Raw genomic sequence first — 57,671 nt, 5'->3', positions numbered from 1 at the left:
ATCCATGACGAAGCGGCCGCCCAGTTTTCTGGTGACGTTGCTGCGTCGTGGCGCGCCCGCGCTGGCGACGGCGACGAGCGAGCTGTCGGACGAGGTCGGCGACCCGACACCGATGCGCGCGCTCCGGCGGATCCAGCACATGTCGGGGCCCATCGACACGGCCCATCGCGACAACCTGCTGCTCAGAGCCGCCCGCTACGTCGCCCTCGTCCCGCTGGTCTACCGGCTCTTCGCGGTGCCCGGCGCGTTCGGCGTCTACGTCTCCACGCACGGCATGATCGGGATCGGACCGGTCGGGCTGGTGGCCCTCGGCTCGGTCGGGCTCTCCCTGTACGGCATCCGGTGGATGCTGCGCTCGGCGCCGTTCCGCCCGCAGTACGCGGTCCGGCTGCTGGCGATCGACCTCGTGTTCACGCTGTTCGCGCCGCTCGCGGTCGGGGCGCTGGTGCCGGCTTCCGTCTTCACCGAGGCGATGGCGATCCCCGGCAAGCACCTGCTCGGCGAGGTCGCCCTGCTGGCGCTCGCGCTGGGTATGCCGGCCGCCGCGGCGCTCGCCGTCGGCAGCTTCCCGGTGCGGATGCTCGCGTCCCTGCTCGGCACCGGCCAAGCCGCGCCCGGCGACGCCATGGCCACTTTCCCGTCGATCCTCGGCGTCCTCTTCACCGCGAGCGGCGCCCTCGTCCTGATCGGGCTCGGCACGCGGCTCGCCCTCGCGTACGGCATTCGCAACGGCCGCATCGCCGAACGCGCCCGCCAGCACCGGATGCTGCACGACTCCGTGCTGCAGACCCTCGAAGCGATCGCGCTGGCCAACAAGGGCGACCCGGTCGCGCGGCTCGCCGAGGTGCAGCGGCTGGCGCGGGCGCAGTCGATGGAACTGCGCCGGACGATCGAGAGTGAGGCTTCGGAACGGTCGGAAGCCGGTTCACGGCCGCTGGGCGAGAAGCTCGCTTCGCTGGCGGCGGAGATGGCGCGGGACGGGCTGCGTGCCCAGCTCGTGATCGCCGAGCTCGACGACGACACGCTTTCGGAGGTGCGGCAGATCGCCATCCGCGACGCCGTCCGCGAGTCCCTGCGCAACACCCTCAAACACGCCGGGACGGACAAGGTCGTCGTCCGGGTCGAGGAGCAGGAAGGCGGCGTCGCGGTGATCACCCGCGATCACGGTGCCGGGTTCAGTATCGACTCCCGGCCCGCCGGTTTCGGGATCAGCGAGTCCATCACCGCCCGGCTGAACGAGGTCGGCGGGACCGCCAGGGTGGAGTCGGCTCCGGGCAATGGCACCAGAGTCACCCTTTGGGTGCCTTTCTGACGGTAAACAGGAGAACATGAAGAAAACGGACGTCCTGGCCGCAGCGCTCACCGCGTACCGCGACGGTGACCGGGCCACGGCAGCGGACCTCGCCGAGCGTGCCGGATCCACGCTCGGCCGCGAACTGCACCGGTACCTGACCGAAGGCGGCGGCGGAGGTGTGTACGACCAGCCCGCCGCGTTCACCGCGTTCATCCGCGGCGGCGGGAACGTCAAGCTCTACCGGCAGCTCAGCGCCATGCTCGCCCGGCGCTACGGCAGCGTCGGTTCGCTGCTCGACCTCGGCTGCGGCGACGGGCTCGCCGTCGTCCCCGCCCTCGAACAGGCGGATCGGCAGCCGGGCCGGATCGACCTGGTCGAGCCGTCGAGCGCGTTGCTCGCGGAAACGCGGAAGCATCTCGACGGCACTCACGGCCTGCACACCTGGGACGCCACCGCGCAGGAGTTCCTGGCCCGCGACGACGACCGGCAGTGGCAGCTGACGCAGTCGACCTTCGCGCTCCAGTCGATCCCGACCGGCGAGCGCACCGAGGTCCTGCGGGCGCTCCGGCCGCGCACGTCGTGTCTGGTTCTCGCCGAGTTCGACGTGCCCGAGTACGACGAAGACTCCCCCGAGTACCTGCTTTCCCTGGTCACCCGCTACGAACGCGGGATCTCGGAGTACGGCAAGGAGGCGTCGCTGGTGGCACAGGGATTCCTGCTGCCGATCCTGCTCGGCCTGGTCAAACCCGGGGCGGACCGCACGAACTGGGAGCAGCCCGCCACCGATTGGGCTTCGCAGCTGAAGGAAGCGGGCTTCACCGGTATCCGGATCGAGCCGCTCGCGGACTACTGGTGGTCGCCCGCGGTGCTGATCACCGCTTCCTGACGTCTGCTACCCCGTCACTGGACGCGGGACAGCGCGCCGGTTTCGAGATGCTGGGCGATCGGCCGGGGCAGCACGTAGGCCACGGCCCCGCCCGGGGTCCCGTTCCACGGCGCGGTGATGCCCGTGACCACGCGCAGCGGCCGCACGACGCGGTAGAGCCTGCGCTCCCGTTCGCGGTCCGCGGCCAGCGACGTCTCGATGAACCGCGCCGATTCGGCGTGCACGAGGTTGCCGGTCTCGTTGCCGAACCGCTGCACCGTGGTGCCCGACGGCAGGACGACGATCCGCTTGCGACGGAAGAAGTTCAGCGGCGGTTCGCCCCGCAGCGGCAGGATCGGCCAGTCGGCGGGGTTGTCGGACTCCTCGTTGGCGCCCACCGCGGCTCGCGCCGGGTACAGCAGCAGGGTGCCGAGGAAGAAGCGTGCCGCCTCTTCGAGTTTGGCGAACGCCACCGGCTCGTCCGTCGGCGGACGGGAGACCTCCCAGCCGGTCTCGGTGCGGCGCAGGGTCCAGAGCCCCGGCTCCGGCACCGCGTTCGCGCCGATCCGGTAGGACGTCGGCGACACCCCGTGCTCGGCCAGCCGCTGGTACAGGACGTCCAGCACCTCGACGGCGCGGATGTCGCGGCCGGGTTCGCCGTCGCGTTCGACGCGGGTGCAGGCACTTTCGTCCGGCAGGTCCGCTGCGGTCTGCGGCGGCCGCGGCTTGCCGACGATCTCCGCCTCCGCGGTCGCCCGCACCAGCTCGCCGACCAGCGGCGGCCGGAAGCCGGCGGCCAGGATGTGCTCGATCAGCTCCGGCTCCGGCGGCACCCCGTACTTGCGCAGGTAGTGCGGGACGGCCGCGGGCCAGATCCACACGCCGTCGGTGTGGAAGGCGTTCGGCACGTCCGGCGGGCCGTTCGGGGTGAAGATGTCGGGCTGCGGGCCCGGCCTGGTCAGCGCCACCGGCGAGCGGAAGAGGTAGTCCAGGACGCCGCGCATCAGGTCCGGCGGCACCGGCGGCCGGTTGACGACCGGTCGTTCGCCCTCGTTGTGCGCGTCGACGACCTTCGCGTGCCGGAACACGATGTCCAGCGGCAGTCCCGCCTTGGCCGAAAGCCAGGCCGGGACGTGCTTGGTGTCGCGCGGGAAGATCGCGAGCTCGGTCGCGTACGCGCGCGGCGACGGCTTCCCGCCCTCGTTCGGCGCCAGCCGCCAGGTCGGTTCCTGCTCGGCGTCGAAGTCGAAGTCGAAATGCGATTCCGCGTCGAGGGTGAACGTGCCCTGGAACCAGGTGCCGGTCTCGGGCTGGTGCATCGCCGCGCGCAACCGCGCGAAGAGCGAACCGAGCTCCGGCGGAGCCGCGATCGACACCGACACCGGGCCGTTGCCCTCGTCGCCGACCGAGCGGACCTCGAGTTCGGAGTAGTCGCCGACCTGCCGGAACTGGGCGCCGACGCGCTGCCAGCCCGGCGGCAGCACCCGCAGCAGGGTCCGGCCGATGGCCCGCAGCAGCGCGCTCTGGTCACCCGTGCCGATCTCCGGCCGGGCTTCCGGCGTCTCGACGAAGTCGTGCCGGGTCTGCCACAACGCCGTCAGCCGCGACGGCGAGGCGGTGGTCGAGAAGTCCGTCAGGCCCAGTTCGGCCGCGCGGGCCGCGTCCTCTCCCGCCCAGCGCAAGGTCAGGTCGCCGCCGCCGGTGTTCGGCGCGATCTGGAAGTGCTCGTCGTCGAACCGGCCGTACGACTGGAGGCTGAAGGTCGCGCCGACCTCGCCGTTCAGCACGACACGGGCCGGGCGGCCGTTCCAGTCGCGATCGAAACCCTCGGGCGCCGCTTCCCCCGGCGGCGCGACGAGCAGCAGCGTGCCGTCTTCGGTCGACCGCTGGGCCGCGAAGACGGTGTCCCCCCAGACGGCGTACAGGCCATCCGGCCGCTCCGCCGCTTGAACCCGGTAACGCACTATGTGTCCCTCCCCAAGTTCCCCAAACCGGGGGTAAATCTAGTGGGCCGGATAGCGGACGTACCACCGGTCGTCACCCGGGGCGTTCCCGCCGAACTCCGCGAGCGCGTCGTCCGCCAGCTGTCCGATCACTTCGCTCAGTTCCAGCTTCTCGAGCCAGTCCGTCCGCAAGGCCTGTTCGCCGTACATCGCGCCGACGAGGTTCCCGCAGACCGAACCCGTCGAGTCGCTGTCGCCGCTGTGATTCACCGACGCGAGCAGGGCGGTGTTCGCGTCCGTAGTGGTCAGTGCGACGTAAACGGACATGGAGAGCGCGGTTTCGCCGATGTTCCCCTGCCCGAGCGTCTCGAGCTTCTCCGGCGTCGGGGCGCCTTCCTCGGCCAGGGCGAGCGCCTGGTCGAGCGCGACGCTCTGCTCTTCGTGCCCTCGGTACTTCTCCAGCTCGGCACGGGCGGTCGCGATGGCGTCGAGAAGCGGTTTCCCGACCAGCAGTTCGCGCACGATCACGGCGAAAGCACCCGACGAGAGATACCCGCTCGGGTGACCGTGCGTCAGGGCCGCGCTCTCGGCGCCGAGCCGGAACACCTCGGCCAGGTCGTCCGACCACAACGCGACCGGCGCGGCGCGCATGATCCCGCCGCAGCCCTTCGAGTTGTTCACCGGCTTGTCCATGCCGGCGCGTACGCCGGTCCTGCCGTAGGCCTCCAGCTCACCGAAGCAGGTGAGGCCGGGCGCGCGGCGGCTGAACAGCTCACGGTTCGTGATCAGCCAGCCGTCCGGCTCCGCGCTCGTGTCCTGCGGGCCGCGGGCGCGCTCCCACGAGACGCCCTGGGTGTGCAGCCAGCGCTGGTAGGCCAGCTGCAGCGACTGCTCGACGGCGGTGGCGGTAGCAGCGGTAGCAAAGGTCCCCTGCTGCCTCCGGCCGTGAGTAAAGGTCCCCTGCTGCCTCCGGCTGCTGAAATGAGCCCTGATCAGGCCTTCCAGGGTGAACAACGTCATCTGGGTGTCGTCGGTGATCCGCCCGACGCCGCCGTACGCCGGGATGAGGTCGGTGATCCCGGCGGGTCCGGCGATCTCCCGGATGCGGTCGATCGAGTCGAACTCGGTCTTCGCGCCGAGCGCGTCGCCGATCGCCCCGGCGAAGAGGCTGCCGCGCAGCCGCGACCTGGTCGCCGGATGTTGGAGCCACTCGCGCATTTCTCTACTGATCTCCTCGTGGATACCGTTTCGCGTCCCAGCGCCGCCGCTCTTCGGGCTCGCGGGGCAGGCCGAAGCGGTTGAAGTAGTAATACGCGTCGCCCGCCATGGCGTCGACGACGCCGAGGTCGGCGTACGCGGCGAGCCAGGACTCCGGCAGACCCGGCACGGTGAGCCTGGCGCCCACCATCGCCCCGGTCAGCGCCGCGGTCACCGTGCCGCCGCGAGCGGCCAGCGCCAGCGCCGCTTCGGCGTCGTAGCCGCGTTTCGCGGCGGCGAACAGCGCCCGGCCGAGCACCGAAAGCGGCGTCCGGCCGTCCCCGATGCTGTCGAACTGTTCGACGTCGTCCCCGCCGATGTCGTTCCTGAGGTCGAGCACGGTCTTGACCAGCTCGCCGACCTCACCGCTGTACTCGTCGAAGCCTTCGAGGAAGTTCGCGACCGCCGGTTCGCCGTTCCGGGCGGCGAGCTGGGCGCGGAACACGTTCACCAGCAGTTCGGCGCCGTGGACGACCTCGTGCCCCGCCGCGGACCCGACCAGTTCGCGGACGACCTTCATCGCGTAGAACGTGCTGTCGGCGGGGCCTTGCACCCCGCCGGTCACCGTCGCGGCGAGCGCGGTCGCCAGCATGGCCGAGAACTCCGCGGGGGGTGGACCCGCGCCTTCGGTGGCCTTGGCGACCCAGCCGTCCGGCCGTCCGCCCGCGGGCAGCGACGCCGGGATCTCGGGCTTGTCCGGGGTCGGGTCCAGGCCGCGGATCACCGATTCGGTGTGGAACAGCATTTGCCGGGTCAGCCCGCCGAGCGGCAAGCCGTCAGCGGGATCGGCGCCCGAGCCCAGTGCGTCTCCGAGCGCGAAGCCGACGTACGCGCCGAGAAGCCGCGGGTACGCGAAGCTGCCGACGGGAAGCGTTGGGTCGTAGAACTTACCGAAGGTCCAAGCGCTCGGGCGCGGTTCGCCGTTGTCGTAGAAGTGCGTCACGAGGCCGTTGGCGAAAAGGTCTTCGGGCAGTTCCGGCAGCGGGCGGCCGTCATACTTCGCCCGGGAGCGCTCGAACGACAGCGTCGCGGCGCGGACGTAGCGGGTGAGCTCTTCGCTGCTCAGGGGGTAGCCGTTGTCCCTGGCCTGGTCGACGAGGCTACGCAGGTTCGCGACGGCGGCGCCTTCGTACTCCCCGCTGAAGTACGCGGGGCGCCCGACGGACTCGGGGCGCTCGGTGCCTGCCGGGAGGTCGAGGTCGGCGACCTGCCGAAGCGTCTCCGGGTAGACGTTGAACGTCTCCGGACGGCCGGGGTTGACCAGCAGCCCGACCCCGGGGTTGTCCTTGGCCCGGCGCAGGAGCACGCGGGGCTGGACCCGCTGCCACACCGTGTACTCCGACGGGATCTGGGCCTCGGAGGTGTAGACGACGAAGCGCACGCCCGCGTCACCGAAGTCGCGGACCTGCAGGTGGCCGTCCTTCGCCGGGGCCAGCACCTCGAGGTCGAGCATCCAGTGGACGAACTCCTCCGGCGTGATCCACTCGACGCGGAGGTAACCGAGCAGCGTCTCGACCGGGCTTTCCGGTGCCGGGCGGCCGGAGAACCGCGGCCCTGGCCGGTGCTCCGGGTTCGCGCGGACCGCGCCGGTCGGCTCGCCGTACAGCGTGTGCTGCTCCCAGCGCAGGATCGCCGCCTTCGGCACGGGCAGACCGGGGACCGCGTCCGGGTCGAACTCGGGATCGACGACCTCGGCCCAGCGGGTGAAAGCGTCACTGTCGCCGCCCGCCGCCGAAACGGCCATCAGCTCCAGGTCGAGGCGGATCTCGCCGCCGTCGTCCGGCACGAAGGCGACCGGGCTGGGGAACAGACCGGCGCCGGGATCGGTCCCGTCGAGCCAGCCGACGGTGTTGTAGGTGACGTTCCAGCCGTCGGTCGCGCGCACGACGTAGTCGCGGCGGACCCGCAACGCGCCGGTGCCCTCCCCGCCTCGGCCGGCCAGCCATTCCTCGACGCGGCTGACGGCTTCCTCTTCGTTCATCGTCCCCATTCTGATTGCCTGTCGGTGAACCCGCGTCCGCGATCGACGTCGGCAGGACGCTGCCTGGTCGTCCACGTCACGGTGGTGGAAAGGGCGTCCTGCCACCGCGATAGCGGGGCCTTCGGCCGGGGCGGGTTCACGCCTTCGGTCGCTTTTCCGAACTCCATCTCAGCTCCGCCCCCCATTCCGTTCACCAGCGCGGATACCGCTGGGCCCAGCCGTCGACCTCGTGCAGCGCCGAGTGGCGGTCGAAGTGCCAGAACGCGTCCGTGGCGATGTTCTCCACCAGGTAGCGCAGTTCCAGCTGCTCGACCCACTTCTGCGGCAACCCCGGGATGCCGGTGCGGGCACCGAGCAGGGCGCCCGCGATGGCACCGGTGATCGCGCTGCGGCCCGAGTGGTTGACCGCCCGCAGCAGCGCCTGCTCCGGGTAGTTCTCGAAACCGGACAGCGCCGCGAACGCGCGGCCCAGCACCGAAAGCGTGCCCTTGCCGTCGCCGATCAGCTCCGGGACCCGCAGATCGGGCAGGCCGTGCTTGCCGAAGAACGGCACCGATTCCGCGATCATCGCCTTGAGATCCGCCCAGACCGGTCCCCGCTGGTGCGGGTTCTGGTCGCTGAAGATCTCCCGGGAGGTGTTCCAGATCGGGTAGCTGAACGCCTCCGAGGTCAGCGCGGGTTCGAACAGCCAGGTCAGGTAGGTCGCCGCTTCGACGTCGACCTCGCCCGGATGGGTCACCGCGACGAGGTCGCGCACCGCCTGGCGGACGCCGCCGCTCATCGCGCTCCCCGGCCCGGCCGCGGTCATCGCCGCCGGCAGTGCCGCGACCAGCGCGTCCGGTCCGCTCATGGGCATCGCCGTCGGCGAGATGGTCGCCAGCGCGTGATAGGCGTTCAGTTCTGCGTCGTCGGGAGTGCGGCGGACGCGGAGTTCCGGCACCTTGACGAGCCAGCCGTCAGCGTTGTCCAGCGGCGCGCCCTGGGTGTGCAGCCAGCGCATCAGCGAGTTGCGCGCGACCGTCCCGAGCGCTTTTTCGGCGTCGCGGTTCTCCGGCTGCTCGCGATGCGGGCTGCGGATCACGGCCTCGGTGTAGAACAGCAGCCGCTGGGTGAGCGGCCCGATCCGGCCGGGCAGGTCGAACGCGATCGGCAGATCGGTGACCCCGTCGGGGCCGTAGGTGTTGTGGATCTCGTCGAGCCGCATCCGGTCGACGGCCGCGCCGAGCGCCTCACCGAGCGCGAAGCCGATGTACGCGCCCGTGACGCGCTGCCAGCCGTAACGCGAGCTGGAACGGTCTCGCTCGAAGTACTTGCCGAAGGTGTCCAGGCGCGGCTGGATCTGCCCCTCGTTGTCGTAGGCGGGCGCCAGCCCGTTCGCCCGAAGGTCGTTCGGGCGGCCGCGAGGTGGTTCCGGCTGCCGGAGCCGCGCCAGCCACGACTGACCGAGGACGGTCTTCTGGCACTCTTCGGCACTCAGCTCGAACCCGCGGCGGCGTGCCCGTTCGGCGGCGGCCAGCGGCGGCTTCACCGGTTCGGACAGGCCCATCTTCGCGGCGGTGTCGGCGGCGAGCGCGTCCAGCTCCGGGTCCGCCTCCGGGCAGCGCTCGTTGACGTCGACGCCGGGGCCCCGGCGCGGGAACCGGAGCGCGGTCTCGGCGAGCTCGGCGCCGCTGACGTCCTCGAACGTCGCGGGACCACCGTTGATCACCAGGTTCGGCGGGCTTTCGTAGCCGGCGAGGGTGGCGATGTCGACCTTCCAGTACCCGTGTTCCCGGGGCGGGAGGTTCCTGGTCGAGCTGAACACCCTCAGCTCGGCGCGTTCCTCGTTGAAATAGAACCGCTCCGTCTTGCCCGACGCCAGGTCGAGCGGGACGTAGACCTCACAGCGCAGCAGCCCGACGAGCAGCTGTTCCCTGGTCAGCCAGCCGACGCTGGCGAACGACAGCAGCGTTTCGAGCTTGTTCTCGGGCTTCGGGTAACCGCGGCGGACCGGACCGGCTTTGTACTCCGGGTTCTCCCGTTCTTCCCCGGTCTGCACGCCTTCCGCGTTGACCTTGACCCAGCCCGCGACGACCGGCGGCGGGACACCGAGGTCACCGAGCCCTGCCTTGGCGTACTCCGGGTCGACGACCTCGCGCCAGGCCTCCTGGCCCGGGAACGCGACCGGGACGCTGAGCCCGCCGGGCTGCGGATGCGCCTGGCGCAGCTCGCCGTCCGGTTCGCGGACGATCACCGACGGCGGCGGGAAGATCTCCTTCTCGGCATGACCCTCGTCGAGGAAGGCGATGGTGTTGTAGGGGACAGACCAGCCCTCGGGGATGCGCAGGACCTTCTCGTGGTTCACGCGCAGGCCGGCGCCGCCCGGTTCGGACACGTCCGGACCGTGGACCGCGCGCAGCCACTCTTCGACCTTGGCTACCGCTTCCGCCGATTCCACCTACTCGATCCTCTCCAGGCTGCCGTCGGACACGTGCTCGGCGATGGTCCTCGGGAGCACGTAGGCCACCGCCCCGCCGGGCATGTTCGCCCACGGGACGGTGACACCGATGATCACGTGGAGCGGGCGTCGCAGCCGGTAGGTCCCACCGACACGCTCCCGTTCCAGCGGCAGGGACGTCGTGGCGAACCGTACCCCTCCGTGGTGAACCAGATTGCCGGTTTCCTCGCCGAACCGCAGTACGACCGTACCGGCGACCATCCGGCTCACGCGCTTGTTGCGGAGCAAGGTGAGGGGAGGCTCACCCGGCGCCGCCCGCACCGGCCAGTCGGCGAGTTCCTTCGCCGTCTCCAGTGGCGTCTCGTGTCCGGCGGTCATCCTCGCCGGATGCAGCAGAACCGCGCCGAGGAGCTGATGCGACGCGTCTTCGAGCTTGTCGAAGTACTTCGGCGACACGGGGGCGCCGCCCGAGTAGGCCGCGACCTCCCAGCCCTTCTCGGTGAAGTTGAGGCACCAGGCGCCGTCCGCGCGGTCGCCGATGCGGTAGGCCTCCGGCCAGACGGCGTGCTCGCCGAGCCTGCTGACCAGCACGACCAGGAGCTCTTCGTCGGTCAGTGCCGGATTCGGCGACGTCTCCAGCTCCGCCGCGATGTCACCCTCGGTCTTCTTGACGTCGGAGCGGCCCGGTTTCGGCCGCGGTTTGCCGAGCAGATCCGCTTCCGCGGTCCGCCGCACGAGGTGCTCGACGTACGGTGGCTGGAACCGCTGGCTCCGGATGTGCTCGACCAGGTCCGGCTCCGGCGGGATCCCGTATTTCCGCAGGTAGTGCGGCACGGACGCGTGCCAGATCCAGGTGCCGTCGGTGTGGTAGCTCTCCGGGACGTCGCCGTCGGCCTCGGGATCGAAGATGTCCTTGCCGAGCCCGCTGCCGGAGAGGATCGCCGGCTCACGCTCGAGATACTGCGCGACCAGCGGCGCTTCGGACTCGTCGAGCTCCGGTCTGTCCACCACGGGCGGCTCGCCCTCGGTGTACGCGTCGACGATCCGGGCGTGCCGGAACTCGACGCGCAACGGCAGCTGCGCGCGCAGCCGCCACCAGTCCGGGACGTGCTCGTCCTCGCGCGGGAACGCGGCCAGCTCGTCCGGGTACACCGAAGTCCCCGGTGGCTCGATCCACGCCGGCTCGTCGTCGAGGGTGAAGTCGAAGTCGAAGGTGCCGTCGGGTTTCAGCGTGAACCGGGACTGCAACCAGGTCCCCCGGCCGGTCGTGTACATGCCGGTGCGAAGCCTGCCGAAGAGATCGTTCAGCTCGGGCGCGGGCGCGCAGTTGTGGCCATCGAGTTCGGTGTGCTCCCCGGCCTGCCGGAAATCGGCGACAGCCGGATGCGCCGCGTCGGCGACACCCGAGCGGATGAGCTTGCCGATTTCGATCAGCAGCCCGCGTTGTTGTTCGGGGGTGAGTTGTTCCACGTGAATCATCGCGCCCGGTTCGGGAAACGTGGTTCCGCCCGGAACGACGGCGGCTCACCGGCGGCGCGGCGGGCCAGCTCGTCCTCCCACATCTTGAAGGTGCGTTCGCGCAGCGACTTGATCAAGGCCGATTCCTGCGGTTCCACGCGACGGTTTTCGCGCTTGGCCTGCGCGTACAGGCCGTCGATGGTCTCGTAGAGCGCGAAGATCGGTCCGCCGCCCTTGAGCTCGTACGCACGGGCGCGCTCGGTCTCCTGGACGAACTTCTCTTCGGACACCTTGCTGATGTCCGAACTCGCCATCGCCCACATGACCTCACGCACGTGCTCCGGCTTTTCGTCGAACTCGCCGGTGCTCAGGTTGAGGAGGAAACCGGTCAGGCCCCCGTCGGGGGTCGACTCGACGCGGTAGGTCTTCCCGAAGTACGTGTAGAAGGACGGCGTCTGGATCACGTGTTCTCCTCAGGAGGCAGGCCCTTGCGGAGACCGGCCATGAACTTCTCCCGGACCCGGTCCATCAACGCGGCTTCCAGCAGGGCCTGTTCCGGGGACAACCGCTTCTTGTTGTTCTCGTCCAGTGTCCGGTTGTACGTCGGGAAGTCGCGGCGGACCTCGTACAAGGCGTGCTCGTAGGCCGACACGGTGTCGATGTGCTTCAGGTGCAGCCGCAGTTCGGCGACGTGCCCGTTCGGCAGCCGGACGTTCATCTGCAGATCGCGGTACCCGCTGTCCTGCGGATTCGCGAACCGGTCGTCGAAGCTGACGATCCGGAGGTCCGGATCGTCCATCACCGCGTTCAGCGCGTTGTAGACGTCGGCCAGCGTGTCGAACTGGATCTTCACGCCCACCAGGTCGGTCAGTTTCGACGCGTCACCGTCGTAACCCGCGATCTTCGCCTTCGCGCGGTCGTCGTCCTTCGGACCGGGCCTGCCCGACGCGTCGCCGTTGTTCTCCTCCGCGATCCGTTCGGCGATCCGGTTGAGGTCGCCCTGGTTCCGCGGCCACGCCGCCCGCTCGGCGTCCAGGAACTCCTGGATCTTCCCGGGATCGCCCTTGTCCGCGCGATCGAAGCCGGCGTGGTACTGATCGCCGGGCTCCACGTCGGCGGCGATATCCGCCGCCGCGTTCGCGAGGTCCCGCTGCTCCTGGGTCAGCGGAGTGTCGCCGGGACCGTCCTCACGGACGTCGTCGATCATCTGGTAGCCGCGTTCCTCGACGTCACGCAGGGCGTCTTCGAGGATCGGGATGGCCTCCGGGTGCAGCAGCAGGCTGCCGATGGTCATCGGGTTGTTCAGCAGCGAAGCCCGCAGGTACGCGTTGTCCGGATGCTCCATCAGCCGGACGAGTTCCGGATGCGCGGGCAGATGTTCGCGGATGAAGTCCCGCATCGGCCCGACGTCGTGCTTGACCCCGTTTTCGTCCTCGTGGACGGCCCGCTTCTTGTCCGGGTCCAGCCCGTCCACCGCGGCCGCGACCTCGGGATCGTTCAGGAACCGCTCGCCATCGGCCCGGTCGCCCGGAGGCTGCTCGTCGTGGGCCATGCCGTAGCCCGCGTCGTGTGGCGGCGTCACGATCGGACGGCCGTCCGGCCCGATCCTCGACGGCGGCACGTCGGGCGTGTCATCCCTGGCGAACGCGATCCGCGGGTCGACGGGCTGAGCGGCCGGGCCTTCCGGGACGCCGACGTGCATCAGCTTCACGCCCAGCGGCGGCTGCGGCAGGTTCATCAGCGCGCCGGACTGCGGGTCGATGAACGCGACGCCGTCCCGCGTATTCGCCACCATCGCGACGTGCCCTCGCTCGACGCCGTTCTCGTCGAGGTACTTCACGGCGACGACCGCGTGGTGATCGGTCGGCATCCCCCGCATCTCGCGGATGACGGTGTCGTAGTCGGCGCGATCGGAGAACTCCCCGCCGAACCGCTCTTCGACGTGTTCCAGCGTGCCGCGGCTGTCCATCTCGTGGACGAGCAGCGGATCGGCGGTCGAGTCGATGCCGTTCAGCCGGTCCATGTACGCGCCCGGCGTGCGGGTGCAGTTGGAGCGGTAGCCGTTCGCGAGCGCGTCGGGGTCGTTGAAATGCGGGTTGACCTCGCCGAGCCGCGGGTGCCGGTCGGCGATGTACGCGGCCTGCTGCGCGGGGCTCGCGGAACCGGCGTGGATCGCCGGTTCGCTCGGCGGGTTCGTAGCGACCGCCAGCGACGAGTAGTCCCGCTCGGGGGCAGGCAGTTCGAGCGTGTCGTCGGTGGCCGAGTGGTCCTGAGCGGGCTGGTCGCCGTACTCGGGTCCCTTTTCGACGTCCGTGACGCCGTGGTCCGCCGGGTTCTCCGTGGAGAAGTGCGGAGTCTGCGGCTCGTCGAAGCCGCCGAGGCGCGCCATCGACTGCGCCTGGGCCAGACGCGCGAGTTCCGGCGCCTCCGCGGCGTGCCGGGCCCGCCGTTCGTCCATCTTCTGCTTGGCGGTCTCGGGGTCGAGGTAGCGCGGGTCGCCGGGAGTGACCTCTTCGGCGTGGATGACCCACTTCGGCCGGTCGACCAGCGGCGGAGTCTTGAACTCCTTGCTGTGCACGTAAAGCTGCGTGGCCGGCTTGTTGATGGCCTCGTTCTCGCGCGGGTTTTCGGCGAGCGACGAGACGTCCTTGCCCGTCTTCGAGACGATGTGGATCTCGACGTCTTCGCCGAACTTCGACTTCGTGTCCGGCGAAGTCTTGATGGTCGAGCTGGTCATCGTCGGCTCGGGGACGGTCTGGCCGGGTTCGTAGTGCGCCGCCATGATCGCGGCGGCCTGCATGTCACCCTTGGTGTCGATGCCGCGGATGGCCTCGCCGTGGAAGTCCGGCAGCTCGTTGAGCGCGCCGACGATCGCCCTGGTGCTGCGCTGGGCGTTCTCGAAGTCGGGGTGCGACTCGCCCCGGCGGTTCGCGTCGTTGATCGCGTACGCGTGTTCGCGCGAGTACGAGTAGATCGCTTCGGCGGCCTCAGGCGAGACGCGGTCCTTCAGCGGGCTGGCTTCGAGCCGCTTGAGCGCCTTCTCGCGAGCCTGTTCGGCGAGTTCGGCGCTGTCGTAACGGTCACGGAGGGTCTTGTGATCCTCCGGCGTGCCACGGAAGTTCTCGTCGGAGAGGTAGCTCTCGTCGACTCGCGTCGGGGTTTCTTCCGGGCCCTTGAGGCGTTCGGCGATGTCGAGTTCGGTCTTGGGCGCCTGTTCCTGGACGGGGGTTTCGGAGTCGGCGGACCTGTCGGTGTGCGGCGTTTCCGGCGTGTGCGGGGCATCGCCGCCGCCCATCGGCATCGCCTTGATCGACGTCGGATCGTCGGGCAGCGTCGCGAGCCGCCCGGTCATCGGGTCGGCGAAGACCACGCCGTGCGGCGTGTTCACCGCGGCGACGATCCGGGTCTCGATCCGGTCCTTGGACCGCGGCGAGCCCTCCGGCGCGTTCGGATCGGCGGCGGCGTGATGCTCGAACGCCACCGCGGTCCGCGCGCCGACCGGACGTTCGCCCAGCTCACGGGCGACGTCGGCGAAACCGTTCCGATCAGACCACTGCCCGCCGAGCCGGTCACTGACGTGCTGCAGCGGTGAACCGCCGGTCGACGGCGCGGCGACCGAGTCGCCGCCGTTCATCCGGTCTTCGAACGCGACCAGCGCCTCGGCCGAGTTCGTCTGGTAGCCGTCCTTCCACGACTCGGGCGCGTAGTAGTTGCGCGTGTTGGCCTCGCCGATCGCGGGGATCTCGTCCATGACCAGCCGGACCTGCTGGTGCGGCGTCTCGGTCGAACCGGCGTGGATGACCGGCGTCCCGCCCTCTTCGAGCGGCTTCGCCAGCTCGGACCAGCCACCGTCGGGAGCGTGCTCCTTCGGCGGCTCGGGGGCGTCCCGGACCGGGGCGTCGGTGGCGTCGATCCAGCCGCCCTTGCCGTCGGCCAGCTTGGTTTCGAGCCCCGCGAGGCCCTGGCCCTGGAACAGCTCCGGGTGATCGCGGCGCAGCTGCGCCTCTTGCTCGGCCGCTTCCTGCGCCAGCCGCTCCTGCACGGCGTTGTTGTAGTCGCGCCGTTCGGCGACCTTCTGCTGGACCTGGTCCGTCGTCAGATGGCCGTCGTCACCGGCGACGACCTCCTCGCATTCGACGATCCACTTCGGCAGATCGTTGGGCGATCCGTCGTCGAGACGCTTCTTGTAGTGCGGGTGCTCGGGATGCCCCGGGCCCATCTTGATGTCGGTGACGCGCAGCTGCGTCGCCGACTTCATCAGGACTTCGCGTTCTTCCTTCTTCGAGGCGAGGTCTTCGATATGGCGTCCGGTCTTCGACTGGATGCGCATCTCGACTTCGCCGGGGAAGTTGCTGTGCGGATGTTCGGGGGTGACCCGCGACGTGCTCAGCATCTGCGGGTCGACGATGACCTGGCCCTTGGCGTGCGCTTCGAGGAAGGCCCGGATCGCGCTCTCGTTGCCGTTGAAGTTCACCCGCCGCGAGACGAGACCCTCGTAGGCGGGCATCTCGTTGAGGCCGGAGGTGATCGCCTCGATGTGCGGACGGAGCGCTTCCAGCTCCGCGCCGCCGTGCCGCTGGGCGTGCGTGATCCGCTCGGCCATGTCGGTGCGCGTGTAGCTGTGCACCGCGTAGGCACCCTGATCCGACATCTGCTTGACGCGCGGATCTTCGTGGGCGTCGCGTTTGGCGAGACCTTCGCGGCGGACCTGTTCGCTCCGCGCTTCCCCGGTGTCCTTGTCGAAACCGCGCTTGTCGATCTGCGTCTCGGCGAGCGCGCGGTACGCGGCGGGATCGTCCGTGTGGAACTTCGGATCCGTCAGGTACGGCTCGTCGACCGTGGTCCTGTCGTCGGGAGTGACGTCCTGGGGCGCCTCGGTGTCCTTCGGAGCGTCGGCGTCCTTCGGCGCCTCGGTGTCCTTGGGGAGCTCGGTGTCCTTCGGGACGTTCGTGTCCTTGGGAGCCTCGACGTCCTTCGGAAGCTCGGTGTCCTTGGGCAGGTCGTTCCCGCCGCGGTCCTGAGGTGCCTGCTGCGGCGCGTGCTCCACCGGCCGCACCGGAGACTGCTGCTGCGGACGCTGCGGCTGCTGGGGACCCGCGTTCCCGTCGTGGCCCGGGCGCGGTCCCGGGACCTGCGGCGGACGCTGCGGACCACCGAAGCGCGGCGGCTCGGCGCCGGGCGGCATCGGCCTGCCGGGCTGCTGTCCCGGATGCCCCGGCCCCGGCCGGCCGGGCTGGTGACCGGGCGGAGGCGGCGGCATGGGGCCGCGGTTGCCGGGGAACGGGCCGTTGCCCGGATGCTGGGGCCGCGGCGGCGGCGGCGGATAGCCCGCCGGACCGCGGTTGCCGGGAGGCGGACCGGGCGGAGGCGTCTGCGGACGCGGCGGGACCCCGCCGTTCGGGCCCGGACCAGGTCCGGGCCTGCCCTGATACCCCTGGGGCGGCCGAGGCGGACCCTGCGGACCAGGGGGCTGCGGCGGTTGCTGAGGACGCTGACGCGGCCCGCGGTCCTGCGGATATCCACCCTGACCGGGATGCTGCTGCGGCTGACGCGGGCCCATCGGACCGGGCTGCCCCTGCGGTCCTCGCGGCGGCATGGGGCCACCACCACCGGGAGGCGGTGGCGGAGGCGGCGCGAAACCACCCGGAGGCGGCGGCTGCATCGGCTGCTGGCCCTGGAAGGGCATCGGGGCGGGCGGCTGGTCGAAACGCGGCTGCTGCGGTCCGCCGTTGCCCGAGAAACCCGCGGCCTGGACGCCGTCGTTCGGCCGGACTGGCCGGGACGGATCGTGCCCCGGCGGCGGGAAACCGCCGGGGGCAGGCCCGTTGCCGGGCGGGTTGCCGCCCGGCGCCATGCCGTACCCACCCGACGGAGCGGGCGAACTCGAACCCGGGTTCGACGCCATGCCGTACCCGCCCGAGCTCGACGGCGCACCTGTCGAAGAGGAAGCAGCGGGCGGCATCGCGCTGGACTGCGAAGGATTGTGAGACGGGCTCGGCGCCGGACTGGACGCGGGTCCCTGTGACGGGCTCGGCGCAGGGCTCGCCGCGGGTGTCTGTGCCGGCGCCTGCGACTGGGCGGCGGGTGCCTGCTGCTGATTACCCGCCGCGGCCTGCTGCTGCTGACCGGATCCGTTGTCGGCGGCGGCCGCCGGCGCGTTCTGGTGGGTCTGCGCCGGACGCTGACCGTCACCGGTGTTCGCCGGGGCGTCGGCCGGACGTTCCGGGGCCTGCGTCGAGGACTGGCTGACCCGGTCGCTGTCCGCCGTCCGCTGTGGACCGCTCTCGGAGCGCGGCTGCGGATCAGCGGAGCCGTCCGAACCGCGGCTCGAAGCCGCTTGACTGTCCGAAGTGGACCGAGGTGCCGGATCCGAGGAAGAGTCCGACCGCGAAGAGGGACCGGAATCCGAAGAAGAGCGCGACTCCGATGAAGTGCCCGAGTCCGAAGAGCCGGAGTCCGAGGAGGAACGCGAGTCCGACGAAGTGCCCGAGTCCGAGGAGCCGGAGTCCGACGAAGAGCGCGACTCCGACGAAGAGCCCGAGTCCGAAGACCCCGAAGTACGCGAAGGCGTCCCGGAATCCCCGGTGTCCACATCCGGCGTGGAAGGACCGTCGCCCGCCGAGGCGCCTGGCGTGTTCGCGGCCTTGATGTCGCCGATCTGGCTCTTCGCCCCGTCGACACCACCGCCGACCGCTCCACCGGAAGCGCCCATCAGGACGTCCTTGGCCGAAAGCTTGTCCAGGTCACCGGTGACGGCGGCCTGCCCGACCGTGCTGGCGACCCCTTCGGCCGCGCCGCGCACGGCACCGCGCGCCGCACTGTCGACGATCTGGCCGCCGACGCTGTCGGAAAGTCCCTTCGTGGCGCCCTTGCCGATGCTGCTGCTGCCCGCGCCGACCACGCCGTCGACGGCGCCGCTGATCGCGGAATCCTTGGTCTTGCTGAAGTCCCAGCTCTCGCGGTCGCCCTTGGCCATCTGGAGGCCCTGGATGCCCGCGTCCATGGCGAGGTTCATCGCCGTGTTCTGCAGGACCTCCTTGCCGATCTTCTTCAGGCCCTCCTTGAGAAGCTTCTCCAGGAGTTCCTTCGCGACCTTTTTGAAGCCTTCCTGCGCGAGCTTCTGCATCAGCTGCCGGAAGATCATCTGGACGGTCATGCGGGTGGCGATCTGCGCCGGCGCGATTCCCGCCGTCGACCCACCGAAGGTCACCGCCGCGGCCGCGATCATCGCGACGATCTGCGCGGCCAGGATCACCAGCGAGATGATGATCATGTACTTCGTGTACTCGACGTCCAGCGCGGTCGCATTGCACGAGTCGCCGAGTGCCTTCGAGGAATCGGCCAGCGACTTGAAGTACGCCTCGTCGCCCTCGACGAACTTCTTCCAGGCCTCGGCGAACTTCTCCGCGCCCTGTCCGCTCCAGCCGCCCAGGACCTCGGTGGCGCCCTTGGTCGCGGTGTCGGCGATCGGCTGAATCGCCTTCGAAGCGTTGTGCCAGGCGTCGCGCAGTTCGCGAAGCTTGTCCTCGTCGCCTTCGGGCCAGCTCTCCCCGACGACGATCGGCAAGAGCCACTTGACCGCGTCGGGCATCTCCATACCCACGGCGCTAGACCTTCTTGTCCAGCGTCGACTTGATCTCTTCCTCGGCGTTCGTGAACGCGGTCATCGACCGTTCGACGTTGTGCTGCATGCCCCGCAGCGCCTCGACGACGTTCGCGAACCCTTCGGACGATCCCTGCGCGCCGGGCTCGTAGTCCTTCGCGAACTCCTTGCCCGCGTCGTCGTTGCCCCAGCACTGGCCCAGTGAGTTCATCGCGGCCAGCAGTTCCTTGCCCGCTTCGTCCAGCTGGTCCGCCGCGATCCCCAGTTTGGCCGCGGCCGTCTTCACCGCTTCCGGATCCGCGGTGAACCCGGCTCCACCCCCACCGTTCGGCATCAGACCCCCCTGGTCAGCCAGCTCGAGGGCGGCTCTTCCTCATCGTCGTCCTGCTGACGCACCCGTTTCGGAACCGGTTTCGGCGTCGGCGGCGCGGGAGGGGCGGGCGGAGGAGGCGGCGGGGCGTCGTCCTTGATCATCAGCGGGGCGTCGAAGTCTTCGTCGGACTTCGCGGGCGCGGCCGTCTCCTCCTCTTCCGCGAGGAAGTCGGGGATCGCCGGCATCAGCCCCTGGAGTGAAGGCGCGCCTTCGATGAGGTCCGACAGGTCCGGCAGCCCTTCGGTGATCGGGGCCATCAGGTCGGCGACCTGCTGCTTGACCTGCAGCGATCCCTGACGGACCAGCGTCAGCACGGTGTTGGCCAGCTGCGCGGGGTTGGTGCGCTCGAAGGCGTTCGGCTGGATCTCCAGCTTGGCGAGCGTGCCGGTCGCGTCGATGGTGGCGCGGACGAGGCCGTCCTGCGAGACCACCGTCGCCGACGTCTGCGAAGCGGCTTCCTGCGCGTCCCGGAGCTGGGCCGTCTGCCGCTCGAACTGTTCGAGCAGCGTGTCGACCTGATCCTTCATGGCGGCATTGCGCGCTTCGAGGCGTGCGCTGTCGTCGCCGGCCGTCGTCACTGGAGCCCCCGCGAGTGCTTGATCCCGGGCATACGCCACCCGGTGTCGGTAGGCGTCACCCTAATGCCAAGGGCGGAGCCTTATCAGCAGTTCTCCCTTTTCGCGCCGCGAGCAGGTATCCGGCGGCGCCCACGAGGTAGAGGACGGCCGCCGTGATCAGGAGTCCCGGCGAACGGCCGTCGTCCGGGATCACCGTCGCGGCCAGGGAGACGGCGGCGACCTGGGTGATGTTGAAAAGCGTGTCGTAGAGCGCGAAGACCCGCCCTCTCGCTTCGTCGGCGACGTCGAGCTGGACCGAGGAATCGACACAGAGTTTCAGCACTTGCCCGGCACCCGTGACCAGGAACGCCGCGAGCAACGCGGCCGGGACCACCATCGGCAGTCCGAGCGCGAGCTGCGCGACCGCCGCCAGCACCAGCGCCACCACCACGACACGGACCCTGCCCAGCCGCCGGAGCAGCCGGGCGGTCAGCAGCCCGGCGAGCAGGATCCCCGCGCCGGCGAACGCCGCCATCTGGCCCAGCCCCGCCATGCCGGCACGGAAGATGCCCGCGTCGGTGAAGTGGTTGCGCATCAGCAGCACGGTCACCAGCAGTGAGATCCCGTACGCCGCGCGATGGGCGAACAGCGCGACGAATCCCGCCGTCACGCTGGGCGTCCGCCAGGCCGCCTTCGCACCGTCCGCCAGGCCGCGCGCGACGGCGAGTGCCGGGTTCGAAGGCTCGTCGACCGTCGACGGCCCGAGCAGCCCGCGCGCGAACCCCGAGGCCAGGACGGCGGCGCCGATCCCACCCAGCGCGGCCGCGGCGGTGACCCACGCGGAGCCGGCGTCGTCGGCGCCGGTCAGCGCCCGGAGGCCGATCGCGCAGCCACCGCCGACCACGGCGAGCACCGAACCCCAGGTCGCGGCGAACGCGTTCGCGGCGACCACGGACTTCTCTTCGACGACGTGCGGAAGCGACGCAGACAGCCCCGAGCCGATGAACCGCGAGATGCCTTCGGACGCCAGGGCCAGGGAGAACAGCCCCATCCCGGCCGCTCCCGTGCCCACGGCGACGGCCGTCGCGAGGATGGTGAAGGACCGCAGAAGGCTCGCGAAGATCAGGACCTTCCGGCGGTCCCAACGGTCGAGCAGCGCACCCGCGAACGGGCCGACGAGCGAATAGGGCAGCAGCAACGCCGCGAACCCGCCCGCCATGGCCAGCGCGTCGGCGGCGCGTTCGGGGTTGAAGAGGACGGCGCCGGCCAGTCCGGCCTGGTACATGCCGTTGCCCCAGTGCGCGGAGAACCGCGTGTACAGCAGACGGCGGAAGTCACGGTCGCGAACGTACGCCCTGGTGGGCGCCGTGGCGGTGGTCGTCACGGCGCCAGCCTATAAAGGTGGCCGATGCGCTTTGAGGTCGCCTCTCGGCGGCTATGCGCAGTGTGGCTCCAGCCGGACGGTATTCCACAAAGGCGGTTCTTCAGTGAGCCCGGGGGACACGGAAAGCGCACCGACCGTTGTGTCCAACGGTGCTCGTGATGCTGTTGTTCCCAGAGCCGGACGATTTGTCTCCGCCCGAAGTGGGATCATGGCGGACGTGCCAGCGGACGCCGAGGTCGAACCGGGAACGCTCCTGGTCGCCGCCCCCACGATGTTCGATCCGAATTTCCGGCGGACCGTCGTGTTCGTCATCGATCACCGGGACGAGGGAACGCTGGGCGTCGTGCTCAACCGGCCGAGTGACGTCCCGGTGTACGACGTGCTGCCCAGCTGGGGCGGGCACGTCGCCGAACCGCAGTCGGTGTTCGTCGGCGGTCCGGTGGAGAAGAAGACGGCGTTGTGCCTGGCCGCGCTGCGGACCGGTGAGACGGCGGCCAGCGTGCCCGGCGTGATCGCCGTCCGCGGCCCGGTCGCGCTCGTCGACCTCGACACCGATCCCGAGATCCTGGTGCCGAAGGTCCGCGGTGTGCGGGTCTTCGCCGGATACGCGGGCTGGGACTCCGGCCAGCTGGCGAACGAGATCGAACGCGACGACTGGGTGATCGTCCCGGCGCTGCCCAGCGACGTCCTCGCTTCGCCGCACCACGACCTGTGGGGTCAGGTGCTGCGGCGTCAGGGCATTCCGCTGGCGCTGCTGGCCACCCACCCGGGAGATCTTCAGCTGAACTAGGCGGTGGCGGTGTCGGCCTTCTTGAAGACGCCGCAGGTGCCGCAGGCGCAGCCACTGCATCCGGCGGGCCGCTCCGGCTCGGGCTCCGGCACCGTCGCGGCCGCGCGGTTGCCGAGCACTCCCCCGGCCGCGACCAGCGCGATCATCCCGATCACGCCCACGAACGAGGCGAGCAGCAGCCCGAACGTCGTCGGCATGACCAGCGCGGCGATCCCCGCGAGCACGGCGATCACGCCGCCGGCCAGCGTCGGGACCCCGGCGACCTTGTTGCCGAGCCGGAAGGCCTCCTCACTGCGCATCGTGGCGGTGGTGCGCACGCCGGCGCCGCGGTCACGCGGCAGCTTCTCGCGCAGGCCGAGGAACCCACCCCAGCCGACGAGGACACCCAGCACGATCGGGACCAGCGCTATGACGAACACTCCACGAGGATAAGCGTGACGTCCCGGCAACCTGCCGGATACCCTGATCGACTGTGCTGCAGGCCATGTCCAGCCACATCTTGAAATGGCGGAGTATCGCCATCGCCCTGATCGGGGCCGTTCCCCTCACCCTGATGGCCGCACCCGCCGCCGAAGCGGGTCACCGTCCGCTTCGCCTGATCGGGGAACAGATCGTCCCGAACGCCCTGCCCTACGAAGGCACCGTCGTCGGCGGCCTGTCCAGTATCGATTTCGACCCCCGCACCGGCGAGTACGCGCTGATCTGCGACGACCGCTCGGCCCTCAACCCCGCGCGGTTCTACACGGCGAAGTTCTCCCTCGACGCCAAGGGGCTCGGCCCGGTCACCTTCACCGGTACCAAGCCGCTCCTGCGTCCCGACGGCACGCCGTACCCGCCGCTCGCCAAGAACGACCCCGCGCAGCCGCCGAAAATGCAGACCATCGACCCCGAAGAACTGCGTGTCGACCCCTGGACCGGCCGTTACGTCTGGTCCCAGGAGGGCGAGCGGTCGGCGGCGGCGCGGATCGACCCGTCGATCCGCGAGGCGGAGCGCGACGGCTCCTACGTCCGTGACCTGCCGATCCCCGCCAACGAGAAGATGACCGAGACGACGGGACCGCGGCAGAACCTCGCTCTCGAAGGCCTCACGTACGCGGGCTTCGGGTCGTTGCTCGCCAGCTCGGCCGAGGGCCCGCTGCTGCAGGACGGCCCGGAGGCGAACACCACATCGGGCGCCCTTTCGCGCATCACCGTGCAGTCGCGGTTCGGACCGGTCCTCGCGCAGTACGCGTACCCGCAGGAGAAGGTCTTCGCGTCGCCGAACCCGCCCGGCGCGTTCGCGACCACGGGTATCTCGTCACTGCTGGCCGTCGACCAGGCCGATCCGACCCGCTACCTGGTGATGGAGCGTTCGTTCGTCACCGGCGTCGGCAACAAGGTCCGCATCTACGAGATCGACACCAAGGGCGCCACGAACATCCTCAAGACGCCCTCACTGGCCGACGCGAAGAAGGTCAAGCCGGTCAAGAAGCGCCTGCTGGCGGACCTCGCGGACTTCAAGCTGTCCACTGTGGACAACGTCGAGGGGATGACCTGGGGGCCGCGGCTCCCGAACGGCGAGCGCAGTCTGGTGCTGGTCAGTGACAACAACTTCTCCGCGACACAGGTGACCCAGTTCATCGCTCTGGCGGTCCCCGCGGAACGGCTTTGACCAGCGCGTTAAACTGGACCCATGAACACGGCTCGGCTGCTCCTTAGCCTGCCGCGCTGAACTCGGCCCCACGGCCGGGACCAGCGCGGCGACCCCTCATGCCCTCCGGGCTGAGGGGTCGAGTTGTTTCTGGAGTGGCTTGACGTGGATGAGCACGGAGGATTTCGGCGATGAACCAGGCGAGCGAAGACGCCGACTCGGCACCTCAGCACCGCTACACCGCGGAGCTGGCGGGCCAGATCGAGCAGCGCTGGCAGGACTACTGGTCCGACCACGGCACCTACCACGCACCGAACCCGGTGGGCCCGCTCGCGGACGAGAGCGGGGAGGTCCCGTCGGACAAGCTGTTCGTCCAGGACATGTTCCCGTACCCGTCGGGCGCCGGCCTGCACGTCGGGCACCCGCTGGGCTTCATCGCGACCGACGTCTTCGCGCGGTATCACCGCATGATCGGCCGCAACGTGCTGCACACGATGGGCTTCGACGCGTTCGGCCTGCCCGCCGAGCAGTACGCGGTGCAGACGGGGCAGCACCCGCGCAAGACGACCGAAGAGAACATGGAGACCTACCTGCGCCAGATCCGGCGCCTGGGCCTGGGTCACGACGAGCGTCGCCGGATCTCGACGATCGATCCGGACTACTACAAGTGGACCCAGTGGATCTTCCTGCAGATCTACAACTCCTGGTACGACGAGAAGGCGGGCAAGGCCCGGCCGATCGTCGCGCTGGAGACCGAGTACGCGCAGGACAAGCGACGTACGCCGGACGGCCGCAACTGGTGCGAGCTGACCCGCGCCGAGCAGCTGAAGATCATCGACTCGCATCGCCTGGTCTACCTGTCCGAGGCACCGGTGAACTGGTGCCCCGGCCTGGGCACGGTGCTGTCGAACGAAGAGGTCACCTCCGACGGGCGCAGTGAGCGCGGCAACTTCCCGGTCTTCCGCCGCAACCTGCGTCAGTGGATGATGCGGATCACCGCCTACGCCGACCGCCTGGTCGACGACCTGGACCTGCTGGACTGGCCCGAGAAGGTCAAGTCCATGCAGCGCAACTGGATCGGCCGCTCGCACGGCGCGCGTGTGTCGTTCGAGGCGGGCGAGCGGAAGATCGAGGTCTTCACCACCCGCCCCGACACCCTGTTCGGCGCCACGTATCTGGTGGTCGCGCCCGAGCACCCGCTGGTCGACGAGCTGACCGCCGCCACCTGGCCGGAAGGCGTCGACGCCCGCTGGACCGGTGACGCGGCGACGCCCGCCGAAGCTATCGCCGCCTACCGTGCGGCGGCGGCGCGGAAGTCCGAATTGGACCGTCAGGAGAACAAGGAGAAGACCGGCGTCTTCACCGGCTCCTACGCGGTGAACCCGGCCGACGGCAAGGACATCCCGGTCTTCGTCGCCGACTACGTCCTGATGGGCTACGGCACCGGCGCGATCATGGCCGTCCCCGGCCAGGACACTCGCGACTGGGAGTTCGCCGAGAAGTTCGGCCTGGAGATCATCCGCACCGTCCAGCCGACGGACGGCTTCGACGGCAAGGCGTTCACCGGCGACGGGCCCGCTATCAATTCGGGGTTCTTGGACGGCATGGGCGTCGACGAGGCCAAGAAGACGATGATCGGCTGGCTGGAGGAGCACGGCCACGGTCGCGGCACCGTTCAGTACAAGCTGCGCGACTGGCTGTTCTCGCGCCAGCGCTACTGGGGCGAGCCGTTCCCGGTCGTCTACGACGAGGACGGCCAGGTCCACCCGCTGCCGGACAGCATGCTGCCGGTCGAGCTGCCCGAGGTCGCCGACTACTCGCCGGTGACCTTCGACCCGGAGGACCGGGACAGCACGCCGTCCTCGCCACTGGCGCGCGCGACCGACTGGGTCGAGGTCGAGCTGGATCTGGGTCAGGGCAAGAAGACCTACCGCCGCGACATCAACACCATGCCGAACTGGGCGGGCTCCTGCTGGTACCAGCTGCGGTACCTGGACCCGACCAACCCGGACGTGTTCGTCGCGCCGGAGAACGAGTCCTACTGGGTCGGCCCTCGTCCCGCCGAACACGGCGTCGACGACCCCGGCGGCACGGACCTGTACGTCGGTGGTGTCGAGCACGCGGTGCTGCACCTGCTGTACTCGCGGTTCTGGCACAAGGTGCTGTTCGACCTGGGCCACGTGTCGTCCCAGGAGCCGTACCGGAAACTGTTCAACCAGGGCTACGTCCAGGCCTACGCCTACACGGACGCACGCGGCGTCTACGTCCAGGCCGACCAGGTCGAGGAGCGGGACGGCAAGTTCTTCTTCGGCGACGAAGAGGTCAAGCAGGAATACGGCAAGATGGGCAAGAGCCTGAAGAATGTCGTGACGCCTGACCAGATGTCGACCGACTACGGCGCCGACACCTTCCGCTTCTACGAGATGTCGATGGGCCCGCTGGACGTCTCGCGGCCGTGGGCGACCAAGGACGTCGTCGGCGCGCAACGGTTCCTGCAGCGGCTGTGGCGGCTGGTCGTCAACGAGGAGACCGGCGAACTGCGTGTGTCCACTGTGGACGCCACGGACGAGGATCGCAAGCAGCTGCACAAGGCGATCGCCGGAGTCCGCGAGGACTACGCGGAAATGCGGTTCAACACGGCCGGCGCGAAGCTGATCGAGCTGAACAACTACGTCACCAAGACCTACGGCTCGGCCGAGGCCACGCCGCGGGAACTGGTGGAGCCGCTGGTGCTGATGCTGGCGCCGCTGGCCCCGCACCTGGCCGAGGAGCTGTGGAAGCGGCTGGGCCACGCGGATTCCCTGGTGCACGGGCCGTTCCCGGTCGTCGACGAGAAGTACCTGGTCGAGGACTCCGTGGAGTACCCGATCCAGGTCAACGGCAAGGTGCGCTCGCGGGTCACCGTGCCCGCCGACGCGGGCAAGGACGCCGTGCAGGCGGCCGCGCTGGCCGACGAGAAGGTCGCCGCGCTGGTCGGCGACGGCACGCCGCGCAAGGTGATCGTCGTGCCCGGACGGTTGGTCAACATCGTGCTGTAGCGCCGTGGCCGATAGCCGCCAGCGTCGAGGGTCATGAGGCGATTCGATGGAGTTGTTCAAGGACAACGAAATCGAACGGAGAACACCCCATGACCCTCGACGGCAAGGTGGCTTTGGTGACCGGCGGCAGCCGCGGGATCGGTGCCGCCACGGCGATCCGGCTCGCCGAGGACGGCGCCGACGTCGCACTCACCTACCAGAGCAACGCCGAACTCGCGGCCGGTGTCGTGGACCGGATCAAGGCGCTCGGCCGCCGCGCGCTGGCGATCCAGGCCGACAGCGCCGACGCCGCGGCCGTGGTTTCCGCGGTCGACACGGCGGTCGCCGAATTCGGCAGGCTCGACGTGCTGGTCAACAACGGAGGCGTCGGCTTCGTCGGCCCGCTCGACCAGACGAGCCTGGAGGACATCGACCGCGTGCTCGCGGTCAACGTCCGCGGTGTCTACGTGGCCACGCAGGCCGCGGCCCGGCACCTCGGCGACGGCGGGCGCGTGATCACCATCGGCAGCTGCGTCTCGGACCGCGTGCCCGGCCCCGGGATGTCGCTGTACGCGGTGAGCAAGACCGCCCTGCTGGGCATGACCAAGGGGCTGGCCAGGGAACTGGGGCCGCGCGGTATCACCGTGAACATCGTCCACCCCGGCCCGACCGACACCGACATGAACCCGGCCGACGGCCCCTACGCCGCCGACCAGCGGAGCCTGACGGTGTTCGACCGCTACGGCTCGCCGTCGGAGGTGGCCGCCACGGTGTCGTTCCTGGCACGGCCGGAAAGCAAGTACGTGACCGGCTCGACCGTCTCGGTCGACGGCGGGCACGCGGCGTAGCTCAATCCGCGGTGAGGCCGATCTCCCGCGCGAGATCGGCCAGCATCGCGTCGAAGAGGACGTCCGGTTTCGAGAACGGGATCGGATAATTGCCGAAGACCTCGAGCGTGACGTGCCCGTAGAGCCGGGCCCAGAACTGGATCATCAGGTACGTCACGCCGAGGTCGAGCTTTTCGAGCGGGAACGTCGCACCGGACTCCTTCAGCACGGCGAGCAGTTCCTCTTGGAACGACGTGAGATCGTCGCGCAGCTCGACGGGGACCACGTCGTTCGACGGCGTGACCAGGTCGTGCGTCGCGAGCACCCGCCCCGCCGCCGCGAGGAAGATCCGCCCGAACGGCTCGCCCAGCCTGCTCAACGTGTCGTCGCCCGCGGGCGACGCGAAGACCAGCGTGAACTCCTTCGTATGCGCGAGCGCCCAGCGCCGGAATCCCTTGCAGATGGCGAAAAGCTGCAGCGCGCCCTCATCCGGCAGCTGCGCGATGTCCTCGGCGAGCCCGGCAGCCAGATCCGCGACGACGTCCGCGCGAAGATGCTCGACCAGATCGTCACGGGAACCGTAGTAGCGGTACAGCGCCGGCGCCGTGATGCCGAGCTCGCGCGCGATCGCCCGTAGGGTCACGGCCTCCGGGCCCCGCTCGACCAGGAGCGCCCGCGCCGTCCGGCGGATGTCCTGGTCGGTCGCCGCCCGCTCGCGGCCCCTGCGGCTGGGGTTGGTCATCCGGGCATTCTAGGTGGTCAGTGTCGGAATCGTGGCAGCTGGACTCATCCCGAAGCGGGCTGGCTTCCGCGTCGGCAACTCGTAGCGTTCCACCTTGATGAAACACGTACTGCTGTTGATCGTGCCCGCCTTGGTCTGCGCGGCTTGCGTTCCTCGACCCGGTCCGGCGGACACGGCCGAGCCGCCACCGCCACCACAGCGCTTCATTCTGAAGGAGACTCCCAGCACCGAACCACCCGCCACCTTCCAGGGCGGGTTTGTCCACAACGCGTGCGCGGTCCTCACCCCGGACGTGCTGGCCGCCGCGGGAATGGCGTTGAAGGACGGCTTCCTCCAGGGCGGCGATCGCCTGAGCACCACCGACGGAGACCGGCCCGAACTCGCCGGAAAGGGCGGGTGGGCGAGTACGTGCGGCGGCAGCGTCAGCGTGTCCTCCGCGCCGAAGCTGACCGATATCAGTGTGAACCTCCACGTCTTGCACTCGCGATTTTCGCAACAAATGGATTGGCGGGACGCCGTGCTGGAGGTCGGTGCTCGGCAGGTGTCCGAGAGGGCACCAGGCGACATCAAGGTGAGTGTCCAGACCGACTACAACATCCTGGAGCTCGGCATCACCGGCTTCACCAGGCTCCCAGATCCCGAAGTCGCCTTGACCACGCTGCTCGACGGCATCCGCCGGAACGTCGCCCAAGGCCCGCGGTCCATGCCCGTACACAGCTATCCGGCGCCTTACGACCTCGTCGCCGACCCGTGCGCCGCCTTCCCGGCGGAGGTCTTCACCATGATCACTGAACGGCCGACCGATGGTCTGCAACGGGATCTGTTCAGTTTGAGCGAAAGCCCCGGCTCGAAGCACAACAGTGTCGAGATGCGCTGTGACCGCACCGGCCAAGTGGCGCTTTCGGAGGGGATCGCACCGAGCGTCACCGTGAGCCAGACCGTACTGTCCGTACCGGATCCTGGCATCGCCACCGCCGCTGTTCGCGAGCACTGTGACGTCGAGCGGGGCGTGGAGTTACCCCGGCCTCTGGGAGAGGCCAGTTGTGGCCACTTCGGCGCCGACGGCGGCCAGGTCCTCCTCCACAGCGGTCGCTCGATGGTGCGGATCAGTCTCATCGCTCCCAAAACCGACCCGGCCAGGACGCGCGACAACCTCGTTAAAGGTGCCGAGGCCGTCTATGCCCGGCTTACGCCCTCCCCTTGAGGTTCTTCAGGACTTCCGCAGCCACACTGCGGCCTGCGTCGCATGAATCCTTACCCGCGCGGTACGCCTTGTCTCCGAGTGTGAGGGAAACCGAATAGGCAAGCTGATCGGATACACCTACGACGACGACGCAGTGCTTCTTGTCGTCCGGCGCCGCTCCGGCATTGATGGCGTAGGCGATCGCCGGATAGCCGTCGATTGGATCGAGGTCTAGCCAGCGATCTGCTTTCGGTTTCACGTTCTTGTAGGCGAGGGAGATGCCTTGGTCGGATTTGGTTTGGTAGCCGATGGAGAATCCTGCGCCGCTGCCGGATGCAGCGCGGAAAGTGCAGGCGGCGCCAAGGGCGTCGGTGCTGGGCTCGGCGGGCTTCGGTTCGCCGACGAAGGACTCAATTTGCTGGGTGGTGAGGGCGCTGTCACATGGGCTCCCGTCGAGCACTTTTGCCGGGAGCGGGTTCTGTACGGCGAGTGCTCCGCTGTTTGGGACTCCCACCGCGCTCGACGAAGCGGCAGGCGCTTCCGTGCCTGGTGTCGGGGTGCCGGGAGTGGTGCCGTTGCCATCGCAGGCCGCCAAGAGCAGGGTTCCGGTGGCGACGAGCGCGAGGGTGGCCACCAGGTGCCGTGAAGTCATTCGATTGACCCGCTTTTCTTGGTTGCTTCGGCCGCTTGACGGTCCGCTTCCTCGGTCAACCCTAGCGCCTTCTCCAGCCTGAGAATGAGTTCTGTGTAGTAGTCCTCTTGGAAACGCAGATGGCCAACATAGAAGCGGCCGGTTTCGTTGATGCCGTTCTTGTCGTTTACCGCGCGCCAGCTTGCCGGTTCATAGCCTGGCGGGTCGACCTGGTGCAATTTCCCCGCAGATTCGTACTGCTTGAGGATGAAGTCGCGTTGGTCTTGGCACTTCTTGAGCAGGGCGCGCATTTCGTCGCCGTTCATGGTGAAGCCCCCGCCGCCGGCCGGTGCGGCTCCACCGCCTACGACGTCGTCACTGTTCTGGAACCAGACGTCCCCGAAGAACGAAGTCATCGAGATCTCCCCTTATCTCAGTCCATGCAGGGTCGCATAGAGGACGTCGACCAGGACGTCCCGGCTCCCCGGTTCGAAGCTGACCAGCGGTTCGCCGTCCTCACCCGGCAGCACGTAGGTGAGGACGCGTCCGGCATGAGCGGTGTCGACCACGGTCAGCGGAGTGCTCCTGGTGCCGTTGTTGACCGCGTAGAGCTGGTGCACGCCGGTTCGTTTCGCCGCCATCAACTCCCGCGCCGAGGGCAAGGGGTCGTATTCGGGCTCGTCGGTCGGGTCTTCGAGGTCGTACGAATCCTCGTAGACCGGCTGGCCCGAGAAGCGGGATTTCGGGATCTTGACCGGGTCGATCCGGGCCGGTTCGACCGGGGGCAACATGTCGACCAGCGATTCGGCGCCGTAGCCGGGATCGATGACGTCGATACGGACCTTCTCGTCTTGGCGGATCACCCGGACCGCGTCCCGGCCGGACGCCGACACGAGGATGTTCCCGGTCTCGTCCGACTCGATGTCGCCGAGCCAGGCGGTGAACCGGAGCGGGCCGGTGGCCAGCACGCGGAGAAGGTCGCGGAACTCCCCGGTCAAGCTGCCCCCGGAGGCCAGCTTCAGTTCGGTGAGGGTGTCGAGCACAGCGTCGTCAAGCTTCTTCTTGGTGTCCTCGGCGAGCCACAGGTGGTCCGGACCGAGCGCCGCGGGCGGAGTGCCGTGGTGCTCCCACTCCCACGCGGTGAGCAGGACGGTCTTCGGCAGGTACAGGGGTGCTTCGAACACGATCAGAGCCCGATCACCGGCGGGACCGGCTTTGTCTCAGTGCCGCCGAAGACGCTGTCGGGGTCGGCTTCCTGCAGGTAGGAGGCACGCTTGTGTTCCTCGTCCTCGCCGCCCCTGCCCTTGCCCGCGCCCATCGGGCCCATTCCCGGTGCGCCAGGCCGGCCCGCGCCCCCGGCGGGGCCACCGGGCATGCCAGGACGGGCTACCTGGCCGGGCTGACCGGGAGCCATCGCCCCGCTGCCGCGACCAGGTCCAGGTGCGGAGCCGCTCCCCGGACCACCGGACGAGCCCGAGCCGGGTCCGAAACCACTGCCGGCGCCGGGACCGAAGCCCGGCCCGAACCCGGCTCCGCCACCACCAGGGCCGAAGTTGGTGCCGCCGCCGGTGCCAGGGCCGAAGGACGGCGGCTGGTAACCCGGATACGACGAAGGCTGCGGAGGCGTGTAACCCGCCGCCCGCGTGCCATCGTCGTACTGGCCGGGGCGGAAGCTCGGATCGGACGGCTGCGGGCGTGGGGCCTCGTAGGGCCGGTGGTTCGGGGTTTCGGGGCCGGTTGGTGGAGGCCCCGACGACGATGGTGGCGGTTGCACCCCGCCCGGAGGCGGCCGGTATCCGTCGCCACCGGAATCCGAGCGCCCGTCGAACCCGCGCACCTTGCCGCCGTCGCCAGGACCGGGCCGACTGTCATCGACCTTGAAATCCCCGCCGTCGAAAGCGCCGAGCTGCCCGTAGTCGATGGTCCGGCCGGCATTGTTCGAGGTGGACTGGTCGTTGTAGGCGTTGTAGCGCTCGAGATTCGCCTGCGCCTTTTGGTTGTACTGGTTGACCTTGTCTTCGGTGTCGGTGTCCCACGGCGTCACGTCGTCGTAGGTGCCCGTGGCCGGTGGGTCGGCGGCGACTTCGCGGTCCAGCGAGTTCTTCAGCGACACGAACTGATCCAGCTGCGTCTGCGTCAACCCCGAATTGCGCTCCAGGCTCGATGACGCCGACGTGGAGGAGTCGGCGAGCGGCTGAAGCTTCGCCCGCGCGGCGTCCGCCGCGCCGCCGGTCCAGGCGGACTCCAACGCCGTCATCACGTCGCGGGTCCCGTCATGCAGCTGGGTCTGGTTCCGCGCTTGCTCACCACCGACCCTGCGCGCTTCTTCCAACGAGCCGGTTCCAGGGCCGTTCAGGACGGCTTCAAGCAGCTGCTTGGGCGTCAGGCCGCCTCGATCGACCGCGCCGGAGCCGTCACTCGAGTTCGACCCGACGATCCCGCCGATGATCGCGCCGACCGGCCCGCCCACGGCGAAACCGGCCGCCGCACCGGCGCCGGTCTTACCGAGCAGGCCGGTGGCCGCCTCCCATACGTCCCCGAACAAACCCATCGAAGCCCTCCCCGGCCCAATCGGTCGATGTCTTGCGCTCACGCACAATACCGCGCCGATCACACCTGGTAGACGGGTTTCAGCCGAGAAGGCGAGCCTGGAGCTTGGTGAGTGGCCGGAGCACCAGGAAGATCGGCACGGCCATCCCAGCGGCGATGAGGAAATGCACGATCCACGCTCCCGCCAGCGTCGGCCCGCCCCACGTGCCCTCGGGGTCGCTCCCGGTCCAGAAGAGCCCGTACGTCGCGATACGCCCGACAAGGTAGAAGAGCAGCAACGCGAGCAGGAACGCGGCCGCGCTCGGAGCGAAGGCCGCCACGAACCGCGGCCGTGACCCGCTCTCGTGCCCGAGCCAACGCCGCGCCAGTCCACGCTGGACCTTCGCGCCACCGAGGTAGCCCGGAAGCACGAGAAGCGCGTAGACCGCGCGTTTCCAGTCCGAAATCGTCATAACGAGCACGCTAAGGGTGTCTGACCTGCGAGAACATCGGGTAAGCCGCCGGATCCGGTAGGGAAAACCGAAGGGCGCTGTGGTGATCCACACGACCGGGGCGCGGATGTATGCCAAACGTTCCCCGATGTCAGACGGGTGTGCCACACTCGGTCGCCGAACGGCTACGACGTGAACAGGGGAGGTTCGCGTGTCGAACCCTGAGCGGCTCTTCGCTGATTTCGAGGCCAAACTGGCCGACGCGCAGCGAAAGGCGAATCAGATGCGCACCGAGATCGAAAGCGTCTCGGTGTCCGAACGCAGCAAGGACGGCCAGATCTCGGTCAAGGTCAACCACGCGGGGAACCTCGTCGGCCTGGAGATCGGCCCGTCCGTGCGGGACAACCCCGCGCTCGCCCAGGAGATCCTCCGCGTCGTCCAGAGCGCGCAGAGCAAACTCGCGGGCGCGATGCAGGCGGGCGTGCCGTCCATCGCGGGCACCGAGACCATGAACGAGCTGGTCACCCAGCTGCACAACGAATACCCGGAACCCGAACCGACGGGCTACGTCGAGGGCGGCCACCAGGAGACGGACGAGGACGACCGCTTCGTCGCCGAAGACGAACTCGACGCTCCTCCGCCGCCTCCTGCTCCGAAGCCGCCCGCCCCTCTGGCCCCACCCGCGCCACCGCGTGCCGCGCGCAGGCAGCAGACGGACCACGAGGACGACTACTTCACCGGCGGAGACTTCCTGCGCTGAGCGGGTTCTTGAGGGAGAAAATCATGGGACAGCCGCAAGGCAGTGAAGACTTCAAGGTCGATCCCGCGGAGCTCGCCGCGCACCGCAATACGATCGATTACCTGGGGCAACGAGTTGCGATGACCGGGTCAGCCGCAGACGCGGCAATGGGCGACGAAGCATTCGGCCTTGTCGGAATCCCGCTGGCCGCGATCTGCGCCACTGTCCAGAGCCTGGCGCGGAGCGCGATCGAGTCGGCTGTCGAAGCTTCGGCCGACCATGCCGATCGTGTGCACACCTGGCAACAGAGGAAGCAAATGCAGGAGGACGAGTTCAAGAGCTTCTTCAAGGTGGAGGACTGACCGATGGCAGAAACACCCGTCGCTGCCCCTGGTGCCAATCCGCTGATCAAGACAGACGCCGCACAGGACGAAAGCTCGCTCGAAGGCGCGGGAATCCTCCAAGACTTCTGGGACACCGGCGCCAAGATCGCGAGCGGAGACTGGGCGGAAGGGTTGGCGAACTTCGCCAACGGCGTGACCGGTCTTGCCGACCTCGTCGCCGATCCGATCGGGACTCTGGCGGCATCGGCGTTCGGTTGGATCATCGAGCACGTGCCGTTCCTCCGTGAGCCGCTCGATTGGCTCGTGGGCGACCAGGTGGCACTGGACAACATGATCGGGACCTGGGAGAACATCGGCAAAGAACTCGAGTCCGTCAGCGAGGACCTGGGTAAGGCCGTCGAGCGCGAAAGCGCGAATTGGACCGGTGATGCTGCGGACGCCTACCGGGCCTTCGCCAAGAATCGGGCCGACCTGTACGCGGGTATTGCCTCGGGCGCGAATTCCATCGGGACGCTGGTCAGCGTCTGCAAAATGATCCTTGCGGTCGTACGGACCATCGTTCGAGACTTGATCTCGGAGTGTCTCGGGAAACTCGTGAGTATCGCGATGCGCTACCCGGGGCCGGCGATGCCTGCCGGTATCGCCGCGGAGGGAACCCCGAAGGCCATCAGCTACGCACAGAGGTGCCTCGGCTGGATCAAGAAGTTGACCAAGGCCTTCGGCAAGGCGAAGGGCCTCTTCAAACGTCTCACCGACGGCTTCGACAAGATCAAGGACGCCTTGACTCCAAAGGCGCTGAAGAAGTTCATGGGCAGCGGGAAGAAAGCGATCGACGGTGCAGGTGACACGACCTTCGCGTCGAAGGTCACCGAGGCGAGAAAAGATCTGCCGGAGTCTCGCAAGCACATCTTTGGCTTGGAAGGTACAGCCAAGGACAAGAGTCTCACTGAGAACCTGGCGCAGGTGAAGGAAAATGTGACTGGTCGCCTCAAGGAAAACTACGGCGAAGACTTCCAGTCGAACCTCACCAAGGAGAAACGCAAAGCTATCGGGAAAAAGATCGACGAGACGGCAGGCGACGTTTTCGGCGAGGAGGAGGAGCCGCCTAGCAAAAAGGCGCCGCCTCCAGCTGGGGTCATGGGTCCGTACAGCGCGGCAGGCGCACCGCAGAAGCCCTCTGATTCAGAAAACCAAGCAGTCGAGCCGCCGATCTTCGACCAACAGGGTGGGCAGCGGATCTCAGGTTCTCTATAGGACCCCAACGACGTGGAAGGAACGCCAAGTGGCCGATGAGCGGTTGGTGATCTCAAGGACGCCAGGGGTCTTCGGTCATCTGGTGCTGGTCATCCTGTTCGGCACCTTGACCGTGGTCATGGCGATCGCCGTGGTCAGCGACTACCAGTTGGCAGTGCGCATCGTGGCCGGGGTCCTCTGCGCCGTGTTCATCTACTGCGGAACCATCGAGTTCCGTAACTACCGGACGCCGCCTCCCGCTGACGAACTGATTTTCGATCGTGCGGGAATCAGGCGTATCAAGGGTGGCGTGGTGGCCTGGAGTGCTCAGTGGGAAGACATCGCGAAGATCATCTTGAGCCTCGACTTTCGCGAGTACTCCCCGCACCGTTCCGGAGCTGACGACTTCAATCTGGTCATTCGCCCGGTATCGGGTTTCGACGCACTGTCCGCGGGATTGGCCCGTGAACCCGACGGCGACCTCCAAGTGGCCGATATCGACCTCAGACCTCGTGAGATGAAGCTGCTGTTGCCCTTTCTTGTGAAGCATGTCGATGTCGCGATCGAGGACGACAACACCGTCGTGCGGACCGTGCCCGACGAACCGGTGGTGGCCACGGCCCGCGAGGAAGATCTTGACGTCGTGGACGACGCGGTGAAGATCCATGTGAACGGCTGGGACAAGCGCAAGTTGGGAGCCTTCCGGTTCGCGGCCCTGATGATCGAGGTCACGGCCTTGGTGGTCGCTGCCGCCACTGAAGGCTCAGTGCGCGTCTGCGCGCTTGTGGTGCTCTTTGCGCTTTTCGCAGTGACGATGGTGGTCGAAGGCTTCGAAGGAGCGACGCACGAGAAGAAGAGGAAAGTCGTGCTGGAACTCGGACCTCGCGGCTTCTACTTCCGGACATACGGCACCTTCGTCGGAGTGTGGTGGCACGAGATCGACGCAGTGCGGTGGGGAGTCGACCACGGCTCCACCTACTTGGACTTCCTGCCTGGGTCGGACATGTTCGCGATCCGCCATCCGAAGTTGGCCGAATTGACCAGAAGCGACCCGTACAACGCCGAGTCCGACAGTCTCGCCGGTGGTTGGTATCGGTTGGGACGGCCGTTCAGCGTGAACGCGCGACGCGAGTTCGAGAGCAGCATGCGGAAGTCCGACCGCGTGGAGTTCCGGGAGACGGCGGCGCCGGGCTGACCAGGAGGCTGAAGCCGGGGCGCCGCCGGCGCCGATCACTCGGGGGGCTACGTGATCGACGCCGGCGACCCGATGCCCTCTTCCCGGCACCGGCCGGGATCGGGGCAACGTCACCGCTTGGAAGCGGCAACGCATCTCAAGAGCGGGCGTGATCGCCGAAGTGACGCCCGGGGGAAGGTTATCCCCCGAAAGAGTGACGGCGTTCCGCTGCTCGCCTGATTGTCGCACTACGCGCCGAGAAAGTTACAAAGTTCTTCACATCTTCGCCCGGAGAAGGGCCATGACCGGACAACTGCTGGTCATGGCATCGTTTCCTCCATGACTTCTCAGGTGCTGGTCATCGGGTCCGCCAATGCCGATCTCGTCGTCCCGGTCGACCGGCGGCCGGGTGGTGGCGAAACCGTACTGGGCGGCGACACGGTCTTGTCGCCGGGTGGCAAAGGCGCCAACACCGCGGTCGCCGCGGCCAGGCTCGGCGCCGACGTCGCGTTGCTCGGGGCGGTCGGCGACGACCCGTACGGCGAGCTGCTCAAGCGGTCGCTGGCCGAGTCCGGGGTGAACACTGGCTCCCTGCGCACGAGCGAGCGTCCGACGGGGATCGCGTACATCACGGTCACGCCCGACGGTGAGAACTCGATTCTCGTTTCGCCTGGCGCCAATTCGGCCCTGCGGCCCGAGGATGTCGACCTCGACGGCGCCGAGGTCGTGGTGTTGTCGCTGGAGATCCCGCTCGAAACCGTCGAGCACGCCGTCGCGAAGGCCGTCGAGAGCGGCGCGAAAACCCTGCTGAACCTGTCGCCGGCGGCCGAGCTTTCCGCGAAGACGCTTCAGGGGCTCGACGTGCTGTTGGTCAACGAGCACGAGGCGGCCTTCCTCCTTGGTGGCGAGGCCGACTTCCCCAAGCTGCTCGACCTCGGTCCGAAGGCCGCTGTCGTGACGCTCGGCGCGAAGGGGGCGGCGGTGGTGACCGCGGACGGGGTGACGGAGGTGCCGTCGCCGAAGGTGGAGGCCGTCGACACGACGGGCGCCGGTGACGCTTTCGCCGGGGCGCTCGCCACCTCGCTCGCGAAGGGTGACGAGCTGGCCGAGGCGGCGCGCAAGGCGGTGAAGGTGGCGGCGATCACCGTGACCCGCCAGGGGGCGCAGCCTTCGTATCCGACGGCGTCCGAACTGGAATGATGCCTTCGTCTGTGTTCTGCTGGTGGCTATGAGCCAGGTCACGCCGCCTATGAGATATGGTCTAGACCATGCCGTCTGAGTCACTGTCCGGGGTCGCCGTCAGTCCCGGCCGCGCGAGCGGTCCTGTCGTCCGGGTCGCCGAGCCGCTCGGCGAACCCGCGAGCACGCCGGCACCGGCCGATCCCGCCGCCGAGGCCGCCCGGATCGCCCCGGCCGCGCAGATCGTGGCAGGCAGGCTCGAGAAGCTCGCCGAGACGGCGACGGGTGAGGCCGCGACGATCCTCATCACCACCGCGGCGATGGCGGCCGACCCCGCGCTCGTCTCCTCGGCGGAGCAGCTGGTCAAGGATCAGAACCTGCCCGCGCCGCGTGCGGTGCACCAGGCGGCGGGCAAGTTCGCCGACGCGCTCGCGGCCGCGGGCGGCTACATGGCCGAGCGTGCCCGCGACGTCCTCGACGTGCGCGACCGGCTCATCGCCGAACTGCTGGGCATCGCGCCTCCCGGCGTTCCCGACCTGGACTCGCCGAGCGTGCTCGTCGCCCGCGACCTCGCGCCCGCCGACACCGCGGGCCTCGACCCGGACAAGGTGCTCGCGCTCGTCACCGAAGAGGGCGGCCCCACCAGTCACACCGCGATCCTCGCCCGCGCGCTCGGCATTCCCGCCGTCGTCGCGGTCCGCGGCATCCTCGCGCTCGACGCGCAAGCGCTTGCGGTGGACGGGGACACCGGGGTCGTCGAGGTCGCGGACCCGGCCGCCGAGGTCGTCACGGCCGCCAAGACCGGCGCGATCGAGTGGGACGGCACCGGCGCGACCTCCGACGGCCACCGGGTGAAGGTGCTCGGCAACGTCGGTTCCGCTACCGATGCCCAGGCCGCGGCCGAGGCGGGCGCGGAAGGCGTCGGCCTCTTCCGGACCGAGTTCTGCTATCTCGACGCGTCCGCCGAGCCGAGCGTCGAAGAGCAGCGCAAGGCCTACACCGCCGTGCTCACGCCGTTCCGCAGCAAGCCGGTCATCGTCCGCACGCTCGACGCGGGCGCCGACAAGCCTCTCGCGTTCCTGGAGCCCGAGGTCGAGCCGAACCCGGCGCTCGGCGTACGCGGCCTTCGCGTCGCTTTCGACCGGCCCGAGATCCTCGACCGCCAGCTCGAGGCCATCGCGGGTGCCGCGCAGGACTCCGGAGCCGAGGTTTCGGTGATGGCCCCGATGGTCGCCACCGCCGCCGAGGCCGCCTGGTTCGCCGAGCGCGCCCGCGCCGCCGGAATCGCCCGCGTGGGCGTGATGATCGAGATCCCGGCCGCCGCGCTGACCGCCCGCGAGATCCTCGACGCGGTCGACTTCGTCTCCGTCGGCACCAACGACCTCGCGCAGTACACCTTCGCCGCGGATCGCCAGCTCGGCGCGGTCGCCAAGCTCAACGACCCGTGGCAGCCAGGGCTGCTGCGCCTGCTGAAGGTCATCGGGCAGGCCGCGAAGGACACCGGCAAGCCCGCCGGTGTCTGCGGTGAAGCCGCCGCCGACCCGAGGCTCGCGCTGGTGCTGGCCGGGCTCGGCCTCACCAGCCTTTCGATGAACGCGCCCGCCGTGCGCGCGGTCGGCGCGAGCCTGGCGGCCACGACGCTGGCCGAATGCGAGTCGCTGGCCGAGGCCGTTTTGGCCACGTCGGACCCGGTCGCCGCGAGGCAGGCCGCCGCGAAGCGGTAGCAAAGGTCCCCCGCTCCCAAAAAGGATCGGGGGCATGTCGAAATCAGGTCCACCACTTCGACGCCTAGGTGAAAGACACCGAAGCGACGAAAGGACCGGACCATGACGACCACCATGACCTCGACGCGGGCGGGACGCCGGGAGTGGGTCGGGCTGGCCGTATTGGCCCTCCCCACCTTCCTGGTCTCCCTCGACGTCTTCGTGCTGATCCTCGCGCTGCCGAAGCTCAGCCAGAGCCTCGGCGCCGACAGCGTCCAGCAGCTGTGGATCATGGACGTCTACGGCTTCATGATCGCCGGCTTCATGGTCACCATGGGCACCCTCGGCGACCGCATCGGACGCCGGAAACTGCTGCTCATCGGCGCCACGGCGTTCGGGCTCGCCTCCGTGCTGGCCGCGTTCTCGACCTCCGCGCTGATGCTCATCGCCGCCCGCGCGCTCCTCGGGATCGCCGGCGCGACGCTGGCGCCGTCGACGCTCGCCCTGATCAGCAACCTGTTCTCCGACAGCCGCCAGCGTTCGCTCGCGATCGGCATCTGGGCGGGCTGCTTCACCGTCGGCGCGATCGTCGGGCCGATGGTCGGCGGCGTGCTGCTGGAGCACTTCTGGTGGGGGTCGGTGTTCCTGCTCGGCGTGCCCGCGATGGTCCTGCTGCTCGTCGTCGGCCCAAAGCTCCTGCCCGAGTACCGCAACGAGAACGCCGGCCGCATCGATCCGGCGAGCGTCGCGCTTTCGCTGGTCACGATCCTGCCCGCGGTCTACGGCATCAAGGAACTCGCCCGCGAGGGTGTGCACGTGGTCCCGGTGGCCTCGCTGCTGATCGGCCTGGCCTTCGGTGTGGTGTTCGTGCGGCGCCAGCGAATCCTCCAGGACCCGCTGATCGACCTGACGCTGTTCCGCGCCCGCGCGTTCACCACGGCGATCGGCGGGATGTGCGCGTTCACCATGCTGGGCGGTACGACCATGCTCTTCGTCGCGCAGTTCTTCCAGATCGTGCTGGAGCTTTCGCCGGTCGGCGCCGCGCTGGCGTTGCTGCCGGGCATGCTCGCGTCGACCGTCAGCTTCCTGGCCGCGCCGGTCCTCGCCCGCCGTGTTCGCCCCGCGACGCTGATCGCCGCCGGCCTGGCGGGCGCGATCGCCGGATTCCTGCTGCTGACGCAGGTCGAGGCGGGCGCCGGTCCGGTGGTGCCGTCGATCGCCTTCGCCATCACCTGCCTGTGCGGTGGTCCGCTGGTCACCTTGGGCACGGATCTGGTCGTCGGCTCCGTGCCGCCGGAGAAGGCCGGTTCGGCGGCCTCGCTTTCGCAGACCGGCAACGAATTCGGCTACGCGCTGGGCATCGCGACCGTCGGGACCCTGGGCAACGCGGTCACCCGGTCCCGGCTCGCCGACGCCGTCCCCGCGCACGACGCGTTCGCCAGCGGGATGCACGCGGTGTCCGGACTGGCCGCGCTGGTGCTGGCCGCGGTCGCGTACTTCGTACTCCGGCACCTCCGCCACGTGCGCCCGGTCGGCGCCTGAGTGTCTGTTGGTGAACCCGCGTCCGCGATCGCGTCGGCAGGGCGCGACCTGGTCTTACCTCTCACGTTCGCGACAGAGGCGCCCTGCCACCGCGATAGCGGGGCCTTCGGCCGGGGCGGGTTCACGCGTTATGTGCCTTTCGCGAGACACGTCGCAGCTTCGCCAACAGGCTCTAACCGAAGAAACCCCGCCGCGGGTACTTGATGATCAGCGACCCCCCGTGCACGCGCCCGGTGATGACGAACCGGGGCGTGCCGGGGCGGCCGTTCGACCGCGTCCGGTCGTCGAGGTTGCCGAACTTGATGTCGGTGATCGAGTTGGTGTCGACGGCGCCGTTCTCCGGGATGGTGATCTCCACCGGACCCCATTTGGCCTGCAGTTCGATATGCACCACCGGATGCCGGATCTCGGCCTGGGAGAAGTCCAGCTTCGTGGCGCCGTACTTGTTCCGGATCACCATCGACTCGGGGACCAGCCAGTTCCCGTTGCGCTGCAACGCCGAGTACTTGCCGTTGAGCTCCATGACCTGCCCGGACGGCTGCGCGTAGGCATGCTGCCTCGGCGGTGCCCACGGGTTCTGCTGCTGCCGCGGCACCATTCCCGCCTCGGGGTGCACCAGGCCGGGCAGATCCGTGAGCACCGCGTTCAGCTCACCGCGGGTCTTCGAGGCGAGTGCGCGGTCGGTCCGTTCGGTGAACTCGTCGAGGTTCAGCATCCCGAGGCCGATCGCCTTCTGCAGGACCTCGACGACGTGTTCCCGTTCCGCGTCGGAGACCCGGATGTCCCGTCCGGTCAACGGCTTGGTTTCGGTCGCCGGCTGCTCTTCCTCGCCCATGCCAGGAATGGTAGAACCGATTCTCACGCGCGAGATCGGGGAAATACCCTGAACAGACCCGTATTTCTCCCCTGTGCCGCCCTGCTGGCGGCTGTCCTGCTGCTGGCCGGATGCACCGACGTCACCTCGCAGCCGGCGCCGGCTCCCGGGCCGACATCGCCGCCACCGTCGAAGCTCGAAGGCATCCCGGTGGACTACAGCGGTTTCCGGCTCGTCATGGCGACCTCGCCGCCGTCGATGCTCGATCCCGCCACCGGCGTCACCACCCCGCTGCCCGGCGCCCCGGCCGGTGACCGGGTCAACGACGTCGTCCGGGTCGGCAAGTTCCCGGTCGTGCTGTCGGCCGGCCGCTGCGGGCCGTCGTGCCTGGAGCCGTCCGAGGTGCTCGTCTACGGCGATCCCAAGAACCAGCCGTGGAAACTCGGCAAGGCCCGCAGTGTCGCCCCGGCCGCCGACGAGAGCGGTGTCTGGCTGATCCGCGACGACGGCAATGACCTGTGCCGCCTCCAATACGTCTCCTTGCTCGGCGTCGAGCGCGGGCGCGGCCGTCCGGCGAGCTGCACGATGGCGGTGCGCCAGGAGGTGCCGCAGGGCCTGCTGATCACGGTGAACACCGGGACGGCCACCGCCGAGGACGTGCTGATCGACCCCGCCACCGGCCGCGCCGTGCACCAGTTCCCCCGGGTACTGGCGATCACCAAGGATCGGATGCTGCTGGCCGAGCTGACCGAGTTCTCCGTGCTCGACCTGCGGAACAACCAGCGCACGCCGGTCAAGCGGCCGGTGGCCAACGGCAAACCGGGCCCAGCGGTGCCGAGCCGCGACGGCTACAAGGTCGCCGTGCTGTTCGGCGACCCGGCCTGGGCCGGGACGGCCACGCAGACCGCCGACGTCTGGGTGCTCGCCCTCGACACGCTGACCTGGACACACGCGCCCTCGACACCGATCGCCACCGAGCTCAAGCGGGTCGCGGTCGAATGGACCGAAGACGCCAGCCTGGTGCTCGCCACGGACGTCGTCGCGAGCTGGCGGCTCGACCGGCCACAGTGGACGGTCGTCAAGACCGCGTTGCCCACCGAGCGGAACCGGTCGGTGGTGACGATCGGCCAGGGGTGACTATTCAGCGTCCAGCCCGTGCTCGATGGCGTACCGGGCCAGTTCGACACGGTTGTGCAGCTGGAGTTTCCGCAGCGTCGACTGGACATGGTTCTCCACCGTCCGATGCGACAGCACGAGCTTCTCGGCGATCTGCCGCGCCGTCATCCCCTTCGCGACCAGGCGCAGGACGTCGGTCTCGCGTTCGGTCAGCCGCGGCGGCGCGGGCCCGTCGTCCGGCGCGTCGGCCATGCGGCGGTACTCGCCGAGGACGAGCCCGGCGAGTCCGGCGGTGAACACCGGGTCGCCCGCGGCGGTCCGCTTGACCGCGTCCACGAGCTCGCTCGCCGAAGCCGATTTCACCAGGTAGCCGGACGCCCCGGCCTTGACCGCCTCGAGGACGTCGCTGTGCTCGCCGCTCGCGGACAGCACCAGGACCTTGGTCGACGGCAGTTCCGAGGTGATCTCGCGGGTGGCGTCGACGCCCGAGGTCTCGCCGAGGTTGAGGTCCATCAGCACGACGTCGGGCCGGACCGTGCGCGCGATCCGCACCGCCGCGGGCGCGTCCGGCGCGGTGGCCCGCACGTCGAAACCGTGCTCGGCCAGGTCGCGCGCGACCCCGTCCCGCCACATCGGATGATCGTCGACCACCATCACCGAGACCCGAGCCTCACCGGTCATCGCTTTCCCCTCGCCGCGACTGGAACCTTGACTTCCCATTCCGTGCCCTGGCCGGGCGCGGTGTCCAGGGCGACACTTCCGCCCAGATCCCGCACGCGCCCCTTGATGGACTCCGCGATACCTAGATGTCCCTCGGCCGCCGCGCGTTCCAAAACGCCGGGCGCGATTCCCGGCCCGTCGTCGCGAACGCTGACGACGACCTCGGTGCCGAGGTCCTCCAGCAGCACCCAGGCGTGCGCGTCTTCCCCCGCGTGTTTCTCGACGTTCGACAGCGCCTCGCGCGCCACGGCCACCAGCTCCGAGGTCACGTGCTCGGGCAGCTGGACCTCGCCCGCGGGCGTCGAGACCTGCACCGACGGCGTCGCGAGCAGCTGCAGCGCGGCACGGAGGTCGGTGGTCCCGTTCTCGCTCGGATGCGTCGGCTCGGTGGTGACCAGCGCGCGCAGTGCGATCTCCTGCTCACCGGCCAGTTTCGCCAGCTCGGCGGCCTCCCCGCCGAATTCGGCGCCGCGTTTGCGCACCCTGGCGAGGACCTGGAGGACGCTGTCGTGGATCGAGCGGGCGAGCCGCTCGCGTTCGGCCGTCGCGGCTTCCATCCGCAACGCCCTGGTCAGCGCGTCCGCCGACCGGCGAGCCATCGTGGCGGCCAGCCCGATCACGAACCCGCTCGCGGTCAGCAGGAAGCCGTCCCTGGCGACGTCGACGTCGAACCGCCAGCGCACCAGCCCGGTGACCACCGAGACCACCAGCCCGGCGAGCACCCCGCCGACCGCGCCGAACCGCGTGCCGGCGGCCGCGGGCGGGACCGCCGCCCACACCGTCGTGATGAGCGGGATGTTGGCGTCGAACTGCGCGGTGGTCAGGATCCACGCCGACGTGAACATGAGGGCGACGGTGAGCGCGAGATCGACGCCGACCAGCCACGGCCAGCGGCTCGACGGCCGCGCGTAGAATACGCTGCTGACGATCGTCCACACCGTCATCAAGCCGAACGACGTCCACGCCAGCCACTTGTTCGCGTAGCCGTCGTAATGGACGACGAACGAGCCGAGCGCGAAGAGCAGCGTCGTCACGCGAAGCACGATCACCCCGCGCCACAGCGGAGTGGCCGGGTCCCGCGTGCCGAGCGCCGAGACGGCGCGCCAGAGCGGGGTCTCGGTCATGACTTGGCTTCGGACTCTTCCCCGGGATCATTCGGTTGCGCCGCCTGATCCCGCAGGACGTCGATCTCGGCCGGATCGGGATCGTGTTCATGCAGCAGCGACCGGATCCCCGCGTTGAGCACCGCGAGCAGCGGCACCGAGAGCAGCGCGCCGGCGATCCCGGCGGCGACGAGACCGGCGGTGATCGCGAGCACCACGGCGAGCGGGTGCAGCTTCACCGCGCGGCCGAGCAGGATCGGCTGCAGCACGTGGCTTTCCAGCTGCATGACGCCGATGACGATGGCCAGCACGACCAGCGCGCCGACGATGCCCTTCGTCACCAGCGCGATCAGCACCGCGACCGCGCCCGCGATCACGGCGCCGATGATCGGGATGAAGGCGCCGAGGAACACCAGCGTCGCCAGCGGGATCACCAGCGGCACGCCGACGATCGCCAGCCCGATGCCGATGCCGACCGCGTCGACCACGGCCACCGCCGCCGTCGCGCGCACGTAGCTGACCAGCGACGCGAAACCGCGCCTCCCGGCGACGTCGACCCGGTTCCGCACGCGGCCCGGCACACCGCGGACCAGGAACTTCCAGATCTGGTCGCCGCCGGAGAGGAAGAAGATGAGGATGAACAGCGTCAGGATGAAGCCGGTGACGATCTCGCCGACCGTGCCCGCGGTGGTGAGCGCGGTCGTGGTGATCGACGCCTGGTTGTTCTGCAGGAAGCTGATCGCCTGGTTGATGAACTCCTGGATCTGCTCCTGGCGCAGGTGCAGCGGCCCGTCGATGAGCCAGACCTTGATCTGGTTGAGGCTCTCCGTCAGCTGCTTCTGCAGTTCGGGCAGGCCGGAGGAGAACTGCGCGACGACGAACGTCAGCAGCCCGCCGAGGACCGCGAGCCCGGCGATCAGCACTATCCCGGCCGCGAGCCCGCGAGGGAATCTCAACATCGTCAGCTTGGAGACCGCCGGCGCGAGCAGCGCCGCGAGCAGCAGCGCGATCGACAACGGGATCACGACCACCGACAGATAGCCGATGAGGAACACGATGACGTAGAGCGCGGCGATCACCACGATGAAACGCCACGACAACGCCGCACCGATCCGCAGGCCGCGGGGCACCAGGTTGGTGACGTCTTCGGTCGACTCGGAGAGGAACGGGTTCGCCGGGTCGAATTCCGGCTGTTTGCGCTGGGGCTCGCTCACGCGCTCACCGTATCGGTCCGAGGCGACGTTTCCCGACCATTCCGGGCGACGCGCACGGGGCGAATTCGCCCGATGCGACGCTTGACACACCACCTGCGGATCAACTCTGGAGTAACCGCGCTCCGCCAGCCGTGATCACACATCGTGATTTTGGGCTACACCGTGTGTTCTTCACACGATCGTGCCATCAAGGTGGTTCAAAGTCGCGCGGGCCTTCCGCACTTTGCTTACCTCGGTCCCGCAACCACGAACGGCATACCGACGTGACAGGAGACCGAGTGACGAACGCGGCGAAGAACGAGGGGCGGGGCGCGGCGCGCTTCGGCCGTCTCGCTTCGCGTGCGCTGTTCGTGCTCGGCGGCGCCGTCGCCGGTTCCGCCGTCGCGTGGGTCGTTTCGGGCTCTTCCGCTTCCGCGGAAATCACCCCGGTGGTCTCCACTCCCGAAACCAGCGTCACCCCGGTCACCGACGCCACCGCGGCGGGTTTGACCGACGTTTCCCAAGGCGCGTCGAAGTTCGCGGGTGACGTCGCCGGTGCGATGTGCGGCGACAGCCAGCAGGACGCCACCACGTGGTCGATGCCCGCCGAGAACGAGTCCGCTTCCGCGAAGCACCACTGCGGCGACATCCGCGCCGACCGGCACGAGGTCTCGACGCGCGTCAGCGACGCGGTCACCGACTTCGCGGACAACTCGGTGATCACCCCGGTCAAGCGGACCCTCGGCGCGGTCGAGCACATCGTGCGCGAGCCCCAGGACACCCGCCAGGTGCTGGACGAGACGTTCACCCCGTCGCCCGACTTCGGCCGCGGGGTCTGGGACCTCCTCGACCCGAACGGACACGGCGACCTCGTCCCGGAGCTCCCGGTCGGCGGAACCCCGGTGAACCCCGAGTCCCCGTTGGACACCATCGGCGCCGGTGCGCAGGTCACCGACTTCGCGCAGCTGGCGACGACCCAGTTCCCCGCTTCCCTCGAAACCGTCCTCCCGATGCCGGCCCTCGTGCAGCAGCACGGTGCCTTCGATCAGGTCGAGGACGCCCCGGCACGTGACGGTCACCGCGGTGACTTCCCGCGTCCGATCACCCCGGCGCCGCTTCCCGCCGCGCCTTCCTTCCCGACTGTCCCCGGCGGCTCCGCCCCCGGTGGTCACCTCGACGGCCTGACCCACGGCGTTCCCGCCTGGGTCGCCGCCGCCGTCGAGCGTTCCCTGACCGGCTACGCGCTGGCAGGCACGCGGTACATGCCGCTCACCCCGGGCTCGCAGCCCGGCGTCACTCCCGACTGAACACCTCCCTCCGCGGGGTAGCCGACGCGCCTCACGCCTCCCGATTCCGGGCATGGCTTCGCGTCCGCTCCTGATCCCCGCGAAACGGCGGTGCGCTTTGTCGCGCCCGCAATCGCTCCACCCCCCTCTGGTGCCTTTCGAACGGCACCCCCTGAACCCGAAAGGGAACCCGAAATGAAGGAGAAAAACCCCATGCAATCCTGGGCAAAGCGCGGACTCCAGACCGCGTTGGTCACGGGTGGGTTGTTGATGCTGGGCACCGGCATCGCCTCGGCTGACGAACACGTCAACCCCGACACCCCGGCCTCCCCGCTCGACGCGAACGTCACCGTTCCGGTCGAGATCGACAACAACGCCGTTGGCACGCCCCTCGGCCAGGCCGACCTCCCCGGTTACAAGGGCGAGATCAGCACCAAGGCCGTCACCAAGCCCGTCTCGGACGCGCTGGACTCGGCTTCGTCGCCCGGCGGCAGCACCGACGGCATCGGCGGAGGGCTCCCGAGCCTTTCCGGCAAGAACGCCGTTCCCGCTCCGCTGGCCGCCAAGGACTCGGCCCGTCAGGTCAGCGGTGGGCTGACCGGTGGTGGGTTCACCACCACGGACGACATCCTCAAGGGCAACAAGGTCGTCGGTGACGTCGTCGTCCCGATCCAGATCGTCGACAACGCCATCGGCGTGATCGGCGACGCCGAGGTCGAGGGTGGCACCCACGACCAGACCTGGTCGCACAACCAGGACGTCGAGACCACCGGCGCGGACTCCAGCCTCGCCGGGAACGTCGTGTCCCTCGACTGGGCGCTGCCCGTGCAGATCGCCGGCAACGGCGGCGGGCTCGCCGGCGGCACCGGCCGCGTGGTCGGCGGTTCCGCCAGCCAGAGCACCACCGAGACCGGCAACATCACCACCGACGGCGAGGGCTCCGCCCTGTCCGGCAACGTGGTGGCCGGCCAGTTCGCCACCCCGGTCCAGGTCACCGGCAACGCCGCCTCCTGGATCATCGGCAACGCCAACAGCTCCGGCTACGAGGCCGAGACCGAGGCCACCTCCGGCGGCTGGATCGAGACCGACGGTGACGACTCCGCCCTCGGCGGCAACGTCGGCGCGGTGCCGATCGCCCTCCCGGTGAAGTTCAACGACAACGCTGCCGCCGCGTGGGGTTCGCTCGCGAACTCCAACAGCAGCTCCTCCGCGGACGCCACCGCCGGTGACACCACCCCGGGCTGGAGCAACGTCCCCAGCTACGTGCAGACCTCCGGCGAGGACTCGGCCGTCGCGGGTAACGCGATCGTGCCGCAGACCGCGGACGTCGCGAACGTCGGCGGCGTGGCCGCCAGCTGGATCGGCCTCGCGAACACCGGCACGGAAGGCGGGACCAGCCAGTCCAGCACCGTCGACGCCGGTGGGTTCATCAGCAGCGAGGGCGAAGGTTCCGCCGGTGGCGGCAACATCGTCGACCCGGCCGTGGCCGCTCCCGTCGAGGTGACCTGCGTCGCGGGCACCTACATCGGCAGCGCCAACGTCGCTTCGTGCGAGAACACCGTCGACGCGAACGCCGGCGACGGCACCCACACCACGGGTGACGACTCCACCCTGGCGGGCAACGTCGTCAACACCCAGGCCGCGCTGGCCCCCGAGGTGTTCGGCGTCGCCGGCTCGCACATCGGACAGGCGACCGCCGAGGCGTCCGAGACGAAGACCGTGACCGCCGGCAACTACGACGGCACCACGGGCAACGACTCGTCCGGCTCGGGCAACATCGTCCAGGTCCCGGCCGCCGTTCCGGCCGAGGTCTTCGGCGTCGGTGGCTCGTTCATCGGTCAGAGCACCGCTTCGGCCGAGGAGACCAAGGTCGTCTCCGGCGGCGGCGGCGGGAACACCGCCGACGACAACGGCTTCCTCAGCTCCAACTTGGGCACCGTGCCGGTTTCGCTGCCGGTGCAGGCGTTCGGGATCGGTGGCGCGTTCATCGGCCAGGGCCACGGTGGCGCCGACGGCGACACCACCTCCAACGCGGGTGGCGACGTCCACGCGACCGGTGACGGTGGCGCGGGTTCGGGCAACCTGGTCTACGGCCCGGTCTCCCTGCCGGTCCAGGCGCACAACTTCGCCGCGGTGCTCGGCGGGATCGCCTCGGGCAAGGGCACGAACCTCACCGACTCGAGCGCGGGCGGCGACGCCACCGCCAACGGTGAAGAAGGCGCGCTGGCGGGCAACATCGTCCAGACGCCGATCGGTGGCGCGGTCCCGGTGACCGGGCACGGCATCGCCGGTGCGGGCATCGCCGAGGGCGAGAGCGTCAGCGACGTCCTTTCGGAGGCGGGCGGCGACGCCACCACCACCGGTGACGAGGGCGCGGTTTCGGGCAACATCATCGGCGCGCAGGCGCTGCCGATCGTGCCGGTCACCCACGACGCGGTCGCGGTCGCCGGGCTGGCCGACGCCGAGGGCGCCAACACCGTCGACGCCATCTCGGGTGGGGACGTGGAGACCTCGGGTCTCGACGGATCGCTCTCGGGCAACATCCTCGACATCCCGGCCGCGGCCGACCCCGAGGTGTTCGGCAACGCCATCGCGGCGGTCGGCGGCGTGTCCGAGACCGAGGCGACCAGCATGATCACCGGTCAGGCCGGTGGCGACAGCATCACCGACGGCAGCGGAGAGGCCCTCTCGGGCTTCAACTTCCACCACCCGCTCGTCTTCGTGGTGCCGCTGAACGAGTTCGAGATCCCGGTCCTCGCGATCGCGGACGAGAACTCGGAGGACTTCACCGAGATCAACGGTGAGGAGTTCTCCCGCGCCTTCACCGACTCGGTCGGTTCGGAGATGCCGATCGACGCGCTGCCCGCGCTGCCCTTCGGTGCTCCGGCCCTGCCGTCGATGAACGGTGCCGGCGCTCTGCCGACCACCCCGGCGATCGGTGGCGCCCGTGCCGACGGTCCCCAGGTGGCGACCCTCCCGGTGCAGGTGGCCGGACTGACCGCGCTGAAGCAGCTGGGAGCCATCCCGACGCAGCTGCCGAAGTCGGACCTGCCCGAGCTGCCCGGCACCCCGGCCCTGCCCGGTGTTCCGGCCCTGCCGAAGACCCCGGGTCTGCCCGGTGACGCCGCTCGTGCGGACGCCCCGAAGGTCGCGCAGCTGCCGGCCCTCCCGGCGCTGAACGGGCTGCCCACCGCGGGCAACCTGCCCACCGCCGGCAACCTGCCCACCGCGGGTGCGCTGCCGACCGCGGGCGCCCTGCCGGTGCAGCTGCCCACGACGGGCACCCTGCCGGTCGTGAACAGCACCCCGGCGATGCCGACCGCGCAGGTCCCGGCTCTGGCGGGCGTCGACTCGTCGCCGCTGAGCATGTTCCAGCGTTTCCTCGGCACCCTGACCGGCAAGAAGTTCCACACCATGTGAACCTGCCAGTCGGCTAGCGCCACTGAATGAACCGAAGCGGGCCCGGGAGACACTCCCGGGCCCGCTTTGTGTTCGCTTCAGCCACCCGGGGTGAAGAGCACGTCCTGGGCGGCGCCCACCGCGGTCAGCACCGCACCCTCCAGTACCGCGCTCCCGCCGACGGTGCCCGCCCGCACCTCGGTCCGCAGCGGTGAGATCTCCGAGAGCCGACGGCTCACCCTGGCCGCCAGCGCGTCGCCGCCGGCGCGCCCGATCTCCCCGCCCAGCACGAGACAGCCCGGGTCCAGGACCGCGGTGACCGCGGCGGCACCGATCGCGATCCGCTCCGCGACGATCTTCAGGAATTCGTCGGCGTTCGCGTCGATCGCGTATCCGACGGCCGCCTCGGCCGCTTCGGCGTTGTCGGCCGATGAAGCCGGGATGCCGTGCGCGCGGGCGAGTTCACAGATCGCGGCGCTGCCCGCGAGGGTGTGGAAGCCGCCGTCGCAGTCGGTCGCCGTCGGCAGCCGTCCGGGGCCCAGCATCGGCAGGAACCCGATCTCCCCCGCGCCGCCCGACGCGCCCCGCCGCAGCGAACCGTCGAGGACGACCGCCGCGCCGACGCCGAAACCCAGCCACAGCAGGACGAACGTGTCCCGGTCGCGGGCGGCGCCGAGCCGCTGTTCGGCGGCGGCCGCGAGGTTGACCTCGTTCTCCAGCAGCACCGGGACACCGAGCCGACGCCGGAGCTCGTCGACGAGTTTCCCGTGCCACGCGGGCAATCCGCCGGCGTGCCGCAGGCCGCCGGTCGCCGGGTCGACCAGACCGGGAGCGCCGACGGCGATCGTGTGCAGCTCGGCCGCGCCCGCCTCGGCGGTGGTGGCCTCCAGCAGGGCGATCGCCCGCTCGACGGCTACGTCGGTGTCGACGTCCAGGTCGAACGGCAGCGAGGCCTCCGCTCGGGTCCGGCCGAGCAGGTCCGCGACCGAGACGGCCACGCCGTGGGTGCGGACGTCGAGGCCGGCGAGGTACGCGCGGTCGGCGACGATGCCGTACAGCTTCGCGTTCGGGCCGCGGCGTTCCGCGCCCGCCTCGCCGACGATCTCGATCAGCCCGGCGTCCTGCAGACGTTCGACGAGGTCCGCGACCGTCGGCCGCGACAGCCCGGTCAACTTCTTGAGCTGGGCGGCCGTCAGTGAGCCTTCGCGGTGAAGCAGATCGAGGGCGAGGCGGTCGTTGATGGCACGTGCCGTGCTCGGGGAGGCGGACGGCATCCGGATGACACTCACCGGCAGATCCTCCCAGAATTAATTATCAGGTTTCCTTCCTGATAGTTTACGCTGACGCCCGTCGAGTCGTCTCATGGACCTTGGGGGCCCAGTGACCAACACAGTGGAAACCGTCGGCGGGCCGACGCGGCGGGTGCGGCAGGCGCGGATCGCCATCGCCGCCGTCTTCGCCGTGCACGGCGCGGTGACCGGCAGTTTCGCCACCCGGATCCCGTGGATCCAGGAACACGCGGGGATCAGCGCGGGCCAGCTCGGCCTCGCGCTCGCCTTCCCCGCCATCGGGGCTTCGCTCACCATGCCGCTCGCCGCGCGGATCGGACACCGGCTCGGCGGCAGGCTGGGGCTCCGGCTGCTGCTCGCGTACTGGACGCTGGCGCTGATCCTCCCCGCCCTGGCGGGAGACCTGGTCACCCTGTGTCTCGCGCTGTTCGTCATGGGCACCGCGGCTGGCACGTCGGACGTGCTGATGAACGCCCTCGGCGTCGACGTCGAGGAGCGGATGGGCAAGTCGGTCATGTCGGGGCTGCACGGCATGTGGACCACGGGTGCGCTCGTCGGCTCCGCCGCGGGCACGCTCGCCGCGCACGCCGGCATGGACGCCCGTCTCCACTTCGCGATCGCGTCGGCCGTGCTCACCGTCGCCGGTGCGCTCATTTGCCAGGGCGTCTTCGACGTCCGCAGCGCACCGGACGAGAACCCGCCGCCGAGGTTCGCGTTGCCGCCGAAGTCGGCCGTGATCATCGGCGCCGTCGCGTTCTGCGCCGTCTTCGCCGAAGGGGCGAGCCTCGACTGGTCCGCCGTCTACCTGCGCGACGTCCTCGGCACCTCGCCGGGGATCGCGGCGGCGTCGACCACCGCGTTCACCTGCACGATGGCGGTCGCCCGCCTCTCGGGCGACGCGCTGGTGCGGCGTTTCGGCTCGGTCAACACCGTCCGCGCGGGTGGCGCCTTCGCGACCGCGGGCGGGTTGCTGGTCGTCTTCGCCGCGCATCCGGTGATGGCGATGGCCGGTTTCGCGCTGATCGGGCTCGGCGTCTCCGTCGTCGTGCCGCTCGCCTTCGCGGCGGCCGGACGCAGCGGGCCGACGCCGAGCCAGTCGATCGCGGGCGTCGCGACCATCACCTATTCGTCGGGTCTCGTGGCGCCGTCGCTGATCGGCGGGATCGCCGACCTGACGTCGCTGACGGTGTCGTTCGCGGTGGTCACGCTGCTGGCGCTCGGCCTGGTGGCGGGCGCCGGCGTCCTTCGATCCCGCTAGCCGAACTGGAGGGAACGCTTGGCGAGGCCGTGCCAGTAGCCGTCAATGACGGTCTCGCCTTTTCCTTCCGAAGAACTCGCGCCGAGCGAGACGAACAGCGGTGCGAAGTGTTCGATCCTGGGGTGCGCGATGGCCGCGGCGGGCGCCTTGCGCTGGAAGTCCAGCAGCGCGTCGAGGTCGCCCTCGCGCAGAGTTTCCGCACCCCAGTGGTCGAATTCGCTCGACCACGACGGCGGTGTCCCGTCGGTGCCGTCGGTCTGGCTCATCGCGCTCAGGTTGTGGGTGAAGAAGCCGCTGCCGATGATCAGCACGCCTTCGTCGCGCAGCGGCGCGAGCTTCCGGCCGAGGTCGAACAGCTCCCGCGGGTCCAGCGACGGCATCGACACCTGCAGCACCGGGATGCCGGCGTCGGGGTACATCTCCACGAGCGGGACGTACGCGCCGTGATCGAGGCCGCGGTCGGGCGCGTCGTGGATCGGCGTCTGGGACGAGCGCAGGAGTTTACGCACCTTGTCCGCCAGCTCGGGAGCGCCGGGCGCGGCGTATTTCACCTGGTAGTAGCGATCCGGGAAACCCCAGAAGTCGTAGACCAGCGGCACCGTGGTGGTGGCGCCGAGGGTCAGCGGTGCCTCTTCCCAGTGCGCCGAGACGACGAGGATCGCCTTCGGTTTCTCGAGGTCCGCCGACCAGCCGGCGAGCTGGCGGGTCCAGGTGGCGTCGTCGGCGAGCGGCGGCGCGCCGTGGCTGAGGTAAAGCACCGGGGTCATGTCAGCTCCAGGTGTTTGAACTTTCAACTACCAGGATAGACGACGTCGCCCGGCTTCGCCTTATTCCCGTGCGAGGTTGGCCGCCATCCGTTCCAGGACGGCGACCGTCGTCCGGTAGTCGTCATTGCTGATGCCTTCGGTTACGCGCGAACGGAACGCGCCGACCTTGGCTTTCAGCCGGAGATGTGCCGCCCGGCCGGCTTCGGTCAGGCCGCCCTCGTCGATCCAGCCGCGAACGCGCAGGTCGGAGATGGTTTTCTGGAGGTCTCCAAACGGCTTCAGTGCTTCGCTGCCGACGGTATTCAGGACCTGCCAGTGGCGACGGGTCAGTCCTTCACTGTCGAGGAGCCGCTCCAGGGAGGATTCGAGCGCCTGGTGAAGGTGGGCGAACCAGAAGCCGATGGGTTTCATGGATACTCCTTCATGTAGGCGGCAACTACATGCAAAAGTACATGCACTTGGTGAGGATGAGCAATGACGGACGCCGTGGCCGACGTGGAACGCGCGATGATCGCCATCCGGCGGAGCCAGGCGAGGCGATCGCTGTCGAAACTCGCTCGCGACCGCGCCGAAACGATGCCGGACCAGGCGCTTCAGGGACTTCTCGACGCCGTCGAGGCGGCCGAGGAGAGCGGCGAGCCGGGAACCGTCACCAGTCTCGCGGCGGCGCTGACCATCGACCAGCCGCGAGCGAGCCGTCTCGTCGCCCGCGCGGTCGAGGACGGTTTTCTCCGCCGCGAAGCCGATCAGCGCGACGGCCGCCGCGCCGTCCTCGTGCTCACCGAGACCGGCCGCGCCGAAGTGGCGCGCATGCACGAATTCCGCCGCTCGGTGTTCGCCGAGGCGATGGCGGACTGGACGGACGACGACCGCCGCGAGTTCGCGCGGCTGCTGACCGCGTTCGTCCGGAACTACGGGGCACTCGGCGTGAAGTAGTTGACCAGGTTGCCGTCGGGGTCGCGGAACAGCAGCGACCGGTTCCCCCACGGCATCGTGGTCGGCTCCTGCACGATTTCGGCCAGGCCTGCCAGCCGCTCGTATTCCCGGTCGACGTCCTCGACGCGGAACTCGAGGATCGCGGTGCGGTTCGACTCGGGCACCGCGGCGCCCGCGCCGAACAGCGTCATGGTCTCGGCGCTGCCGATCGCCAAGGTGCACGACGGCCCGACGAGTTCGGCGAACTGCTCGGAACGCCATCGCGCGGCGAGTCCGGTCGCCTTCTCGTAGAACCCGGCGAGGCGGGCGACGTTCTGGGTGATCACACGGACGGAAACGAACTGCACGGTGGATCCTTTCGGGGCCGGAAAGCGGGACATCGGCCACGTTAGAAGCGATACCGGGCAGGAGCCGCCCGGTATTCTCCCGGCTGTGACCAGGCCCATCGCCCGCGTGCTCGCGTTGCTGGAGATCCTCCAGGGCGGCGGGACGCGCACCGTCGCCGAGCTCGCGGGACGGCTCGACGTGGACGAACGCACCGTCCGCCGCTATGCCGAACACCTCGTCGACCTGGACATCCCGGTCCGCTCGGTGCGCGGCCGGTACGGCGGCTACCGGCTGGCCCCCGGCTACCGCATGCCGCCGCTGATGCTCACCGACGAAGAGGCGCTGGCCGTCCTGCTCGGCCTGGTCGCGGGGCGGCGTGCCGGGCTGATCACCACGTCGGTCGCGGCCGTCGAGAGCGCGGTCGCGAAAGTCCGCCGGGTCCTTCCCGAACCACTGGGCCGACGGCTGGACGCGCTGCTGGAGACCGCCGACTTCACCGCACCGGCAAGGAAAGCCTTGTCGGCCGAGGCCGAGGTCCTGCTCACCGTCGCGGAGGCGGTCCGGGACCGGCATCCGGTCGGGCTCGCGTATGTCGCCGGGCACGGCGGTGCCAGCGAACGCGTCGTCCATCCGTACGGCGTCGTGGCGCATTCCGGACGCTGGTACCTGACCGGGTTCGACTCGGCAGGCGGCGAGGTGCGGACCTTCCGTGTCGACCGGATCAAGTCGGCGGAGCCGCGGCCGGGAACCTTCGAGGCCCCCGACGACTTCGACCCGGCCGAGCGGGTGCTGACGGCGTTGGCCGAGACGCCGTACCGGCACGACGTCTCCGTGCGGATCCAGGCGCCGCCCGAGGAGATCCGCGCCGTCTTCCCGCCGTCCGTGGCGACCCTCGAAACGGACGGCGACCGGGTCCGCGCCCGGATCCGGGCCCAACGGCTCGACTGGATCCCCTCGCGGCTCGCCGCGCTCGACCGGCCGTTCGTCATCGAGCGGCCGGCCGAGCTCCGCGACCTGGTCGGCGCGCTGGCGGCCCGGCTGGCCGAGCGGGCGCGCTGACCGGTCTCGCTCACTTGCCGCAGAACACCGTCCGGACGAGCTTGTTCAGCGCCGCCGGGAAGGCCTGCGCCGGGTCGTTCTCGGCGTCGCCCCCGGTGATCGACGCGGTCAGCGTTTGGCTGCCGTCGGGCGTGCTGTACATCAGAGACCCGTAGCCGTTGAGACCACCGTTGTGGTTGAGAACGGTGCCGACGCAGCCCGGGCCCAAGTCCTGCGAGTACTGCCCGAGACCGTAGAAGCCGTAGAGGCTCTGGCTGCCGGGGTGTGTCTCGCGCATCTCGGCCATCAGCCACGCCGGGAGGAGCTTTCCGCTCTGCAGTGCGGAGAAGTACGTCTGGAGATCCTTGGTCGTCGAGATCATGTCGCCGGCGCTGGAGATCCAGGACGGGTTCTGGTGGGTGACGTCGATCGTCTTCCACTGCCCGGCGTCTTCATAGCGGTAGTAGGCGTGGGCGTACGGCTTGGGCATTCCGGCCCACGCGCCCGGCGACAAGGTGTCACGCAGCTTGAGCGGCCGCAGGATCCGCCGGTCCAGCTCGTCGGCGAAGGGACGGCCGGAGAGCTTCTCGACCAGCAGCCTGGCGACCACGGTGTTGGTGTTGGAGTAGCTCCAGCCCGCGCCCGGCTCGAAGACCGGGGGCTTGGACACCGCCAGCCGGACCAGTTCCTCCGGCCGGTAGGTGTGGAATCGCTTGTCCACCCATTCCTTGCCCGCCCACGGGATTCCCGGCGTGACCGTCCCGTCCGGGTGGTACTGGCCGGTGTGGTTGAACAGCCCGCTGGTGTGCTGCAGCAGCATCCGCACAGTGATCCGCGAGTCCAGCCCGAGCCCGGGAAGGAGACCGGCGACGGGGGTGTCGAGCCCGATCCTGCCCTCGGCCACGAGCTGCAGCACCAGGGTCGCGGTGAAGCTCTTCGACGTGCTGCCGACGCGGAAATGGCCGTTGGTCGGCGGTTTCGCGGTCCCGCCCAGCTCGCGCACCCCGGCGCTGCCGGTCCACTCGCCTCGCTCGTCGCGGACGCGAAGCTGTATGCCGCCGAACCCGGCGTCGACGAATTCCTGGACGGCCTGTCGCAGTTCCGGACGGTCCTGCCCGGCGGAGGCCGTCGGCACGGCGACCCCCGTCAGCAGTGCGGCGGCCAGTGCGGTGAGGCCGATGCGGCGGAAGGTCTTCAGTGTCTTGTTCATGGCGACCACGTTCGCGGGCCGCGCTGACACGGGACGGTCACGGCGCTGACATGGGAGCCTCGATCATGGACGATTTCGGGTGCGAACAGGATTCGGTACGGGCTTTGCTGCGGGAACAGCATCCGGATCTCGCGGAACTGGAACTCCGCGACGTCGACGGTGGCTGGGACAGCCGGCAGTGGCGACTCGGGCCGGAGCTGGCCGTGCGACTGCCGCGCAGCACGCGTGCTCCCGGTCTGCTGCGGAACGAGCAGAAGTGGCTGCCCTCGCTGGCCGAACGCCTGCCGCTGCCGATTCCCGTGCCGGTGCGCGTCGGCGAACCTTCGGCCCTGTTCGGGCACCCGTGGA

At 69.5% G+C, this 57,671-nt stretch carries 47 protein-coding genes (1 of these 47 cut by a window edge); 21 read left to right on the top strand and 26 right to left on the bottom strand.

The features are described 5' to 3' along the window. The first annotated feature begins 4 nt into the window (after positions 1–4). A complete protein-coding gene (locus AC069H_RS01980; RefSeq protein WP_478231055.1) occupies positions 5–1,312 on the top strand; it encodes a sensor histidine kinase in 1,308 nt (435 codons plus the stop codon). Positions 1,313–1,328: 16 nt separating this feature from the next. Continuing rightward, complete coding sequence (locus tag AC069H_RS01975; protein WP_478231054.1) at positions 1,329–2,180, top strand: class I SAM-dependent methyltransferase; 852 nt, start codon at positions 1,329–1,331, stop codon at positions 2,178–2,180. Between the two features lie 14 nt (positions 2,181–2,194). On the opposite strand, the gene AC069H_RS01970 is transcribed toward AC069H_RS01975, so the two are convergent. From AC069H_RS01970 to AC069H_RS01925, 10 genes are all read right to left on the bottom strand, one after another. Continuing rightward, positions 2,195–4,123, bottom strand: a complete 1,929-nt coding sequence (locus AC069H_RS01970) for a TNT domain-containing protein (RefSeq protein WP_478231053.1) — start codon at positions 4,121–4,123, stop codon at positions 2,195–2,197. A 39-nt stretch (positions 4,124–4,162) separates the two neighbouring features. Beyond that, positions 4,163–5,320 carry an ADP-ribosylglycohydrolase family protein gene (locus tag AC069H_RS01965; RefSeq protein WP_478231052.1) on the bottom strand — a complete coding sequence of 386 codons (1,158 nt, stop codon included), beginning with the start codon at positions 5,318–5,320 and terminating at the stop codon, positions 4,163–4,165. A gap of 4 nt (positions 5,321–5,324) precedes the next feature. Then, on the bottom strand, positions 5,325–7,340 hold the full coding sequence (locus tag AC069H_RS01960) for a YrhB domain-containing protein (protein ID WP_478231051.1): 2,016 nt from the start codon (positions 7,338–7,340) through the stop codon (positions 5,325–5,327). A 190-nt stretch (positions 7,341–7,530) separates the two neighbouring features. Further along, the gene (locus AC069H_RS01955; protein WP_478231050.1) at positions 7,531–9,777 is read right to left on the bottom strand and encodes an ADP-ribosylglycohydrolase family protein; all 2,247 of its coding nucleotides are present in this window, start codon (positions 9,775–9,777) and stop codon (positions 7,531–7,533) included. Next, complete coding sequence (locus AC069H_RS01950) at positions 9,778–11,247, bottom strand: TNT domain-containing protein (RefSeq protein WP_478231049.1); 1,470 nt, start codon at positions 11,245–11,247, stop codon at positions 9,778–9,780. Between the two features lie 5 nt (positions 11,248–11,252). Continuing rightward, a complete protein-coding gene (locus AC069H_RS01945) occupies positions 11,253–11,699 on the bottom strand; it encodes a hypothetical protein (RefSeq protein ID WP_478223934.1) in 447 nt (148 codons plus the stop codon). Next, entirely contained in the window at positions 11,696–18,832 is a 7,137-nt protein-coding gene (locus AC069H_RS01940; protein WP_478231403.1) for a WXG100-like domain-containing protein, read from the bottom strand. The genes AC069H_RS01945 and AC069H_RS01940 overlap by 4 nt, the downstream gene beginning before the upstream one ends. A gap of 10 nt (positions 18,833–18,842) precedes the next feature. After that, positions 18,843–19,172, bottom strand: coding sequence for a WXG100 family type VII secretion target (locus AC069H_RS01935; RefSeq protein WP_340685748.1), 330 nt, complete (start codon positions 19,170–19,172; stop codon positions 18,843–18,845). Beyond that, on the bottom strand, positions 19,172–19,789 hold the full coding sequence (locus tag AC069H_RS01930; RefSeq protein ID WP_378435314.1) for a YbaB/EbfC family nucleoid-associated protein: 618 nt from the start codon (positions 19,787–19,789) through the stop codon (positions 19,172–19,174). The genes AC069H_RS01935 and AC069H_RS01930 overlap by 1 nt, the downstream gene beginning before the upstream one ends. Before the next feature lie 55 nt (positions 19,790–19,844). Further along, positions 19,845–21,152 carry an MFS transporter gene (locus tag AC069H_RS01925; protein ID WP_478231048.1) on the bottom strand — a complete coding sequence of 436 codons (1,308 nt, stop codon included), beginning with the start codon at positions 21,150–21,152 and terminating at the stop codon, positions 19,845–19,847. A gap of 208 nt (positions 21,153–21,360) precedes the next feature. On the opposite strand from AC069H_RS01925, the gene AC069H_RS01920 reads away from it, so the two are divergent. Beyond that, positions 21,361–21,942, top strand: a complete 582-nt coding sequence (locus AC069H_RS01920; protein WP_478231047.1) for a YqgE/AlgH family protein — start codon at positions 21,361–21,363, stop codon at positions 21,940–21,942. Here the strand turns inward: AC069H_RS01920 and AC069H_RS01915 are convergent. Beyond that, entirely contained in the window at positions 21,939–22,361 is a 423-nt protein-coding gene (locus AC069H_RS01915) for an SdpI family protein (RefSeq protein ID WP_478231046.1), read from the bottom strand. The genes AC069H_RS01920 and AC069H_RS01915 overlap by 4 nt on opposite strands. 134 nt (positions 22,362–22,495) lie before the next feature. Here AC069H_RS01915 and AC069H_RS01910 point away from each other — a divergent pair, with 134 nt between their 5' ends. The 3 genes from AC069H_RS01910 to AC069H_RS01900 all read left to right on the top strand — a co-directional run bounded on the left by AC069H_RS01910 (position 22,496) and on the right by AC069H_RS01900 (position 27,437). Then, positions 22,496–23,593 (top strand): esterase-like activity of phytase family protein, encoded by a 1,098-nt coding sequence (locus AC069H_RS01910; protein WP_478231402.1) that lies wholly within the window; start codon positions 22,496–22,498, stop codon positions 23,591–23,593. Positions 23,594–23,763: 170 nt separating this feature from the next. Further along, positions 23,764–26,610, top strand: coding sequence for a leucine--tRNA ligase (gene leuS / locus AC069H_RS01905; RefSeq protein WP_478231045.1), 2,847 nt, complete (start codon positions 23,764–23,766; stop codon positions 26,608–26,610). 89 nt (positions 26,611–26,699) lie between these two features. Then, positions 26,700–27,437: an SDR family oxidoreductase gene (locus AC069H_RS01900; protein ID WP_478223939.1), complete on the top strand. Its 738-nt coding sequence runs from the start codon at positions 26,700–26,702 to the stop codon at positions 27,435–27,437. Position 27,438: 1 nt separating this feature from the next. On the opposite strand, the gene AC069H_RS01895 is transcribed toward AC069H_RS01900, so the two are convergent. Continuing rightward, positions 27,439–28,158, bottom strand: coding sequence for a TetR/AcrR family transcriptional regulator (locus AC069H_RS01895; RefSeq protein WP_478223940.1), 720 nt, complete (start codon positions 28,156–28,158; stop codon positions 27,439–27,441). A gap of 292 nt (positions 28,159–28,450) precedes the next feature. Between AC069H_RS01895 and AC069H_RS01890 the strand changes: the two genes are divergently transcribed. Beyond that, positions 28,451–29,362, top strand: a complete 912-nt coding sequence (locus tag AC069H_RS01890; RefSeq protein ID WP_478231044.1) for a hypothetical protein — start codon at positions 28,451–28,453, stop codon at positions 29,360–29,362. On the opposite strand, the gene AC069H_RS01885 is transcribed toward AC069H_RS01890, so the two are convergent. From AC069H_RS01885 to AC069H_RS01865, 5 genes are all read right to left on the bottom strand, one after another. Then, entirely contained in the window at positions 29,346–29,975 is a 630-nt protein-coding gene (locus tag AC069H_RS01885) for a DUF3558 domain-containing protein (RefSeq protein ID WP_478223942.1), read from the bottom strand. The two genes, AC069H_RS01890 and AC069H_RS01885, sit on opposite strands and share 17 nt — an antisense overlap. A gap of 14 nt (positions 29,976–29,989) precedes the next feature. Beyond that, positions 29,990–30,388: a hypothetical protein gene (locus tag AC069H_RS01880; protein ID WP_478231043.1), complete on the bottom strand. Its 399-nt coding sequence runs from the start codon at positions 30,386–30,388 to the stop codon at positions 29,990–29,992. A 12-nt stretch (positions 30,389–30,400) separates the two neighbouring features. Next, positions 30,401–31,156 carry an ESX secretion-associated protein EspG gene (locus AC069H_RS01875; protein ID WP_478231042.1) on the bottom strand — a complete coding sequence of 252 codons (756 nt, stop codon included), beginning with the start codon at positions 31,154–31,156 and terminating at the stop codon, positions 30,401–30,403. Between the two features lie 2 nt (positions 31,157–31,158). Beyond that, on the bottom strand, positions 31,159–32,523 hold the full coding sequence (locus AC069H_RS01870; RefSeq protein ID WP_478231041.1) for a hypothetical protein: 1,365 nt from the start codon (positions 32,521–32,523) through the stop codon (positions 31,159–31,161). Between the two features lie 79 nt (positions 32,524–32,602). Next, positions 32,603–32,974, bottom strand: a complete 372-nt coding sequence (locus tag AC069H_RS01865; protein WP_478231040.1) for a hypothetical protein — start codon at positions 32,972–32,974, stop codon at positions 32,603–32,605. 190 nt (positions 32,975–33,164) lie between these two features. On the opposite strand from AC069H_RS01865, the gene AC069H_RS01860 reads away from it, so the two are divergent. The 7 genes from AC069H_RS01860 to AC069H_RS01830 all read left to right on the top strand — a co-directional run bounded on the left by AC069H_RS01860 (position 33,165) and on the right by AC069H_RS01830 (position 40,867). Further along, the gene (locus tag AC069H_RS01860) at positions 33,165–33,713 is read left to right on the top strand and encodes a YbaB/EbfC family nucleoid-associated protein (RefSeq protein ID WP_478231039.1); all 549 of its coding nucleotides are present in this window, start codon (positions 33,165–33,167) and stop codon (positions 33,711–33,713) included. Positions 33,714–33,736: 23 nt separating this feature from the next. After that, positions 33,737–34,054 (top strand): hypothetical protein, encoded by a 318-nt coding sequence (locus AC069H_RS01855; protein WP_478223948.1) that lies wholly within the window; start codon positions 33,737–33,739, stop codon positions 34,052–34,054. 3 nt (positions 34,055–34,057) lie between these two features. After that, positions 34,058–35,290: a WXG100 family type VII secretion target gene (locus AC069H_RS01850; RefSeq protein ID WP_478223949.1), complete on the top strand. Its 1,233-nt coding sequence runs from the start codon at positions 34,058–34,060 to the stop codon at positions 35,288–35,290. 28 nt (positions 35,291–35,318) lie between these two features. Next, a complete protein-coding gene (locus tag AC069H_RS01845; protein ID WP_478223950.1) occupies positions 35,319–36,464 on the top strand; it encodes a hypothetical protein in 1,146 nt (381 codons plus the stop codon). 318 nt (positions 36,465–36,782) lie between these two features. After that, entirely contained in the window at positions 36,783–37,643 is an 861-nt protein-coding gene (locus AC069H_RS01840) for a ribokinase (RefSeq protein ID WP_478223951.1), read from the top strand. A 68-nt stretch (positions 37,644–37,711) separates the two neighbouring features. Then, on the top strand, positions 37,712–39,346 hold the full coding sequence (ptsP, locus tag AC069H_RS01835; protein ID WP_478231038.1) for a phosphoenolpyruvate--protein phosphotransferase: 1,635 nt from the start codon (positions 37,712–37,714) through the stop codon (positions 39,344–39,346). A 102-nt stretch (positions 39,347–39,448) separates the two neighbouring features. Then, positions 39,449–40,867: an MFS transporter gene (locus AC069H_RS01830; protein ID WP_478231037.1), complete on the top strand. Its 1,419-nt coding sequence runs from the start codon at positions 39,449–39,451 to the stop codon at positions 40,865–40,867. A 172-nt stretch (positions 40,868–41,039) separates the two neighbouring features. Here AC069H_RS01830 and AC069H_RS01825 read toward each other — a convergent pair whose 3' ends face one another. Then, entirely contained in the window at positions 41,040–41,702 is a 663-nt protein-coding gene (locus AC069H_RS01825) for a DUF1707 SHOCT-like domain-containing protein (RefSeq protein ID WP_340685765.1), read from the bottom strand. Positions 41,703–41,891: 189 nt separating this feature from the next. On the opposite strand from AC069H_RS01825, the gene AC069H_RS01820 reads away from it, so the two are divergent. Then, entirely contained in the window at positions 41,892–42,818 is a 927-nt protein-coding gene (locus AC069H_RS01820) for a hypothetical protein (protein WP_478231036.1), read from the top strand. On the opposite strand, the gene AC069H_RS01815 is transcribed toward AC069H_RS01820, so the two are convergent. From AC069H_RS01815 to AC069H_RS01805, 3 genes are read right to left on the bottom strand one after another with little or no spacing between them, the layout of a single operon-like run. Further along, entirely contained in the window at positions 42,819–43,478 is a 660-nt protein-coding gene (locus AC069H_RS01815; protein ID WP_478231035.1) for a response regulator, read from the bottom strand. Next, positions 43,475–44,641: a MacS family sensor histidine kinase gene (macS, locus tag AC069H_RS01810; RefSeq protein WP_478231034.1), complete on the bottom strand. Its 1,167-nt coding sequence runs from the start codon at positions 44,639–44,641 to the stop codon at positions 43,475–43,477. The genes AC069H_RS01815 and macS overlap by 4 nt, the downstream gene beginning before the upstream one ends. Continuing rightward, positions 44,638–45,834 (bottom strand): AI-2E family transporter, encoded by a 1,197-nt coding sequence (locus AC069H_RS01805; protein ID WP_478223957.1) that lies wholly within the window; start codon positions 45,832–45,834, stop codon positions 44,638–44,640. Before AC069H_RS01805 ends, macS begins: the two co-directional genes overlap by 4 nt. A gap of 278 nt (positions 45,835–46,112) precedes the next feature. On the opposite strand from AC069H_RS01805, the gene AC069H_RS01800 reads away from it, so the two are divergent. Then, the gene (locus tag AC069H_RS01800; protein ID WP_478231033.1) at positions 46,113–47,120 is read left to right on the top strand and encodes a hypothetical protein; all 1,008 of its coding nucleotides are present in this window, start codon (positions 46,113–46,115) and stop codon (positions 47,118–47,120) included. Positions 47,121–47,312: 192 nt separating this feature from the next. Beyond that, positions 47,313–50,519 (top strand): beta strand repeat-containing protein, encoded by a 3,207-nt coding sequence (locus AC069H_RS01795; RefSeq protein ID WP_478231032.1) that lies wholly within the window; start codon positions 47,313–47,315, stop codon positions 50,517–50,519. 77 nt (positions 50,520–50,596) lie between these two features. Here the strand turns inward: AC069H_RS01795 and AC069H_RS01790 are convergent, their stop codons facing one another. Further along, positions 50,597–51,787 (bottom strand): ROK family transcriptional regulator, encoded by a 1,191-nt coding sequence (locus tag AC069H_RS01790; protein ID WP_478231031.1) that lies wholly within the window; start codon positions 51,785–51,787, stop codon positions 50,597–50,599. Between the two features lie 91 nt (positions 51,788–51,878). On the opposite strand from AC069H_RS01790, the gene AC069H_RS01785 reads away from it, so the two are divergent. Next, entirely contained in the window at positions 51,879–53,045 is a 1,167-nt protein-coding gene (locus AC069H_RS01785; protein WP_478231030.1) for an MFS transporter, read from the top strand. On the opposite strand, the gene AC069H_RS01780 is transcribed toward AC069H_RS01785, so the two are convergent. Together AC069H_RS01780 and AC069H_RS01775 are read right to left on the bottom strand one after the other, a co-directional pair. Further along, complete coding sequence (locus AC069H_RS01780; protein WP_478231029.1) at positions 53,042–53,812, bottom strand: dioxygenase family protein; 771 nt, start codon at positions 53,810–53,812, stop codon at positions 53,042–53,044. The genes AC069H_RS01785 and AC069H_RS01780 overlap by 4 nt on opposite strands. 60 nt (positions 53,813–53,872) lie before the next feature. After that, complete coding sequence (locus AC069H_RS01775; RefSeq protein ID WP_478231028.1) at positions 53,873–54,223, bottom strand: MarR family transcriptional regulator; 351 nt, start codon at positions 54,221–54,223, stop codon at positions 53,873–53,875. Positions 54,224–54,286: 63 nt separating this feature from the next. On the opposite strand from AC069H_RS01775, the gene AC069H_RS01770 reads away from it, so the two are divergent. Continuing rightward, complete coding sequence (locus AC069H_RS01770; protein WP_478231027.1) at positions 54,287–54,748, top strand: MarR family winged helix-turn-helix transcriptional regulator; 462 nt, start codon at positions 54,287–54,289, stop codon at positions 54,746–54,748. On the opposite strand, the gene AC069H_RS01765 is transcribed toward AC069H_RS01770, so the two are convergent. Beyond that, complete coding sequence (locus AC069H_RS01765; RefSeq protein WP_478231026.1) at positions 54,724–55,095, bottom strand: VOC family protein; 372 nt, start codon at positions 55,093–55,095, stop codon at positions 54,724–54,726. The genes AC069H_RS01770 and AC069H_RS01765 overlap by 25 nt on opposite strands. An 85-nt stretch (positions 55,096–55,180) precedes the next feature. Here AC069H_RS01765 and AC069H_RS01760 point away from each other — a divergent pair, with 85 nt between their 5' ends. After that, on the top strand, positions 55,181–56,134 hold the full coding sequence (locus tag AC069H_RS01760) for a helix-turn-helix transcriptional regulator (protein ID WP_478223965.1): 954 nt from the start codon (positions 55,181–55,183) through the stop codon (positions 56,132–56,134). 10 nt (positions 56,135–56,144) lie between these two features. On the opposite strand, the gene AC069H_RS01755 is transcribed toward AC069H_RS01760, so the two are convergent. Further along, complete coding sequence (locus AC069H_RS01755) at positions 56,145–57,323, bottom strand: serine hydrolase domain-containing protein (protein WP_478231025.1); 1,179 nt, start codon at positions 57,321–57,323, stop codon at positions 56,145–56,147. A 65-nt stretch (positions 57,324–57,388) separates the two neighbouring features. On the opposite strand from AC069H_RS01755, the gene AC069H_RS01750 reads away from it, so the two are divergent. After that, a protein-coding gene (locus AC069H_RS01750; protein ID WP_478231024.1) for an aminoglycoside phosphotransferase family protein crosses the window boundary here: on the top strand, positions 57,389–57,671 show its 5' end (the start). Its footprint extends 599 nt past the window's final position; only the first 283 of its 882 coding nucleotides appear in the window; it begins with the start codon at positions 57,389–57,391; the stop codon falls past the right edge of the window.

It is taken from the genome of Amycolatopsis sp. NPDC043887, assembly GCF_056435665.1.
This window is presented reverse-complemented; position numbering and strand designations above follow the sequence as displayed.

Excerpts from the sequence above, each read along its gene's own strand:
- AC069H_RS01960 (WP_478231051.1), bottom strand. The coding sequence starts at position 7,340 with ATGAACGAAGAGGAAGCCGTCAGCCGCGTCGAGGAATGGCTGGCCGGC.
- macS (WP_478231034.1), bottom strand. The coding sequence starts at position 44,641 with ATGACCGAGACCCCGCTCTGGCGCGCCGTCTCGGCGCTCGGCACGCGG.
- AC069H_RS01815 (WP_478231035.1), bottom strand. The coding sequence starts at position 43,478 with ATGACCGGTGAGGCTCGGGTCTCGGTGATGGTGGTCGACGATCATCCG.
- AC069H_RS01920 (WP_478231047.1), top strand. The coding sequence starts at position 21,361 with ATGGCGGACGTGCCAGCGGACGCCGAGGTCGAACCGGGAACGCTCCTG.
- AC069H_RS01910 (WP_478231402.1), top strand. The coding sequence starts at position 22,496 with ATGGCCGCACCCGCCGCCGAAGCGGGTCACCGTCCGCTTCGCCTGATC.
- AC069H_RS01840 (WP_478223951.1), top strand. The coding sequence starts at position 36,783 with ATGACTTCTCAGGTGCTGGTCATCGGGTCCGCCAATGCCGATCTCGTC.
- AC069H_RS01830 (WP_478231037.1), top strand. The coding sequence starts at position 39,449 with ATGACGACCACCATGACCTCGACGCGGGCGGGACGCCGGGAGTGGGTC.
- AC069H_RS01775 (WP_478231028.1), bottom strand. The coding sequence starts at position 54,223 with ATGAAACCCATCGGCTTCTGGTTCGCCCACCTTCACCAGGCGCTCGAA.
- AC069H_RS01975 (WP_478231054.1), top strand. The coding sequence starts at position 1,329 with ATGAAGAAAACGGACGTCCTGGCCGCAGCGCTCACCGCGTACCGCGAC.
- AC069H_RS01855 (WP_478223948.1), top strand. The coding sequence starts at position 33,737 with ATGGGACAGCCGCAAGGCAGTGAAGACTTCAAGGTCGATCCCGCGGAG.
- AC069H_RS01825 (WP_340685765.1), bottom strand. The coding sequence starts at position 41,702 with ATGGGCGAGGAAGAGCAGCCGGCGACCGAAACCAAGCCGTTGACCGGA.
- AC069H_RS01895 (WP_478223940.1), bottom strand. The coding sequence starts at position 28,158 with ATGACCAACCCCAGCCGCAGGGGCCGCGAGCGGGCGGCGACCGACCAG.
- AC069H_RS01850 (WP_478223949.1), top strand. The coding sequence starts at position 34,058 with ATGGCAGAAACACCCGTCGCTGCCCCTGGTGCCAATCCGCTGATCAAG.
- ptsP (WP_478231038.1), top strand. The coding sequence starts at position 37,712 with ATGCCGTCTGAGTCACTGTCCGGGGTCGCCGTCAGTCCCGGCCGCGCG.
- AC069H_RS01965 (WP_478231052.1), bottom strand. The coding sequence starts at position 5,320 with ATGCGCGAGTGGCTCCAACATCCGGCGACCAGGTCGCGGCTGCGCGGC.
- AC069H_RS01900 (WP_478223939.1), top strand. The coding sequence starts at position 26,700 with ATGACCCTCGACGGCAAGGTGGCTTTGGTGACCGGCGGCAGCCGCGGG.
- AC069H_RS01935 (WP_340685748.1), bottom strand. The coding sequence starts at position 19,172 with ATGCCGAACGGTGGGGGTGGAGCCGGGTTCACCGCGGATCCGGAAGCG.
- AC069H_RS01795 (WP_478231032.1), top strand. The coding sequence starts at position 47,313 with ATGCAATCCTGGGCAAAGCGCGGACTCCAGACCGCGTTGGTCACGGGT.
- AC069H_RS01980 (WP_478231055.1), top strand. The coding sequence starts at position 5 with ATGACGAAGCGGCCGCCCAGTTTTCTGGTGACGTTGCTGCGTCGTGGC.
- AC069H_RS01865 (WP_478231040.1), bottom strand. The coding sequence starts at position 32,974 with ATGACGATTTCGGACTGGAAACGCGCGGTCTACGCGCTTCTCGTGCTT.
- AC069H_RS01770 (WP_478231027.1), top strand. The coding sequence starts at position 54,287 with ATGACGGACGCCGTGGCCGACGTGGAACGCGCGATGATCGCCATCCGG.
- AC069H_RS01870 (WP_478231041.1), bottom strand. The coding sequence starts at position 32,523 with ATGGGTTTGTTCGGGGACGTATGGGAGGCGGCCACCGGCCTGCTCGGT.
- AC069H_RS01755 (WP_478231025.1), bottom strand. The coding sequence starts at position 57,323 with ATGAACAAGACACTGAAGACCTTCCGCCGCATCGGCCTCACCGCACTG.
- AC069H_RS01940 (WP_478231403.1), bottom strand. The coding sequence starts at position 18,832 with ATGGAGATGCCCGACGCGGTCAAGTGGCTCTTGCCGATCGTCGTCGGG.
- AC069H_RS01780 (WP_478231029.1), bottom strand. The coding sequence starts at position 53,812 with ATGACCCCGGTGCTTTACCTCAGCCACGGCGCGCCGCCGCTCGCCGAC.
- leuS (WP_478231045.1), top strand. The coding sequence starts at position 23,764 with ATGAACCAGGCGAGCGAAGACGCCGACTCGGCACCTCAGCACCGCTAC.
- AC069H_RS01880 (WP_478231043.1), bottom strand. The coding sequence starts at position 30,388 with ATGACTTCGTTCTTCGGGGACGTCTGGTTCCAGAACAGTGACGACGTC.